We start from the raw sequence: 52,985 nt of genomic DNA, 5'->3' as shown, positions 1-52,985 counted from the left end.
TCGTCCGCGGCGTCGGGCTCCGCCGCGAAATCTGGCCCCGCCGCGGCGTCGGGCCCCACCGTGAAATCTGGCTCCGCCGCGGAATCGGGCTCCGCCGCGGAATCGGGCTCCGCCGCGGAGTTTTCCTCCACATCGGACGAGGAGTCGACGCTTCGGACCGCGCGGGCCGTGCGCGCCCGCCCGAAGGCGGACGCCAGATCCCGCGACACCTGCTCCGGGTCCACGGCGCGCATCACCGCGCCCATCACCGCGATGCCCCGAGCCCCGGCCGCCGCGCACGCTGCCGCTCGTGCGGGCGTGTCGATCCCGCCCAGCGCGAGCCACGGCACGTCGCCCGCAAGCTCGGCCGCCCGCTCCGGAGCCAGCGCCGGCCCGTAGCCCGGCTTCGACAGCGTCGGATAGACCGGCGACAGGGTCACGTAGTCCTCGATGGACAGTCGCGGGGTGTCGTGGCACGAACGGCCGACCAGCGCGACGTCGGCCGCCGGCAGCGGGTCCGCCTCCGCCAGGTGCACGGCGTCCGCGCCCAGCGGGTCGGGCCCCGCGACGATGAGCCGGCCCGGCGGCAGGAGGTCCCGCAGCGAGACCGCGAGCGCCCGCCTGTCGGCGTACGGCAGATCTCTCTCCCGGAGAATGACCCACGCGACGCCGCCGCGGACCGCCCGCGCGACCACCGTCAGAAGCGAGCCGGAGGCGAGCCGCCGATCGGTCAGCAGCACCAGACCGCTCGGCGTCACCATTGCGCCAGACCCTCGTCCGAAGTGGATGCCACCGCGTGGAAGCGCCGGGGAATCCGCCCCGACGTGTAGGCGAGACGCCCCGCGGTCACCGCGTGCCGCATCGCCGCCGCCATTCCCGCCGGATCGTCGGCCCGGGTGATCGCGCTCGCGATGAGGACCGCGTCGCAGCCCAGCTCCATCGCCAGCGCCGCGTCCGACGCCGTGCCGATGCCGGCGTCCAGCACCACCGGGATCTCCACCGACCGGCGGATCAACCGGATGTGATGCGGGTTGGAGATGCCGAGGCCGGAACCGATCGGCGAGCCGGCCGGCATCACCGCGGCGCAGCCCACGTCGGCCAGCCGGCGGGCCAGGATAGGGTCGTCGCTGGTGTACGGCAGCACCGTGAAACCGTCGGTCACCAGTTGCTCGGCCGCCTTCAGCAGCTCCACCCCGTCGGGCAGCAGCGTCCGCTCGTCGCCGATCACCTCGAGCTTGATCAGGTCGGTCTCGAAGGCGTCGCGGGCCAGGTGGGCCGTCTTGATCGCATCGCCGGCCGTGTAGCAGCCGGCCGTGTTCGGCAGCACCCGCACGCCGAGCCGGTCGAGCATCGGCAGCAGGCCCGGACCGGCCGCGTCGACCCGGCGCAGCGCCACGGTGACCAGCTCGGTCTCCGACGCCCGGATCGCCTCCTCGAGGGCTGCGAGGCTGTTCGCGCCGCCGGTGCCGAGGATGAGCCGAGATTCCCCGAACAGCATCGTCACCCCCCCTGCGCCGCGGTGAGCACCTCGACCGCGTCCCCGTCGGCAAGCCGGCTCGTCTCCCACGTCGACCGCGGCACGACGGTCCCGTTGACCGCCACCGCGACGCCCCGGCGCGCCTCGGTGAGCCGCTCGACCAGGGCGGCAACCGACAGGTCGTCCCCGCTGGTCTCGATGAGCTCCCGTCCGTTGACCGTCAACCGCATCAGAACCTCCCCGGCGCGAAGTGATCGAGCAATGGGTCTTCCTCGCCGGCGACCAGCCCGGCGATGAGATCGGCCGTGATCGGGGCCAGCAGTACCCCGTTGCGGTGGTGCCCGGCCGCCACGATGTGGTTTCCCCGCAGACGACCGAGCAGCGGCGCGTTGTCCGGCGTGCCCGGCCGGTGGCCCACGGTCGTCTCCGCCAGCTCCCACTCGGCCAGCCCCGGGACCAGGTCGATCGCGGCGTGCAGCAGGTCGTGCACCCCGCCCGCGGTGATCGCCCGATCGGTCCGTTCCTCCTGGGTGGCGCCGACCACGATCTCGCCGTCGGCCCGCGGCACGAGATAGACGTGCCGGCCGTCGACGGTCGCATCGAGCACGTGCCGCAGCAGCCCCGGCTCGCCGCGCAGCCGCAGCACCTGCCCCTTCACCGGCCGCACCGGCAACCCGGTCAGCGCGGCCGTGCCGCAGCCGGCCGCGACCACCACGGTCTCCGCGTCCACCTCGGACAGATCGCCGACCCGCTTCGCGACGATCCGCCCGCCGAGCCGCTCCCGCAGGGCCGCCACCACCTTGCGCGGATCGACCTGCCGCTCGGCCGGCGCGTAGACCCCGGCCCGCACCCGCGGCGACAATGCCGGCTCGCGTCCGCGCAGTTCCGACGGACGCAGCCGGGGACGCTTCTGCCTGGTCCAGACCCGCGCGGCGTCGGCGAGGTCGTCCGCCGTCATCGCGAGCCCGAGCGTCCCCGCGTCGTCATAGCCCACGTCCACGCCGAGCGCGGCGGCGAAGGCCGGCCACCGCTCGTTGGACTCGTCGAGGAGCCGCGTCAGCGCCGGCTGCTCGAAGGCCGATTCCCCGCCGGGCGCGAGCATCCCGGCCGCGACGTGCCAGGCGCCCGGCTCCCCGCTGTCGAGCACGGTGACGTCGAAGCCGCGCTCCTGAAGCCGCCAGGCAATGGAAAGCCCGATGATCCCGGCCCCGACAACGGCGACTCTCATCGCACGCCACCCGCGACCGCGCCACCCGCACCGCCCGCGCTCGCGACCGCGCCACCTGCACCCGCACCGCCCGCGCTCGCGGCCGCGCCGCCCGCGAGTGTGCCTCCGCGCAATACTTCGAGGTCGCCACGCGGGGCGAGCGCCGTGAGCAGCGCGACCGTTGCCCCCGCCGGATCGCCGGCGATCGCCGAGATCGCCGCCACCCCGTATCCCGGCAGCTCAGCCGCCCGGGAAGCCGTAATGCCGCCGATCGCGATGACCGGCGTGCCCGGCACTGCGTCGACCACCGCCCCGATCCCCGCCGCCCCCAACGGCGCGGGCAGCCCGTCCTTGCTGGACGTGGCAAACGCCGGCCCCACTCCCAGATAGCTGGCCCCGTCGCCGACCGCGGCCCGCCCGGCGTCCGGCGTGCGACAGGTGGCCCCGACAACCGCTCTCGGCCCGAGCACCCGCCGCACCGCGGCCACCGGCAGATCCTCGGCTCCCACGTGCACCCCGTCGGCCCCCGCCGCGAGCGCCACTCCCACCCGGTCATCGACCAGGCAGAGCGCGCCGGCCGCGCGGCAGACCTCGAGAGCCGCGACCGTCAGCTGATGGGCGAGCCGATCCGACGTCTTGACCCTTATCTGAATCGCGACCGGCCCGTGTCCCACGGCCCCGCGCACCACATCGAGCGAGTCGGTGACGATGTGCAAACGAGGAAACAACGAACGCTCCTCCCTGCGCCGGCATGATCCGGATCAGGTTCGACGGTCGGGGGCCGCATCAGCCCCCCTCTCAGCCCGGTGCACCGGACTCCCGTGGGGTTGTCTTCTCCCGGACCATAACCGGCCCGGGAGAAGAAAACTAGCGCACGTCCCAGACCGGCTCCGGGGTCTCGATCACTTCCCCGTCCCCCTGGAACAGCACGAAGCGGTCGAAGGACCGGGTGAACCACCGGTCGTGGGTGACCGCGATCACCGTCCCCTCGAACTGCTTGAGCCCTTCCTCCAGCGCCTCCGCCGAGGCGAGGTCCAAGTTGTCCGTTGGCTCATCCAGCAGCAGAACTGTCGCGCCCGACAGCTCCAGCAGCAGCACCAGGAACCGCGCCTGCTGCCCGCCCGAGAGCGTCCCGAAGAGCTGATCGCCCTGCCCCGCCAGCTCGTACCGGTTGAGCGCCTTCATCGCCCCCGCCCGGTCCATCCCGGAGCGATGATCGTCACCCCGCCAGAGGATCTCGACGAGCGTCCGCTCGAGCAGTTCCGGCCGATCGTGCGTCTGCGAGAAGTGCCCCGGACGCACCCGCGCACCGAGCCGCGCCACCCCCGAGTGCGCCACGTGGGCGAGCGGCGCCCCGTCGACCGGCTTGTTCTCGGCCTCGGGATCGCTGCCGCCGGCCGCCAGCAGCCGCAGGAAGTGCGATTTCCCGGTGCCGTTGGCGCCGAGCACCGCGACCCGGTCGCCGTACCAGATCTCCAGGTCGAACGGGAACGTCAGGTCGTCCATCTCGAGCTGCTCGCAGATCACCGCCCGCTTGCCGGTGCGCCCGCCGCGCAGGTTCATCCGCAGCGACTGCTCCTTGGGCGGCAGTGGCGGCGGGCCCGCCTCCTCGAACCGGCGCAACCGAGTCTGGGCGGACTGATACCGAGAGGCCATATCGGAGTTGTAGGCGGCCTTCTGCTTGTACATCAGCATCAGCTCGCGCAGCTTCTGGTGCTCCTCGTCCCAGCGCCGCCGGTTCTCCTCGAGCTTCTCGTGCCGGTGCACCCGGGCCTCGTGCCATGAGGCGAACCCGCCCGGATGCGTCCAGGCGCTGCCGCCCTCGACCGCCACCACCCGGTCGGCGGTCTGGGCCAGCAGCTCGCGGTCGTGCGAGACGAACAGCACCGACTTCGCCGATTCCTTCAGCCGCTGCTCGAGCCAGCGCTTGCCGGGCACGTCGAGGAAGTTGTCCGGCTCGTCGAGCAGCAGCACCTCGTCGCGCCCGCGCAGCAGCAGGTCGAGCGCGAAGCGTTTCTGCTGGCCACCGGAGAGCGTGCGGACCGGCCGGGGCCGCACCTCGTCCCACGGCTTGCCGAGGATGGCGACGGCCACGGTGTCGAAGAGCACCTCGGCGTCGTATCCGCCCACCTCACCCCAATGGGAGATGGCGTGGGCGTAGGCGATCTGGCTGCGCTCGGTCTCGTCGAGGCTGGCGGCCGCGGCGGCGAGCCGGTCACCGGCGGCGCCCAATGCGGGCTCGACCAGCGACAAAGCAAGATCTTCCAGCGTACGGTCGTCGCCGATCATCCCGATGAACTGGCGCATGACGCCGAGCCCGCCGGAGCGCGCGATGCTCCCGCCCTGGGTCGGCAGGTCGCCGGCGACCATCCGCAGCAGCGTGGTCTTGCCCGCGCCGTTCGGCCCGACCAGGGCGACCTTGGCCCCCTCGCCGACCCGGAACGACACGTCGGCGAAAAGCTCACGGCCATCGGGCAGCACGAAACCCACCCCGGCGACATCCACGTAACCCATGGGCCAGCATTCTCCCGGGCGACGGGCCCCGCGGTCAGCCGGTTTTCCGCGAGACCCGCAGCACCCGGAACCCCTTTTGGCTGGCTACCCGCTCGACCTGCCAACCATGTTCGACGAGCCAGGCATGCAGCGAGTCGCCGCCGAGGTGCCGATTGATCACCAGCCAGGCCACGGCGGACGGGGCGAGCCGCGGCAGCCAGCGCTCCATCAGCGCGTGCAGCTCGGCCTTGCCCACGTGGGTCGGCGGGTTGCTCCAGATCTCGTCGAACACGACGTCGCCGGGCACCTCGTCGGGCGCGGCCACCCGGACGTTCGCCAGCCCGAGCGTCGCCGCGTTCTCCGCGGTGAGCTCGCGGGCACGCGAGTTCACGTCGACCGCCCACACGGTGACCAGCGGCGATTCGCTGGCCAGCACCGCGGCGATCGGGCCGTACCCGCAGCCCAGGTCGAGGAACACCCCGGTGGACGCGGCGGTCGGCAGGCCGCCCTTGCGCAACAGCACGGCGGTGCCGGGGTCGAGCCGCCCGGCCGAGAAGACGCCGGACGCCACGGCCAGCCGGTAGTCACGCCCCGCGACGTTGAACTCGATCTCGCCACGCTGGGCAGGCGTCGTGGGCTCGGCGCTGAAATAATGCTCGGCGGTCACCCCGCAAGTCTGCCGCCGGCCGGGCCCGCCACCTGCGCCGGGGTGCCGCACATGGTGTGCGGCCATCGATCACCGTGCGCTCCTAGCTTGAAATGCATGCTGTACGGCACCCCTCAACGCCGCGAGCATCGCGCGCCCGGTGGCGCACTTGCCCTGTTCGGCAGCGTCATCGCCGCCGCCCGGCCACCGGGACGGCGCGGCAGCAGCGGCGCCGGCCAGCACCGTTCGCGCGCGGCTCGCTCACCCGACCGGCAACGCTCACGCGCGCCCCGCGCACCCGACCGGCCACGTCCGCGGGCCGTCCGCGAGCCGCCGCGGACCGCCCAGTTCCTGGTCCGCGGACTGGCCGCGCTGATCCTGCTCGCCCTGATCTCGCTGACCGCGTTCTTCGTGCTGGCCGGGCGGAACGGCGGTGGGAACGCGGAGGCGGGCGCCGATCCGATCGCGGCCGGCATGCTCGCCTCGCGGACGGTCGACGCGGCCCCGCTGACGGTCGAGGAGATCTTCCCGGACAGCGGCACGGTCCGGCCCGCTGGCACGAACCCGTACCGGATCACGCTGACCCACATCGACGCCGACTGCCGCTCGGCGACCAGCGGCGACCTCGGCGACCTGCTCGTCGAGCACGGGTGCAGCCAGGTGGTGCGGGCCGGCCTGGTGGCGCCGTACGGCGACTACCGGGTCACCGCGGGAATGTTCAACCTGGCCGACGCGGCCGGCGCCGTCGACGTGGACGACGTGCTCCGCCACCTGGTGGAGACCGGCGACGGCGGCCTCGCCACCCTGCCCGCCGGCCGGCACGACCCCGACGCGCTGCCGACGGCGCAGGTCGGCTGGCGCACCCGCGGCCATTACCTGCTCTACTGCGTGATCAATCGGCCCGACGACAGCCTGGTCGCGGCCGACGACCCGTACGCGGCCCGGATCACCGACGACCTCGTCGACAGCTACCTCGGCACCACGGTCCTGGGCCGCCGCGCCGCCGATGCCGGCGCCTAGGCCCGGAGCCTTCGTGTCGCGTCCGCCCGCGTCGCGTACTCGGCCGCCTCCGGATAGCCGACCGCCACCAGCGTGAGCCCGTGCGCCGGCGCCACGGTGACCTCGCTCGACCGTTCCCGCAGCGTCAGCAGCGTCCCCGGCCACGACGGCCCGCGCCGGCCGTCGCCCACGGTCAGCATGGCCCCCACGAGGCTGCGCACCATGGACTGGCAGAACGCGTCGGCCTGCACCGTCGCCACGCACACTCCGTCCGGGTCCCGGCGCCAGTCGAGGCGCGTGATCGCCCGCACGGTGGTGGCGTGCTCCTTCCGCTTGCAGTAGGCCGCGTAGTCGTGTTCCCCCACGAGCCCGGCGGCCGCGGCGTTGAGCCGCGCGAGGTCGAGCGGCCGTACCCATCCCAGCGTGTCGTGGCGGCGCAGCGGCTCCGGCCCCCACGGCGTGTCCGCGACCCGGTACTCGTACCGCCGGAAGGTCGCCGAGAAGCGCGCGTCGAACGACGCCGGCATCGGCGTGATCGCCCTGACTCGGGCGTCCGGCGGCATCAGCGCGGCCAAGCGCCGCAGCAGCGACCCCTCGAGTTCGGCCCAGGACTCGAGCGGCAGGTCGACGTGGCAGACCTGGCCGGTGGCGTGGACTCCCGCGTCGGTCCGCCCGGCCACGGTGAGCCCCAGCGGGGTCTCGGCCCCGACCAGACGTCCCAGCGCCTCGGTGAGCACCCCGGCGACCGTGCGCCGCGCCGGTTGCGCCGCCCACCCGGAGAAGTCGGCGCCGTCGTACGACACGTCCAGCCGTAGGCGAATGGTCTCCATCGATCTCCCCGAGAAAGCGGGCGGACACGAGAAAGGCCCGGCACCCGGGAGGGGTGCCGGGCCTCACCCAGCTGTTGCTGCGGGGATCAGGCCTTGTCTTCCTCGGCCTTGTCCTCGGTCTTGTCGTCGGCGACGGCCTCGACCTTGTCGTCCGCGACGGCGGGCTCGTCGGCAGCGGCCTCGTCGGCAGCTGGCTCGTCGGCCGCGGCGGCGGGCGCCTCGTCCTCGCGGGCCAGCGCCTCGACCTTGTCCTGCTGCGCGGCGGCCTTGCGGGCCGTCTTCTTGGCCGGCGCCGTGGTGGCGGCGACCTGAAGCTCCTCGACCAGCTCGATGACGGCCATCGGAGCGGCGTCGCCCTTGCGCGGGCCGGTCTTGGTGATGCGGGTGTAGCCGCCCGGCCGGTTGCCGTACCGCGGAGCGATCTGCTCGAACAGGGCGTACACGACGTCCTTGTCCTTCACGACGGTCAGCACCCGGCGGCGGGAGTGCAGGTCGCCGCGCTTGGCCTTCGTGATGAGCTGCTCAGCCAGCGGGCGCAGCCGCTTGGCCTTCGTCTCGGTGGTCTTGATCTTCCCGTGCCGGAAGAGCTCCGTGGCCAGGTTGGCCAGGATCAGCTTCTCGTGCGCCGGGCTGCCGCCGAGGCGGGGACCCTTGGTGGGCGTGGGCATTTCGGATGCTCCTTGTTATGGCAAGGTGGCCGAGCTTACAGCTGCTCGGTCTCGCGGTAGTCGTCGGTGTCGTAGTCCACGTCGCCGAACGAATCCACGACGTGCGCCGGGTCGAAGGACGGCGCGCTGTCCTTGAGGCCCAGGCCCATTCCGGCGAGCTTCATCTTGACCTCGTCGATGGACTTCTGACCGAAATTCCTTATATCGAGAAGATCGGCTTCCGTACGCCCTATCAACTCGCCCACGCTGTTGATGCCCTCGCGCTTGAGGCAGTTGTACGACCGGACAGTGAGGTCCAGCTCCTCGATCGGCAGGGCCAGATCGGCGGCGAGCTGCGCATCCTGCGGCGAGGGGCCGATGTCGATGCCCTCGGCGGTCTCGTCCAGCTCGCGGCAGAGACCGAACAGCTCGACGAGGGTCGAGCCGGCCGACGCCAGCGCGGTGCGGGGCGAGATGGACGCCTTCGACTCGACGTCGATGATCAGGCGGTCGAAGTCGGTGCGCTGCTCGACACGGGTCGCCTCGACGCGGTAGGTCACCTTCATGACCGGCGAGTAGATCGAGTCGACCGGGATGCGGCCGATCTCGGCGCCGGTGTTCTTGTTCTGCGCCGCCGTGACGTAGCCACGGCCCCGCTCGACGGTGAGCTCCATGTCGAGCCGGCCCTTGCTGTTCAGGGTGGCCAGCTTGAGGTCGGGGTTGTGCACGGAGACGCCGGCCGGGGGCTGGATGTCACCGGCGGTGACGTCGCCCGGGCCCTGCTTGCGCAGGTACATGCTGACCGGCTCGTCGTGCTCGGAGCTGACGGTGAGCTCCTTGACGTTCATGACCAGCTCGACCACGTCCTCCTTGACACCGGGGATCGTGGTGAACTCGTGCAGGACGCCGTCGATCTTGATGCTGGTCACCGCCGCGCCCGGGATGGACGACAGCAGGGTCCGGCGCAGCGAGTTGCCGAGGGTGTAGCCGAAGCCCGGCTCCAGAGGCTCGATGGTGAACCGGGAGCGGGTCTCCGAGAGCGACTCCTCCGAGAGGGTCGGCCGCTGGCTGATGAGCACGCGTTTCTTCTTTCTGTCAGGCCACCCACTATTTGATGGCCGTCCGTTGATGCACCCGGGGGCGTCGGATGACACCCCCGGGCAGAGCGCTACTTGGAGTAGAGCTCGACGATCAGCTGCTCCTGGACCTGCGTGTCGATGACCGCACGGGACGGGAGCGAGTGCACGAGGATCTTCATCTCGCTGGGGATGGGCTCGAGCCACGCCGGAACCGCACGTGAGCCGGCCTGGGCCTGCGCGACGACGAAGGGGGTCATCTCCTTCGACTTCTCGCGGGTCGTGACGATGTCGTGCTCCTTGACGCGGTACGACGGGATGTCGACCTTCACGCCGTTGACCAGGAAGTGGCCGTGCTTGACCAGCTGCCGGGCCATGTCCCGGGACTGCGCGAGGCCGGCCCGGTAGACGACGTTGTCGAGACGCGACTCGAGGATCTGCAGCAGCACCTCACCGGTCTTGCCGGGCTTGGTGACAGCCTCCTCGTAGTAACCGCGGAACTGCTTCTCGAGCACGCCGTAGACGCGGCGGGCCTTCTGCTTCTCGCGGTGCTGGAGCAGGTACTCGGTCTCCTTCGTGCGGCCGCGGCCGTGCTGGCCGGGCGGGAAGGGACGCGACTCGAACGGGCACTTCGGCCCATCGCACTTGCTGCCCTTGAGGAACAGCTTCATCTTCTCGCGGCGGCAGCGCTTGCAGTCCGCACCTGTGTAACGAGCCATTGTTCCTAGATCTCCCTCAGACCCGACGACGCTTCGGCGGACGGCAACCGTTGTGCGGCTGGGGCGTGACGTCGGCGATCTGGCCGACCTCGAGGCCCGCGGCCTGCAGCGAACGGATCGCGGTCTCCCGGCCGGAGCCGGGGCCCTTGACGAACACGTCGACCTTGCGCATGCCGTGCTCCATCGCCCGGCGAGCGGCGGCCTCGGCGGCCAGCTGCGCGGCGAACGGGGTCGACTTGCGGGAGCCCTTGAAGCCCACCTGGCCGGAAGAGGCCCAGGAAATGACCGCACCGGTCGGGTCGGTGATCGACACGATGGTGTTGTTGAAGGTGCTCTTGATGTGCGCCTGCCCGTGGGCGACGTTCTTGCGTTCCTTGCGCCGGACCTTCTTTACTGCGGCCCCTGCGCGTGCCTTCGGTGGCATAAGTCAGTGCGCTCCTATTACTTCCGACCCGGCTTCTTCTTACCAGCGACAGTGCGCTTCGGACCCTTGCGCGTACGCGCGTTGGTCCTGGTGCGCTGACCCCGCACGGGGAGGCCCCGGCGGTGGCGGATGCCGGCGTAGCAGCCGATTTCGACCTTGCGTCGGATGTCCGCGGCGACCTCGCGGCGAAGGTCACCTTCAACCTTGAAATTGCCCTCGATGTATTCGCGGAGCTGAACCAGCTCCTCGTCCGTGAGGTCTTTGGCGCGCTTGTTCAGGTCAATCGCGGTAGCGGTCAGCGCCTCGACGGAACGAGTGCGACCGATCCCGTAGATGTAGGTGAGCGCGATCTCCATCCGCTTGTCGCGGGGAAGATCGACGCCGACGAGTCGAGCCATAAGTGGGCGTACTCCTCGAAATCGTTCGGAGGTCTGTGCCCTCCCCTCCCGCCTGCCCGGGCGGGCCCCGGCCTCCGAGCCGGGGGTGTCGCCGTTTCGAGAAACGGCTGGGACGAGCTTGTTCGGTGCCGGATCCGGCAGCGAAACCCGGGGACTCAGCCCTGGCGCTGCTTGTGGCGCGCGTCGGTCTTACAGATGACCATGACGCGGCCGTGCCGCCGGATGACCCGGCAGTTGTTGCAGATCCGCTTGACGCTCGGCTTGACCTTCACGGTTTGCCTTAACTCTCATTCGGACGGGACATCCCCCGCCCCTGCTACTTGTAGCGGTAGACGATGCGTCCCCGGGTCAGGTCGTACGGCGACAGCTCGACGACGACTCGGTCCTCGGGAAGGATGCGGATGTAGTGCTGCCGCATCTTGCCTGAGATGTGCGCTAGTACCTTGTGACCATTGGCGAGCTCCACGCGGAACATGGCGTTCGGCAGGGGCTCGATCACTCGGCCCTCGATCTCGATGGCTCCGTCTTTCTTGGGCATGTCCTCCGCTACCTGACACTGGGGTTCGGGGCTAGCATGCAACGTCATACCCAAGCCGTCGGCGACGACTTGGACCAGCCGCGGCACCCGCCGCCCTCGAAGCGCTGAGGACATGCGGGAGTGGACGCTGCGCGCCAGCTAGCCAGTGTACGCGGGCCGGATTCGCACGCCAAACCGAGGTCGCCCTGACCCGAGGTCGGGTGTGTCGCCGGGCCCAGAAATCGGACAAGTCCCGCCTTATCACCCGCCGATGGTCGGCCTTCGCGGTTTCGGCGGCAGTTCGCCCCGCGCCGTCGCCTCTGCGATGAACGCCTTCCGCTGCTCCTTGCTGGGGTTCCTCGGCAGCTCGCCGTTCGCGATCGCCTGCCGGTACAGCATCTTGCGCTCGTGCCGGTGCTCCCGCAGGCGCCGGCGGTGCTCCTCTTCCCGAGCGTGCTTGCCCGGCTCGCCGGAGGCCAGGCCGCCGATCGTGCGCACCACCAGCACCACGCCCCACGGCCCCACGATCCAGACCGGCCAGTAGAAGACCGGCTCGCTCGAGAAGATCCAGCCGAGCGCCCAGATCAGCGTGAAGAACGCGAGCACCTTGACCCAAGGTCCCCAGACGTGCCCCAGCCAGGCGCGGTTGGCGCCTTCTCGCTGTTCGATCGCCGCCGGCGGCGGGGCGGGGACGATGGGAGCGGCGTTCGGCAGGTCGGTCAGCAAGCGGTCGAGATCGCCATAGGTCTTCGCCGCGTACGCGTCACGCAGGCGCTCGTCGAATTCGGCGAGATCGAGCCGGCCCTCCTCGAGCGCCGTGCGCAGCTGGTCGGCGACCTGCTGACGGTCGGCGTCGGCGGCCCGCATCTGCTTCCGGCCGTCGTCAGCCATGGCAACCCGGCCTCAGCGACGACGACGGCGATCTCGGCGGCCGCCGTCGCCGAACCACTGGCCGAAGACGCCGAGGACCAGCGGGATCAGCATCCAGACCGGCCAGAAGTACTGGAGGTGCCCGGAGCTGATGCTGGTGATCAGCCAGATCAGGGTGCAGACCAGGATGACGCCGGCGTACGGACCCACCCACTGAGCCATCTGACGGCCCGGGGAGTGCGGGGGGTTGACCGGTACACCGACGGGCGCCGCTGGGGCCGCAGGCTGGATCTGAGAATGCCGCACGGGCACCGTGCCGGGCAGGTCGTCCAGCAGACCGTCCAGATCGGCGTAGGTCTTCGCCGCGTACGTCCGCTGCAGCCGCTCGTCGTACTCGCTCAGGTCGAGCCGCCCCTCGTCGAGCGCCGACTTGAGCTGTTCCGCCACGGCCTTGCGATCACTGTCGCCGGCCCGCATGTCCTCCCGCCCCATGCGTCCCAGCATGCCCGACGCACACAACGACGGCCAGCGCCGGGTCAGGGTCAGGGTTGGCGGGCCGTCACGAGGTCGCCGAGGCGGGCGCGGCCGCCGTCGACCGCGGTGGTCACCCACACGCCGTCCTCGAGCAGGCACATGGTGTGCTCGACGTGCGCCGCCTTCGACCGGTCCCGGGTGATCACGGTCCAGCCGTCGGAGAGCTCGACCGTCCGCGGCGAGCCCGTGGTGATCATCGGCTCGATCGCAAGGCACAGGCCGGGCACCAGCTTCACGCCCTTGCCCGGCTTGCCGTGGTTGAGCACGTGCGGGTCCTGGTGCATCTCGGTGCCGATCCCGTGCCCGCCGTAACCGTCGACGATGCCGTAGCGCCCGGCCTTGCGGACCGCCTTCTCGACGTTGAACGAGATGTCGGTCAGCCGGCCCCGCCCGTTGGCGGCGCCACGCGCGGCCGCGGCGATGCCGGCCCACATCGCGTCCTCGGCGACCTCGGCCATCTTGATCAGCGCCGGGTCGGTCTCGCCGACGCCCACCGTGATCGCCGAGTCGCCGTGCCAGCCCTCCAGGATGGCGCCGCAGTCCAGCGAGATCAGGTCGCCCTCGGCGAGCACCTGGTCGGGTCGCGGGATGCCGTGCACGACCTGCTCGTTGACCGAGGCGCAGATCGACGCCGGGAAGCCGTGGTAGCCCTTGAACGAGGGGATGGCCCCGGCGTCGCGGATCACCTTCTCGGCGATGGCGTCGAGGTCGGCCGTGGAGACACCGGGCGCGATCGCGTCCCGCATCGCATCCAGCGCGGCGGCTACGACCAGGCCGGCGCCGCGCATCTTCTCGATCTGCTCGGGGGTCTTCAGCTGAATGTCCAGCTGGGGGCGGCGCATGGTCAGCCCCCGTACGACCGCAGGGCGTCGATGGCGCGCACCGTGACGTCCTCGACCGGGCCGGTCGCGTCTATTCCTACCAGCTTGCCCTGCGCGCCGAAGAAGTCGACCAGCGGCGCGGTCTTCTCGGCGTACTCGACCAGCCGGTTGGCGATCGTCTCGGCCTTGTCGTCGTCCCGCTGGAACAGCTCCGACCCGCAGCGGTCGCAGATGTTCTCCTTGCTGGTGGGGTCGAACTCGACGTGCCAGATCTTGCCGCAGCCGCGACAGGTCCGGCGGCCCGAGAGCCGCCGGATGACCTCGTCGTCGTCGACCACGAGTTCCATCACCAGGTCGAGCGCGGTGCCGAGGTCGGCCAGCAGCTTGTCCAGCGCCGACGCCTGCGGCACCGTGCGCGGAAAGCCGTCGAGCAGGAAGCCGTCGCCGGCGTCGGGCTCGGCGAGCCGGTCCCGGACCATGTTGATGGTCACCTCGTCCGGAACCAGCTGGCCGGCGTCCATGTACCGCTTGGCCTCCACGCCCAGCGGCGTGCCCTGCGAGACGTTCGCCCGGAAGATGTCACCGGTCGAGATCTTCGGTACGGCCAGGTGCGCGGCGATGAACTCAGCCTGGGTCCCCTTGCCGGCCCCTGGAGGGCCCACCAGTACCAGCCGCACCTACATCGCCTCGCTTCGGTGAGAACGAGCCACGCATACCGCCGACGCATGAGCCCCCCGGCTCCGCGTCCCCACTACCGGAGGAACCCTTCGTAGTTGCGCTGCATGAGCTGGCTCTCGATCTGCTTCACGGTCTCCAGACCCACGCCCACCATGATCAGCACCGCAGTACCACCGAACGGGAAGTTCTGGTACTGCTGCTGGTTCAGCCAGATGAAGAAGAAGTTCGGCAGAACCGAGATGATGGCCAGGTAGAGCGCCCCCGCCAGGGTGATCCGGCTGAGGATGAAGTCCAGGTAGTCGGCGGTCGGCTTGCCCGGGCGGATGCCCGGCACGAAACCGCCGTACTTCTTCATGTTGTCCGCGACCTCGGTCGGGTTGAACGTGATCGAGACGTAGAAGTACGTGAAGAAGATGATCAGCAGGAAGTAGACGCCGATGTAGAGCGTGCTCGTCGGGTCGGCGAGCCACTTCTGGATCCAGACCTGATAGCCCTTGAGGTTGTTCTGGTCGAAGAACTGCAGGTACAGCTGCGGCAGGTAGAGCAGCGACGATCCGAAGATCACCGGGACGACACCGGCCTGGTTGACCTTGAGGGGGATGTAGGTCGAGGTGCCGCCGTACATCCGGCGGCCGATCATGCGCTTCGCGTACTGCACCGGGATACGCCGCTGGGCCTGCTCGATGAAGACGACCAGGCCGATGATGATCAGGACCAGGCCGATGACGAGCAGGAACTTGCCGACGCCGCTCGACTCCTTGATCGTCCAGCCCTCGCCGGGGAGGCGGGCCGCGATCGAGGTGAAGATCAGGACCGACATGCCGTTGCCGACGCCGCGGTCGGTGATGAGCTCACCGAGCCACATCACCACGCCGGTGCCGGCGGTCATGGTCAGAACCAGGATGCTGAGCGTGAGCCACATCGGCAGCCCGGTGTTCTCCGGGATGATCTGCATCGAGGGGTCGGTCTGATCGCAAGCGTTGCCGAACAGCTGACCGGTGCGCGCGAGCGCGACGAACGCCGAGGACTGAAGAACTGCGAGGCCAAGCGTCAGGTACCGGGTGTACTGGGTGATCTTCGCCTGGCCGGACTGGCCCTCCTTGCGGAGCTGCTCGAGGCGGGGGATCACGACGGTGAGCAGCTGCAGGATGATCGACGCGGTGATGTACGGCATGATGCCGAGCGCGAAGACCGACAGGTGCAGGAGCGCGCCACCTGAGAACAAGTTCAACAGGTTCAGTACACCGCCGCCGGCGTTGGCGTCGTTCACCGCTTTCAGACACGTCTGCACATTGGTGTAGGACACACCAGGGCTGGGCAAGGTGGCTCCCAGCCGGTACAGCGCGATGATCGCAACTGTGAACAGCAGTTTCTTGCGCAGGTCAGGCGTCCGGAACGCACTGGTAAAGGCGGAGAGCAACTTCTTCCTCCTGCGCGAGGTGCCGCCGTGTCCGGCGGGTGGGGGACGGCATCGGTCCGGACGACCGATATCCCTAGCTGGGAACGGACTCTAACAGTCTTGGAGCGGTGCAGTGAGTCACGGTAGGGCTCACTGCGGGTAGGCATCAAGCAGCCGCGAGAAATGGCTGGTCAGACGCCACAAAGGGGATGCTGCCCGGGCGACGCGTTTCTTCGGCGCCCGGGCGAGCACCCCCACAAGCCTCACAGCTCGGTGGTGGAACCACCGGCGGCTGCGATCTTCTCCTTGGCCGACTCGCTGAACGCGTGCGCCGAGATGGTCAGCGACACGCCGCCCAGCTCGCCGGAGCCGAGGACCTTGACCAGCTGGCCCTTGCGGACCGCGCCGGCCTCGACCAGCTCCAGCGGGCCGACCTCGCCGCCGTTGGGGAAAAGCTCGGCGAGGCGGTCCAGGTTGACGACCTGGAAGACGACCTTGTTCTTGTTCTTGAAGCCCTTGAGCTTCGGCAGGCGCATGTGAATGGGCATCTGCCCACCCTCGAACCGGGCCGGAACCTGGTAACGGGCCTTCGTGCCCTTGGTACCGCGACCGGCGGTCTTGCCCTTGGAGCCCTCACCGCGACCCACACGGGTCTTCGCGGTCTTGGCTCCGGGTGCCGGGCGGAGGTGGTGGACCTTGATCGCCATTACTCGACCTCCTCAACAGTCACGAGGTGGCTCACGGCGAAGATCATGCCCCGAATCTCGGGACGGTCCTCCTTGACCACCACATCGTTGATCCGCTTCAGGCCGAGCGAACGCAGCGAGTCGCGCTGGTTCTGTTTGCGACCGATACCGGACCGGGTCTGGGTGACCTTCAAGCGAGCCATCAGCGCACCGCCGCTTCCGCACGCGCCGCCAGCATGGCCGCCGGCGCCACGTCCTCGACCGGCAGGCCACGGCGAGCCGCGACCTGCTCCGGCGACTCGAGGCCCTTCAGCGCGGCCACCGTCGCGTGCACGATGTTGATCGGGTTCGACGAGCCGAGGCTCTTCGAGAGCACGTCGTGGATGCCCGCGCACTCCAGCACGGCACGCACCGGGCCACCGGCGATGACGCCGGTACCGGCGGAGGCCGGCTTGAGCAGCACGACACCCGCGGCCGCCTCACCGGTGATCGGGTGCGGAATGGTCGCACCGATCCGCGGAACCTTGAAGAAGTGCTTCTTGGCCTCCTCGACGCCCTTGGCGATGGCCGCGGGCACCTCCTTGGCCTTTCCGTAGCCGATGCCGACGGTGCCGTCGCCGTCGCCCACGATCACCAGAGCGGTGAAGCTGAAGCGACGACCGCCCTTGACGACCTTGGCGACACGGTTGATCGCGACGACCCGCTCGAGATGCGGGGTCTTCTCGACGGGCGCGTTGCCGCGGCCGCCCTCACGGCGGTTGTCCCGGCGGTTGCCACCCTCGGTGTTACCGCCGGACCCGCCGCCTCGGCGCTGCTGACCAGGCATTGGTCAATTCCTCCTAGAACTCGAGTCCGGCTTCACGGGCGGCGGTCGCCAGCGCGGCGATCCGCCCCGCGTACTTGTTGCCACCGCGGTCGAAGACGACCTTGGAAACGCCCGCGGCCTTGGCCCGCTCGGCGAGGAGCGCGCCGACCTTGCCGGCCAGGACGCTCTTGTCACCCTCCCCGCCCCGCACGGAGGCGTCGAGGGTGGAGGCCGAAACCAGCGTGTGGCCCTTGAGGTCGTCGATGATCTGCGCGGAGATGTGCCGCGTGGACCGGGTGACGACGAGACGGGGACGCTCGGCGGTGCCGCGGACGTTCTTGCGGACCCGGAAGTGCCGGCGCGCCTTCCCCACGGCACGCTTGGCGGCGACACCGCCGCCGTTGCGGCGCTTGAGCAGCGTGGCGGTCACTTCTTACCTGCCTTTCCAGCCTTGCGGCGGATGACCTCGCCCTGGTACTTGACGCCCTTGCCCTTGTACGGCTCCGGCGGGCGGATCTTCCGGATGTTGGCGGCGACCTCGCCGACCAGCTGCTTGTCGATGCCGGCGACCGTGAACTGCGTCGGCCGCTCCACCGAGAAGGTGATGCCGGCCGGCGGGACCACGTTGACCGGGTGCGAGAAGCCCAGGGCGAACTCGAGGTCCTTGCCCTTGGCGGTCACGCGGTAACCGGTGCCGTTGATCTCGAGCGTCTTCTTGTAGCCCTCGGTGACGCCGACAATCATGTTGGCGACCAGGGTACGCGAGAGGCCGTGCAGTTCCTTGGCCTTGCGCTCGTCGTTGGGGCGGTTGACGTGCAGCTCGGCACCCTCGCGCTCGACCGTGATCGGCGCGGCGACGGTGTGCGAGAGCTCGCCCTTGGGGCCCTTGACCTTGACGGTCTGGCCCGAGATGGTGACGTCGACGCCGGCCGGGACCGGGATCGACTTACGTCCGATTCGCGACATGTCTGAGTCTCCAGTTACCAGACGAAGGCGAGGACTTCCCCGCCAACGCTCCGCTTGCGGGCCTGCTTGTCGGTCAGCAGCCCCTGGGACGTCGAAATGATCGCGACGCCCAGGCCGCCGAGCACCCGCGGGAGCTCGTCGGACTTGGCGTAAACCCGAAGACCGGGCTTGGAAACGCGCTTGATGCCGGCGAGGCTACGCTCGCGGTTCTGGCCGTACTTGAGCTCAACGACCAGACGCCTGCCGACGGCGCCTTCCTCGGGCTCCTCGGCCGCCCAGGCGGCGATGTAACCCTCGGCCTTGAGGACCTCGGCGATGTTCGCCTTGATCTTCGAGAAGGGCATGGTCACCTTGTCGTGGTACGCCTGGTTGGCGTTACGCAGACGCGTCAGCATGTCTGCGATCGGGTCCGTCATCGTCATGGGTATTCGTCAACCTTTCTCGCCGGGGTTCCCAGGGGATCCCGGGCCTACGGCGAAGCGGTATCTCAGACCAGCCTTCAGTCCGCTCAAGGGCGGCGGTGGGGCGGTTGGATGGGGTTACCAGGAAGCCTTCGACACGCCCGGGAGCTCACCGCGGTGAGCCATCTCCCGGATGCACACCCGGCAGAGGCCGAACTTGCGGTAGACCGAGTGCGGCCGGCCACAACGCTGGCAACGGGTGTACGCGCGCACAGCGAACTTCGGCTTCGCGGCAGCCTTCAGGATCAGCGCCTTCTTAGCCATGCTCAGTTCTCCTTGAACGGGAAGCCCAGGAGCTTGAGCAGCGCCCGGCCCTCGTCGTCGGTATCGGCCGTGGTGACCACCGTGATGTCCATGCCCCGCGTGCGGTCGATCCGGTCCTGATCGATCTCGTGGAACACCGACTGCTCGGTCAGGCCGAACGTGTAGTTGCCGTGGCCGTCAAGCTTCTTGCCGTCCAGGCCGCGGAAGTCGCGGATACGCGGCAGCGCGATGGACAGCAGCCGGTCCATGAACTCCCACATCCGGTCGTTGCGCAGGGTGACCTTCGCGCCGATCGGCATGCCCTCACGCAGCTTGAACTGCGCGATGGACTTGGTCGCGCGCCGCACCAGCGGCTTCTGACCGGTGATGGTGGTCAGGTCACGCACGGCGCCGTCGATCAGCTTGGCGTCGCGGGCGGCCTCGCCAACACCCATGTTCACGACGACCTTCACCAGGCCGGGAACCTGCATGGGGTTGCCGTACTTGTACTGCTCCTGAAGCGCGGCGATGACCTCGCTGCGGTACTTCTGCTTCAGGCGCGGCAGCGTCTTGGTAGGGGCAGTCATCAGAGTTCCTTACCGGTCGTACGTGCGATGCGGACCTTCTGGCCGTTCTCGTCGATCCGGTAGCCGATCCGGGTCGGCTTGCCCTGGTCATCCAAGATCTGCACGTTGGAGATGTGGATCGGGGCTTCCTGGGTCACGATGCCGCCGGTCTTCGAACCACGCTGCGTCGTACGGATGCGCTCGTGCCTCTTGACGCGGTTGACGCCCTCGACCAGGAGCTTGTCCTGACGCGGGTAGGCCGCAATGACCTTGCCCTTGGCGCCCTTGTCCCTGCCCGCGATGACGACGACCGTGTCGCCTTTTTTGATCTTCATGCCACGGCCTCCGTCATACCGTCGCGCTGACCGGCCCAAGACCGATTGCTGTGCCGAATGGTTCGCTCGCTCCGCTCGTTCACGGTCAGAGCACCTCCGGCGCCAGGCTGATGATCTTCATGAACCGCTTGTCGCGCAGCTCGCGGCCGACCGGGCCGAAGATGCGGGTGCCGCGGGGGTCCCCGCCGTCCTTGATGATGACGGCGGCGTTCTCGTCGAAGCGGATGTACGAGCCGTCCGGGCGCCGCCGCTCCTTGCTGGTGCGGACGATGACCGCCTTGACGACGTCACCCTTCTTCACACCGGCGCCGGGGATGGCGTCCTTGACCGTGGCCACGATGACGTCGCCGATGCTCGCGTAGCGGCGGCCGGAGCCACCGAGCACGCGGATGCACAGAATCTCGCGCGCACCCGTGTTGTCGGCGACACGCAGTCGCGACTCCTGCTGGATCACTGGGGTCTCCTATGTCTGCCAGTTCTTCGCCACGAGTGGGCGAAGCTTGGCGGAACGCTGGTCCGTCGGGCCGGCCGGGGCCGGCCCGACGCATTCACTTGGCCTTTTCGAGGATCTCCACGACCCGCCACCGCTTGGTGGCGGAGAGCGGACGGGTCTCCATCAGGAGGACCCGGTCGCCGATACCGCACGCGTTCTGCTCGTCGTGCACCTTGAGCTTGCGGGTGCGCCGCAGAACCTTGCCGTAAAGCGCGTGCTTGACGCGGTCCTCGACCTCGACGACGACGGTCTTGTCCATCTTGTCGCTGACCACCAGGCCCTCGCGAACCTTGCGGGTCGCGCGAACCGGGGTCGTGCTCTCGTCACTCATGCGGTCACCTCATCCGGCGCAACCGAGAGCCCCAGCTCACGTTCACGCATGATCGTATAGATCTTCGCGATGTCCTTGCGGACGACCTGCAGCCGACGATGATTGTCGAGCTGGCCGGTCGCGCCCTGCACGCGAAGATTGAACAGCTCCGCCTTGGCCTCCCGCAGACGCGAGGTCAACTCCTCTTCGGAGAGCTCGCGCAGCTCGGAAGCCTTAACGCCCGCTGCCATCAGCTTTCACCCACTTCGCGCGTAACGATGCGGCACTTCATCGGGAGCTTGTGGATCGCACGGCGCATCGCCTCGCGCGCGATCGTCTCGTTCGGGAACGACATCTCGAAGAGAATGCGGCCCGGCTTGACGTTCGCCACCCACCACTCGGGAGAGCCCTTGCCGGAACCCATCCGGGTTTCGGCCGGCTTCTTGGTCAGGGCCTGGTCCGGGAAGACCGAGATCCAGACCTTGCCGCCACGCTTGATGTGGCGGGTCATCGCGATACGAGCCGACTCGATCTGCCGGTTGGTCACGTACGCGGGCTCCAGCGCTTGAATACCGAACTCGCCGAAGACGACCCGGTTGCCGCCCTTGGACGCGCCGTGGCGGTCCGGGTGGTGCGGCTTGCGGAAGCCCTTCGGGGGCTTACGCGGCATCAGCATGGGTCAGCCCTCCTGCTGCGTCTCGGCCGCGGCCGGAGCAGCGGCGCTGTCGTTCTGAGGCCCAGCGGTCTGAGGCCCAGCGGTCTGAGGCCCAGCGGTCTGAGGCCCAGCGGTCTGGGGCGCAGCGTTCGCCTCGGCGTTCGCGGCGGCCTGCTGGGCAGCCCGGCCGGCCTCGGTCCCGCCGGCGGTCGTGCCGGACGAGCCGGAACGGCCACGGCGCGGACGCTCGGGACGGTCGGAACGGTCGCGACGGGGACGCGCGGGCGCCTCCTGGACGGCCTCACGACCCGGCACGGCGTCGCCCTTGTAGATCCAGACCTTCACACCGATGCGGCCGAACGTGGTACGGGCCTCGAAGAAGCCGTACTCGATGTTGGCCCGCAGCGTGTGCAGCGGAACGCGACCCTCACGGTAGAACTCCGTGCGGCTCATCTCCGCGCCGCCGAGACGGCCGGAGACCTGCACCCGGATGCCCTTGCAGATCGGGTTCTTCATGGCCGACTGCATGGCCTTGCGCATCGCCCGGCGGAAGCTGACCCGGGAGGACAGCTGCTCGGCGACACCCTGCGCGACCAGCTGAGCGTCCGATTCGGGGCTCTTCACCTCGAGGATGTTCAGCTGGACCTGCTTGCCGGTGAGCTTCTCGAGCTCGCCGCGGATCCGGTCGGCCTCCGCGCCCTTACGGCCGATGACGATGCCCGGCCGGGCGGTGTGAATGTCGACGCGAACCCGGTCACGGGTGCGCTCGATGTCCACCTTGGAGATGCCGGCCCGCTCAAGCCCTTTGGACATCATCCGGCGAATTTTCACATCTTCGCCGATGTAGTCCTTGTAAAGCTTGTCTGCGAACCAACGGGACTTCCAGTCGGTGGAGATGCCGAGCCGGAATCCGGTGGGGTGAACCTTCTGACCCATTACTCGGACTCCTCCGTGGTCTGGGGCTGTGCCTCCGGCGATGAAGCAGCCGCCGGCGCGGCCTTCTTGGCCGGCGTCGCCTTCTTCGCAGCGGCGGCCTTCTTGGCCGGCCGTGCGACCTGGACCGCCTCGACGGCGATCGTGATGTGGCAAGTGCGCTTACGGATCCGGTAGGCCCGGCCCTGCGCCCGCGGACGGAACCGCTTGAGGGTCGGACCCTCGTCGACGAACGCCTCGCTGACGAGGAGCGCGTCGGGGTCCAGCCGCTCGTTGTTCTCCGCGTTCGCGATCGCGCTCGCGAGCACCTTGTAGACCTGCTCGCTCGCCGCCTGCGGCGCGAACTGCAGGACCGTCAGAGCCTCCTTCGCGGGCAGTCCGCGGACGAGGTTGACGACACGGCGTGCCTTGCTCGGCGAGATGCGGACGTGCTTCGCAACCGCACGACTGCCCGGAAGCGCCGGAGCATCGTTCTTTACTGACATCGCTGTGACCCCTTTCTTGTCCGTGGACTGACTAGCGACGACGGCTCTTGCGGTCGTCCTTCTCGTGACCCTTGAACGTGCGGGTCAGAGCGAACTCACCGAGCTTGTGCCCGACCATGGCCTCGGTGATGAACACCGGGACGTGCTTGCGCCCGTCGTGCACGGCGATCGTGTGCCCGAGCATGTCGGGAATGATCGTCGAGCGTCGCGACCAGGTCTTGATGACGTTCTTCGAGTTCTTCTCGTTCTGGACTTCCACCTTCTTGATCAGGTGGTCGTCGACGAACGGGCCCTTCTTCAGGCTGCGAGGCATCTTCTTCTACTCCCGTTACCCGCGCTTGCGGGTGGCGTAGCGGCGGCGAACGATCAGCTTGTCGCTCTCCTGGCCCTTGCGGCGGGTACGGCCCTCGGGCTTACCAGCCGGGTTGACCGGGTGGCGACCACCGGAGGTCTTACCCTCACCACCACCGTGCGGGTGGTCGATCGGGTTCATGGCGACACCGCGGACGGTCGGGCGCTTGCCCTTCCAGCGCATGCGGCCGGCCTTGCCCCAGTTGATGTTCGACTGTTCGGCATTGCCGATCTCGCCGACCGTCGCGCGGCAACGGATGTCGACCCGGCGGATCTCACCGGAAGGCATACGCAGCGTGGCGTACGCGCCTTCACGGCCGAGCAGCTGGATACCGACACCGGCCGAGCGGGCCAGCTTGGCGCCACCGCCGGGACGAAGCTCCACACCGTGGACCGTCGTACCGACCGGGATGTTGCGCAGGGGCAGGTTGTTCCCCGGCTTGATGTCCGCGCCCGGACCCGACTCCACCGCGTCGCCCTGGTTCAGGTCCTTCGGCGCGAGGATGTAGCGCTTCTCACCGTCGGCGTAGTGCAGCAGTGCAATGCGGGAGGTGCGGTTCGGGTCGTACTCGATGTGCGCGACCTTGGCCGGCACGCCGTCCTTGTCGACCCGCTTGAAGTCGATCAGCCGGTACTGCCGCTTGTGGCCACCGCCCTGGTGCCGGGTGGTGATCCGGCCGTGGACGTTGCGGCCGCCCTTCTTGGGCAGCGGAACCAGCAGAGACTTCTCCGGCGTCGACCGGGTGATCTCGGCGAAGTCGGCGACGCTGGAACCGCGACGGCCCGGCGTGGTCGGCTTGTACTTACGGATAGCCATTGATTTACACCCCTTAGCTGACCGGGCCGCCGAAGGCCTCGATACGGTCACCGTCAGCCAGCTTGACCATCGCGCGCTTGGTCGCCTTGCGCTGACCGAAGCCCGTCCGGGTGCGCTTGCGCTTGCCCTGGCGGTTCGCGGTGTTCACCGTCAGCACGCGCACGTTGAAGATCTGCTGGATCGCGATCTTGATCTGGGTCTTGTTCGCGTCCGGGTCGACGAGGAACGTGTACCAGTTCTGGTCGAGAACGCTGTAGCTCTTCTCGGAGACGACGGGCGCGACGATGATGTCGCGCGGGTCGGGGATCGTGGTCACTTGTCGCCCTCCTCGGAGGCCTCGGCCGGCACGCCCAGGAACTCGTCGAGAGCGTCCTTGGTGAAGACCACCTCGTCGGCGACCAGCACGTCGTACGTGTTCAGCTGACCAGCCTCGATCAGGTGCACGGTCGTCTCGTTGCGCAGCGAGAGCCAGTTCAGCTCGTCGGTGCCGCTGAGAACGACCAGGACCTTCTTCGACTCGGTCGCCTTGCGCAGGGTCGCGATCGCGGCCTTGGTCGACGGCGTCTCGCCGGCGACGAACGCCTCGACCACGTGCACCCGGCCGTCGCGGGCCCGGTCGGAGAGGGCGCCACGCAGGGCGGCGGCCTTCATCTTCTTGGGGGTCCGCTGGCTGTAGTCGCGCGGCACGGGACCGTGCACGACGCCACCGCCGGTGAACTGCGGCGCGCGGATCGAGCCCTGACGGGCGCGACCGGTGCCCTTCTGCTTGTAGGGCTTCTTGCCGCCACCGGCGACCTCGCCCCGCGTCTTGGCCTTGGCCGTGCCCTGACGCGCGGCCGCGAGCTGGGCCACGACGACCTGGTGCATCAGCGGGATGTTGGCCTGCACGTCGAAGATGTCGCCAGGCAGCTCGACCGAGCCCGCCTTGGCGCCCTCGGCGTTGATCACGTCAACCGAAGTCACTTGGCACCGCCCTTCTTCGCGGCGGTGCGGACCAGGATCAGCGCGCCCTTGGGACCGGGCACCGCGCCCCTGACCAGGATCAGGTTGTTCTCGGTGTCCACCGCCTGCACGGTCAGGTTCTGCACGGTGAAGCGGCGGCCGCCCATCCGGCCGGCCATCCGGACGCCCTTGAAGACGCGACCCGGGGTCGCGCAGGCGCCGATGGAGCCGGGCGAGCGGTGCTTGCGCTCGACACCGTGGCTCGACTTGAGGCCATGGAAGCCGTGCCGCTTCATAACGCCGGCGAAGCCCTTGCCCTTGGTCTTACCGGTGACGTCGATCGGCGAGCCGACCTCGAACGCCTCGACGGTGACCTCCTGGCCGAGCTCGTACTCCCCGGCGTCGGTGGTGCGCAGCTCCACGAGGTGGCGCCGCGGCGACACACCGGCCTTGGCGTAGTGACCGCTCTCCGGCTTGTTGACCTTGCGCGGGTCGATCTTGCCGTACGCCAGCTGGACGGCGCTGTAGCCGTCCTTGTCATCGGTACGGACCTGGGTCACGACACAAGGGCCGGCCTGCACCACGGTCACCGGGACGACCCTGTTGTTGTCCCAGACCTGGGTCATGCCGAGCTTGGCGCCCAGGATCCCCTTTACTTGCCTGTCCATTAGTCCGGATCCCTACAGCTTGATCTCGATGTCGACGCCAGCCGGCAGGTCGAGGCGCATGAGCGAGTCGACCGTCTTCGGAGTCGGGTCGATGATGTCGATCAGCCGCTTGTGCGTGCGCATCTCGAAGTGCTCGCGCGAGTCCTTGTACTTGTGCGGCGAACGGATCACGCAGAAACGGTTGATCTCTGTGGGCAGCGGCACCGGGCCAGCAACCTGCGCCCCGGTACGCGTCACCGTCTCCACGATCTTCCGCGCCGAGGAGTCGACGACCTCGTGGTCATAGGCCTTGAGCCGGATGCGGATCTTCTGTCCCGCCATGGTGGCTTCTGTTTCCTTCTCTCGATGCCGCTACGTGCGAGAGCGGGTGACTCTCGCATGCCCGCAGGACCGTCGATCCTGCGTTGTCCGACCCCCGCGGTCGGGCGTGTCGCGCCTGCTGTCGCTATGCAGCCTTTATCAAGCAACTCGATCACGGGGATCTGGAGTGCCGGGCGGGCATAAAAGACACACCCGGACACCCGGCGAGGGTGGTTGGCGCCAGATCTTCAAAGAAAATCGGACGGCAGCCAACCACCCCGCGCGGACGCAACCTGACTAGTATGCCGGATTGTCTCCGACAACGCTAATCGGGGTATGCCTGCTCAGACGTTGATCTTCGTGACCGTGCCGGCGCCGACGGTGCGGCCACCCTCGCGGATCGCGAACTTCAGGCCCTGCTCCATGGCGATCGGCTGGATCAGCTTGACCGACATGCTGGTGGAGTCGCCCGGCATGACCATCTCGGTGCCCTCGGGCAGCGTGACGACGCCGGTGACGTCCGTGGTGCGGAAGTAGAACTGAGGACGGTAGTTCTGGAAGAACGGGGTGTGCCGGCCGCCCTCCTCCTTGGAGAGGATGTAGACCTGGCCCTCGAACTCCGTGTGCGGGGTGCTCGTGCCGGGCTTGACCACGACCATGCCGCGCTCGACGTCCTCGCGCTTGATGCCGCGGAGCAGCAGACCGACGTTCTCACCCGCGCGGGCCTCGTCGAGCAGCTTGCGGAACATCTCGATGCCGGTGCAAACGGTCTTGGTCGACTTCTCGCGGATGCCCACGATCTCGACCTCCTCGTTCGGCTTGAGGATGCCACGCTCGGCGCGGCCCGTGACCACGGTGCCACGACCGGTGATCGTGAAGACGTCCTCGATGGGCATGAGGAACGGCTTCTCGGTGTCACGCTCGGGCTGCGGGATCGCGGTGTCGACCGCGTTCATGAGCTCCATGAGCCGCTCGGTCCACTCAGCGTCGCCCTCGAGCGCCTTCAGCGCCGAGACGCGCACGACCGGCAGGTCGTCGCCCGGGAACTCGTAGGTGCTGAGCAGCTCGCGAACCTCGAGCTCGACGAGCTCGAGGAGCTCCTCGTCGTCGACCATGTCCGACTTGTTCAGAGCCACGACGATGTACGGAACGCCGACCTGGCGGGCCAGGAGCACGTGCTCCTTGGTCTGCGGCATCGGGCCGTCGGTCGCGGCGACCACCAGGATCGCGCCGTCCATCTGCGCGGCACCGGTGATCATGTTCTTGATGTAGTCGGCGTGGCCGGGGCAGTCCACGTGCGCGTAGTGACGCGTCGCGGTCTGGTACTCGACGTGCGCGATCGAGATCGTGATGCCGCGGGCCTTCTCCTCCGGCGCCTTGTCGATCTCGTCGAACGGGGTGTACGGGTTCAGGTCCGGGTACTGGTCGTGCAGGACCTTGGTGATGGCCGCAGTCAGCGTCGTCTTACCGTGGTCGATGTGACCAATGGTGCCGATGTTGACGTGCGGCTTAGTCCGCTCGAACTTCGCCTTCGCCACTGGTGTCCTCCTGTGGACTGATCATTTCTTTGCCCGGCACGCCCGATAAGGCGACTGGGACTCTGTCGACTGCTCGCGCGCGTGCGGGCCTCGACGACCCACACGCGCCATCAACGCTTCGGAACGGAGCGCTTACGCGCCCGTGGCCTTCGCGATGATCTCCTTCGCGACGTTCTGCGGAACCTCGGCGTAGGAGTCGAACTGCATGCTGTAGCTGGCACGGCCCTGGGTCTTCGACCGAAGGTCGCCCACGTAGCCGAACATCTCGGAGAGCGGCACCAGCGACTTGATGACCCGGGCGCCGGAGCGCTCCTCCATCGACTGGATGATGCCACGGCGAGAGTTGAGGTCGCCGATGACGTCGCCCATGTTGTCTTCGGGCGTAGTCACCTCGACGGCCATCATCGGCTCGAGCAACGCGGGATTGGCCTTGCGGGCCGCTTCCTTCATCACCATCGAGCCGGCGATCTTGAAGGCCATCTCGGACGAGTCGACCTCGTGGTACTGACCGTCGAGCAGCGTCAGCCGGACGCCGACCAGCGGGTAGCCGGCGAGAACGCCGTACTGCATGGCGTCCTGCGCGCCCGCGTCCACCGAGGGGATGAACTCCTTGGGGATACGGCCACCGGACACGGCATTGACGAACTCGTAGGTGGGGCCGTCCGCCGCGAGCGGCAGCGGCTCCAGCTTGACGATGACCTTGGCGTACTGGCCCGAGCCACCGGTCTGCTTCTTGTGGACGTAGTCGAGCTTCTCCACGGTGCCGCGGATCGTCTCGCGGTACGCCACCTGCGGCTTACCGATGTTCGCCTCGACGTTGAACTCGCGACGCATGCGGTCGACAAGGATGTCGAGGTGAAGCTCGCCCATGCCGGCGATGACCGTCTGCCCGGTCTCCTCGTCGTTCCAGACGCGGAAGGTCGGGTCCTCCTCGGCCAGGCGCTGGATCGCGGTGCCCAGCTTCTCCTGGTCCGACTTGGTCTTCGGCTCGATCGCGACCTGGATGACCGGCTCCGGGAACGTCATCGACTCCAGGATGACCGGGTTCTGCGGGTCGCTCAGCGTGTCGCCGGTGGTGGTCTGCTTGAGACCCTGCACGGCGATGATGTCCCCGGCGTGCGCGGCGGGGCGCTCCTCACGCTTGTTCGCGTGCATCTGGTAGATCTTGCCGATCCGCTCCTTGCGGTCCTTGGTGGAGTTGACCACCTGGGAACCGGACTCGAGCGTGCCGGAGTAGACCCGCACGTACGTGAGCTTGCCGAGGTGCTTGTCGGTCTGGATCTTGAAGGCCAGCGCCGAGAACGGCTCGCTGTTGGAGGGCTGGCGCTGGAGCGGCGTCTCGCCGTCCGCCGCGGTGCCCTCGATGGCCGGGATGTCCAGCGGCGACGGCAGGTAGTCGATCACGGCGTCGAGCATGGGCTGAACGCCCTTGTTCTTGAACGCCGAGCCGCACAGCACCGGGTTGGCCTTGCTGGCGATCGTGGCGCGCCGGATGGCGGCCTTGATCTCGTCCACCGAGAGCTCCTCGCCCTCGAGGTACTTGACCATGACGTCGTCGTCGACGTCGGCGAGCGTCTCGATGAGCTTCTCGCGCCACTCGTTCGCGGAGTCGACCAGATCGGCCGGGACCTCCTCGATCGCGTAGTCGTCGCCCTTCTGGGTCTCGCCACGCCAGGTGAGCGCGCGCATGTTGATCAGGTCGACGACGCCGATGTGGTCGCCCTCGAGCCCGATCGGGATCTGAAGGACGAGCGGCGTGGCGTTCAGCCGGTCGATCATCATCTGCACGCAGCGGAAGAAGTCGGCGCCGGTCCGGTCGAGCTTGTTGACGAAGCACATCCGGGGAACGTGGTACTTGTCCGCCTGCCGCCAGACGTTCTCGGTCTGCGGCTCCACGCCGGCCACGCCGTCGTAGACCGCCACCGCACCGTCCAGCACACGCAACGACCGCTCGACCTCGACCGTGAAGTCGACGTGGCCGGGCGTGTCGATGATCTGGATCGTGTGGCCCTTCCACTCGCACTTGGTGGCGGCGGAAGTGATCGTGATACCGCGCTCCTGCTCCTGCTCCATCCAGTCCATGACGGCAGCGCCCTCGTGGACCTCACCGATCTTGTACGTGATGCCGGTGTAGAACAGGATTCGCTCGGTGGTCGTGGTCTTACCAGCATCGATGTGCGCCATGATGCCGATGTTGCGTACGTTGGCAAGCGCGTCTGCGGCGGCCACTTCAATCCCTACTTTTCTTCGTCGTCGTCTCGTGAACCGGTACGACTTGCCGTGTGGCCCGGCGATCGCCGGGCCGGCGGCGGGGTCTTACCAGCGGTAGTGCGCGAAGGCCTTGTTGGACTCCGCCATCTTGTGGGTGTCCTCACGCCGCTTGACGGCGGCGCCGAGGCCGTTGCTGGCGTCGAGCAGCTCGTTCTGGAGACGCTCGATCATGGTCTTCTCGCGGCGGGCCTTGGAGTACTGGACCAGCCAGCGCAGACCGAGGGTGGTCTGCCGCGGCGTGCGGACCTCGACCGGCACCTGGTAGGTCGCGCCACCGACGCGGCGGCTGCGGACCTCGAGGGTCGGCTTGACGTTGTCCATCGCGCGCTTGAGCGTCACGACGGGGTCGGTGCCGCTCTTCTCCCGGGCACCCTCGAGCGCGCCGTACACGATGCGCTCGGCGAGCTGACGCTTGCCGCCGATCAGGATCTTGTTGATCAGCTGGGTGACCAGCGGCGAGTTGTAAACCGGGTCCGCGACCACTGGGTGGCGCGGAGCGGGGCCCTTACGAGGCATGTCAGCTCTTCTCCTTCTTCGCGCCGTAACGGCTGCGGGCCTGCTTGCGGTTGCGGACACCCTGGGTGTCCAGCGAACCGCGGACGATCTTGTAGCGGACGCCGGGAAGGTCCTTCACACGGCCGCCGCGCACGAGCACGATCGAGTGCTCCTGCAGGTTGTGGCCGACACCCGGGATGTACGCCGTGACCTCGATCTGGCTGCTGAGCTTCACACGAGCGACCTTGCGCAGCGCAGAGTTCGGCTTCTTGGGGGTGGTGGTGTACACGCGCGTGCACACGCCGCGCCGCTGAGGGCTACCTTTCAGCGCCGGCGTCTTGGTCTTGCTCGTTTTCGCCTGACGGCCCTTTCGGACCAGCTGCTGGATCGTGGGCACCGGGTTTCTCCGCTCCCTTCGGCCGCGTCCTACTGCGGCCGCACCGTCTAGTTATGCCTCTGTGTGCCGGATGCTCCGGCACCCGCGGTCGGGCGTGTCGTCCGGCTCACGGTCCCGCCACGCGTGGTTACGCGCACCGGGTCTTGTCTGTGTCGTCGCCCCGTCAATTCGGAACGTCGAGCCTCGGCGTGCTTATTACCCCGTCCTTGTTGTCGACTCGGGCGCACGCACGAGTTGCCCGGGCAAGCCCGGGCACGGAGGGAAAGAGTACCCACCACAAGCAGCCAGGTCAAAATCGACAGGACCAGGCCCTATCGATGCTGCAGGCTCCTCACGACGGACATCTCCGATACAAGTGTACCGGGTGTCCCGAGACGGCACTGCCGCGGTGTCGGGATACCGGATCGGTGGCCGCGGCCGCGTCGTCGAGACGAGCTCTCACGTCGCGGCGGAGAACTGCAACACCAATGACAACGCGAGACCCGCCAGGGCGATTCCCGCCCCCGCGGATCCGCACGAGATTCCCGCCGTGGCGATGCCGCGGCCGGTGAACCGCACCTGGCCTGTACGCCCGGAGCTGCGGATCTGCCGGCGAGCGACCAGCCCCACGATGATGGCGCCGGCGCCCGCGATCACGCTGAGAAGGGTGAAGGCGCCGGCGACCAGCGCGCCCCAGCCGTCGTCGGCGCCGGCCAGGCCGAAGCAGAAGACGATCAGCGACACCAGGATGGCCCCGATGCCCGCGACCAGGGAGCCGATGGCCAGGCCCGAGGTGATCGGCTCGACCCGCAACTGGACCAGCCCGAACTCGGTGCCCGGCACGACGTCGACCCGCTCGGGCTGCCAGCGGCCGCTGGGCGGGGGCGGCGGCACGGGCGCCATCGGATACGGCTGCTGGCTCATGAGACGAGGATGTCACCCGTAGGTGGCATGGCGCAGCCCGGGGACGCTCAGTCGGTGCCGGGCGCGAAGTCGGGCCCGGACGGTGACGAGGCGAGGTGCAGCAGGCCGGCGATCGTGGCCACCACCAGCGTCGCCAGGGCCAGCACGATGCCGGCCCAGGCCAGCCTGCGCCCGCGGCGGATCCATGCCGACCCGGTGAGGTACCCCTTGGCCGCGTACGCGTCCCGGGCCGCCTGACGCGCCAGCAGCAGGGCCACCGTGGCCGGAACCACCCCGCCCACGAACGCGCCCGTCAGGAAGCCCACCACGCCCAGCGCGAAGACCGCCCGGGCCTTTGTCGAGGGCGCTGGATCGGGATCGAGGGGGTGGCGCGTGGGCACCTCGGTGGGGACAGTCACCACCCCATCTTAGAAAGGCCGATGGGCGGCCGCGCAGCGCGCGACCGCCCATCGTGATACAGCAGTCTTCAGTCGGGTTAAGGGTGGTGGTGGGGCGGTCGGATGGGCGTCAGCGGTAGGACCCGAAGTCGAAGTCGTCCAGCGGCACAGCCTGCCCGCTGGCCGGCCCGAAGCCGTAGTCCGTCTCCGGGTACCCGGTCATCGAGTACACCTTGGCCTTGGCCTCCTCGGTCGGCTCGACCCGGATGTTGCGGTACTTGCTGATGCCCGTACCGGCCGGGATGAGCTTGCCGATGATGACGTTCTCCTTGAGGCCGACGAGCGAGTCGCTGCGCGAGTTGATCGCCGCGTCGGTCAGCACCCGGGTGGTCTCCTGGAAGGAGGCCGCCGAGAGCCAGGAGTCGGTGGCCAGCGAGGCCTTGGTGATACCCATCAGCACGGGACGACCGGCGGCGGGCTCGCCGCCCTCGCTCACGAGCCGGCGGTTCTCCGACTCGAAGAGCGCCCGGTCGACCAGCACGCCCGGCAGGAACTCCGCCGCGCCCGAGTCGATGACCGTCACCCGCTTCAGCATCTGGCGAATGATGATCTCGATGTGCTTGTCGTGGATGAGCACGCCCTGCGAGCGGTAGACCTCCTGGACCTCCTGGGTCAGGTGGACCTGGACCGCCCGCGGACCCATGATCCGCAGAAGCTCGTGCGGGTCGATGGTGCCCTCGGTCAGCTTCTCGCCGACGCCGACGTGGTCGCCGTCGTGGGCGCGGAGCTTGACGCGCTTGGAGATCTTGTCGTACACGATCTCCTCGCTGCCGTCGTCCGGCACCACGATGATCTTCCGCGAGCGCTCGCCGTCCTCGATGCGGATGCGTCCCGGGGTGTCGGCGATGGGCGCCTTGCCCTTGGGCACGCGGGCCTCGAAGATCTCCTGCACACGCGGCAGACCCTGGGTGATGTCCTCACCCGCGACACCACCGGTGTGGAAGGTACGCATCGTCAGCTGAGTACCGGGCTCACCGATGGACTGGGCGGCGATGATGCCGACCGCCTCACCGATGTCGACACCCTTGCCGGTCGGCAGCGAACGGCCGTAGCAGGCCGCGCACACGCCGAGCTTCGACTCGCAGGTCAGCACGCTGCGCACCCGGACGTTCTCGACACCGGCGCTGACCAGCTGGTCGACCAGGATCGAGTTGAGGTCCGAGCCACGGGCAACCACCAGGTTGCCGTTGGCGTCCTTGATGTCGTCGGCCAGCGTACGGGCGTGCACGCCGGTCTCGGCGTGCGTGTGCACGACCAGCGTGCCGTCCGCCTCACGGTCCGCCACCTGCATCGGGATCGCGCGGTCGGTGCCGCAGTCCTCCTCGCGGATGATGACGTCCTGCGAGACGTCCACCAGACGACGGGTCAGGTAACCCGAGTCGGCGGTACGCAGCGCGGTGTCGGCCAGACCCTTCCGGGCGCCGTGCGTGGAGATGAAGTACTCCAGCACGGTGAGACCCTCGCGGTACGACGACGTGATCGGCCGCGGGATGATCTCGCCCTTGGGGTTGGCCACCAGGCCACGGATCGCGGCGATCTGCCGGAGCTGCAGCAGGTTGCCACGGGCGCCCGAGTTGATCATCACCCAGAGCGGGTTCTCCTGCGGCAGCGCCGTTTCCATCTCCTTGGAGATTTCGTTGGTCGCCTTGGTCCAGATCTCGATGAGCTCGCCGCGACGCTCCTCGGCGGTCATCAGACCACGCTGGTACTGCTTGTCGATGCGGTCGGCCTCGACCTGATAGCGAGCCAGGATCTCCGGCTTGCGCGGAGGGCCGATGACGTCGCCCATGCCGATCGTCACGCCGGACCAGGTGGCCCAGTGGAAGCCGGCCTCCTTGAGCGCGTCCAGGGTCGCCGCCAGGGCGACCTTGGGGAAGCGCTCGGCGAGGTCGTTGACGATCGCCGACAGCTGACCCTTGCGGATCTCGTAGTTGACGAAGCGGTACCCCGGCGGGAGCGTCTCGTTGAAGATGACGCGGCCCAGGGTGGTCTCGACCAGAAGGTTCTCGCCCTCGGTCCAGTCCTCCGGAGCCTCCCACTTCGCGCCCTTGGCGCCGTTGTCGACCCCGACGACCTCGCGAAGACGGATCTTCACGGGCGCCTGCAGGTGCAGCTCGCCGTTGTCGAAGGCCATCCGCGCCTCGGCGTCCGACGAGAACACCCGGCCCTCACCCTTGGCGCCAGAGGTCTGGTGCGTCAGGTAGTAGAGCCCGATGACCATGTCCTGGGTGGGCATGGTGACCGGCTTGCCGTCGGCCGGCTTGAGGATGTTGTTGGACGAGAGCATCAGGATCCGGGCCTCGGCCTGCGCCTCGGCGGACAGCGGCACGTGCACCGCCATCTGGTCGCCGTCGAAGTCGGCGTTGAACGCCGTGCAGACCAGCGGGTGGATCTGGATGGCCTTGCCCTCGACCAGCTGCGGCTCGAAGGCCTGGATGCCCAGGCGGTGCAGCGTCGGCGCGCGGTTCAGCAGCACGGGGTGCTCGCTGATGACCTCCTCCAGGACGTCCCACACGACCGGCCGCTGACGCTCGACCATCCGCTTGGCCGACTTGATGTTCTGCGCGTGGTTCAGGTCGACCAGGCGCTTCATCACGAACGGCTTGAACAGCTCCAGCGCCATCTGCTTGGGCAGGCCGCACTGGTGCAGCTTGAGCCGCGGGCCGACGACGATGACCGAACGGCCGGAGTAGTCGACGCGCTTGCCCAGCAGGTTCTGACGGAACCGGCCCTGCTTGCCCTTGAGCATGTCGGACAGCGACTTGAGCGGGCGGTTACCCGGGCCGGTGACCGGCCGGCCGCGGCGGCCGTTGTCGAACAGCGCGTCGACGGCCTCCTGCAGCATCCGCTTCTCGTTGTTGACGATGATCTCGGGCGCACCCAGGTCGATCAGGCGCTTGAGGCGGTTGTTCCGGTTGATGACCCGGCGGTACAGGTCGTTCAGGTCGCTGGTCGCGAAGCGGCCACCGTCGAGCTGCACCATCGGGCGCAGGTCCGGCGGGATGACCGGGACGCAGTCCAGAACCATGCCGAGCGGCGAGTTCCGGGTGTTCAGGAACGCGGCGACGACCTTGAGCCGCTTGAGCGCACGGATCTTCCGCTGGCCCTTTCCGCTGCGGATGATCTCCCGCAGGTTCTCGGCCTCAGCGTCCAGGTCCATGTTCTGCAGCAGCGCCTTGATCGCCTCGGCGCCCATGCCGCCGGTGAAGTACTCACCGAAGCGGTCGCGCAGCTCGCGGTAGAGCAGCTCGTCGGTGACCAGCTGCTTGGAGTCGAGCTTGCGGAAGGTGTCGAGCACCTCGTCGAGGCGGTCGATCTCGCGCTGCGCCTTGTCGCGGATCTGGCGCATCTCGCGCTCGCCGGCCTCCTTGACCTTGCGGCGCACGTCCGCCTTGGCCCCCTCGGCCTCGAGCTCCGCGAGGTCCTGCTCCAGCTTCGCGGCCCGCTTCTCGATCTCCGAGTCGCGGCCGTTCTCGGACTGGCGCTTCTCGGCGAAGATCTCGTTCTCGATCGTGCTCATGTCGCGGTGACGCGACTCGGCGTCAACGCTCGTGATCACGTACGAGGCGAAGTAAATGATCTTCTCGAGGTCCTTCGGAGCCAGGTCGAGCAGGTAGCCCAGCCGGCTGGGCACACCCTTGAAGTACCAGATGTGCGTGACCGACGCGGCCAGCTCGATGTGGCCCATGCGCTCACGGCGGACCTTGGACCGGGTCACCTCGACGCCGCAGCGCTCACAGATGATGCCCTTGAACCGGACCCGCTTGTACTTGCCGCAGTAGCACTCCCAGTCCCGCTGCGGACCGAAGATCTTCTCGCAGAAGAGTCCGTCCTTCTCGGGCTTGAGGGTGCGGTAGTTGATCGTCTCGGGCTTCTTGACCTCGCCATGCGACCACTGCCGGATGTCGTCGGCGGTCGCCAGGCCGATACGCAACTCGTCGAAGAAGTTGACGTCGAGCACTTGGACTATCCCTCGTGTTTCGTTGCTCGGGTGAATTCAAGGCCGGCGGGGGTGGCCCCGATCTTCGAGAAAACCAGGGCCACCATCCGTCAGATCTCTTCGACGCTGCTGACGCCCTCGTTCGGGCGACGGGACAGGTCGATACCGAGTTCCTCCGCGGCCCGGAAGACCTCGTCGTCCGTCTCGCGCATCTCGAGGGCCACGCCGTCGCTGGAGAGCACCTCAACGTTGAGGCACAGCGACTGCAGCTCCTTGAGCAGCACCTTGAAGGACTCCGGGATGCCCGGCTCCGGGATGTTCTCGCCCTTGACGATGGCCTCGTAGACCTTCACGCGGCCGAGTACGTCGTCGGACTTGATGGTGAGCAGCTCCTGCAGCGCGTAGGCCGCGCCGTAGGCCTGCATGGCCCAGCACTCCATCTCGCCGAACCGCTGGCCACCGAACTGCGCCTTACCACCCAGCGGCTGCTGCGTGATCATCGAGTACGGGCCGGTCGAACGCGCGTGGATCTTGTCGTCGACCAGGTGGTTCAGCTTCAGGATGTAGACGTAGCCGACCGAGATCGGGTCCGGCAGCGGCTCACCGGAGCGGCCGTCGAACAGCTGCGCCTTGCCGTCGCCGTTGACCAGCCGATTCCCGTCACGGTTGACCAGCGTCGACTCGAGGAGGCCCTTGATCTCCTCCTCCTGCGCGCCGTCGAAGACCGGGGTCGCGACGTTCGAGTCCTTGGGGGACTCGTGCGCCTCGATGGCCTTCAGCTGACGCTTCCAGTCGGCGTCTTCGCCCTCCACCGACCAGCCGGTCTTGGCGATCCACCCGAGGTGGGTCTCCAGCACCTGGCCGATGTTCATACGCGAGGGCACACCGAGCGGGTTGAGCACGATGTCGACCGGGGTGCCGTCCTCGAGGAACGGCATGTCCTCGACCGGAAGGATCTTGGAGATGACGCCCTTGTTGCCGTGCCGGCCGGCGAGCTTGTCGCCGTCCTGGATCTTCCGCTTCTGCGCGACGTAGACGCGGACCAGCTCGTTCACGCCCGGGGGCAGCTCGTCGCCGTCCTCGCGCGAGAAGGTGCGGACGCCGATGACCGTGCCGGTCTCGCCGTGCGGCACCTTCAGCGAGGTGTCGCGGACCTCGCGCGCCTTCTCACCGAAGATCGCGCGGAGCAGCCGCTCCTCGGGGGTGAGCTCGGTCTCGCCCTTGGGCGTGACCTTGCCGACCAGGATGTCGCCGGGGACGACCTCGGCGCCGATCCGGATGATGCCCCGCTCGTCCAGGTCCGCCAGCATCTCCTCGGAGACGTTGGGGATGTCGCGGGTGATCTCCTCCGGGCCGAGCTTGGTGTCCCGGGCGTCGACCTCGTGCTCCTCGATGTGGATCGAGGTGAGCACGTCCTGCTGCACGAGGCGCTGCGACAGGATGATCGCGTCCTCGTAGTTGTGGCCCTCCCAGCACATGAACGCGACGAGGAGGTTGCGGCCCAGGGCCATCTCACCCTCGTCGGTGCACGGGCCGTCGGCGATGACCTGGCCGGCCTCGATTCGGTCACCCTCGAACACGACCGGCTTCTGGTTGACGCAGGAGCCCGCGTTCGAGCGGCGGAACTTGTGCAGCAGGTAGGTACGGCGGTGACCGTCGTCCTGGTGAACCGTCACGTAGTCGGCGCAGAGGTCTTCGACCACACCGCCGACCTCGGCCACGACCACGTCGCCGGCGTCGACCGCGGCACGGTATTCCATGCCGGTGCCGACCAGCGGCGCCTCGGCCTTGACCAGCGGAACGGCCTGACGCTGCATGTTCGCGCCCATGAGCGCGCGGTTGGCGTCGTCGTGCTCGAGGAACGGGATCATCGCGGTGGCGACCGAGGTCATCTGCCGCGGCGACACGTCCATGTAGTCGACCTGCGCGCCGGGCACGTAGTCGACCTCACCGCCCTTACGGCGGACCAGGACGCGATCCTCGGCGAACGTGCCGTCACTGCTCAGCACGGCGTTCGCCTGCGCCTTGATGTACCTGTCCTCCTCGTCGGCGGTCAGGTAGTGGACCTCGTCGGTGACGGTGCCGTCCTCGACCTTCCGGTACGGCGTCTCGATGAAGCCGAACGGATTGACCCGCGCGAACGTCGAGAGCGCGCCGATCAGGCCGATGTTCGGGCCTTCGGGCGTCTCGATCGGGCACATCCGGCCGTAGTGGGACGGGTGCACGTCGCGAACCTCGAAGCCGGCCCGCTCTCGCGACAGACCACCCGGACCGAGCGCGCTCAGCCGGCGCCGGTGGGTCAGGCCCGCCAGCGGGTTGGTCTGGTCCATGAACTGGGACAGCTGGGAGGTGCCGAAGAACTCCTTGATCGCCGCCACCACGGGACGGATGTTGATCAGGGTCTGCGGCGTGATCGCCTCGACGTCCTGAGTCGTCATGCGCTCACGAACGACGCGCTCCATCCGGGACAGGCCGACACGGACCTGGTTCTGGATGAGCTCGCCGACGGTGCGCAGGCGACGGTTGCCGAAGTGGTCGATGTCGTCGGCCTCGTAGCCCTCCTCACCGGCGTGCAGCCGGCAGAGGTACTCGACGGTCTTGACGATGTCTTCCTCGGTGAGAACGCCACGGTCGATCGGGACGTCGATCTCGAGCTTCTTGTTGAACTTGTAGCGGCCGACCTTGGCGACGTCGTACCTCTTCGGGTTGAAGAAGAGGTTGTCGAGCAGGGTCTGCGCGTTCTCCCGGGTCGGGGGCTCACCCGGGCGGAGCTTGCGGTAGATGTCGAGCAGGGCCTCGTCCTGCCCGGCGATGTGGTCCTTCTCGAGGGTGGTCATGAGCAGCTCGGACCAGCCGAACCGCTCACGGATCTGGTCGGCCGACCAGCCGATCGCCTTGAGCAGGACGGTGACGGCCTGCCGGCGCTTGCGGTCGATCCGGACACCCACGGTGTCGCGCTTGTCGATGTCGAACTCCAGCCAGGCACCCCGGCTGGGGATGACCTTGACGCTGGAGAGGTCGCGGTCGGAGGTCTTGTCCGGCTCCTTCGTGAAGTACACGCCCGGCGAGCGGACGAGCTGGCTCACGACGACCCGCTCGGTGCCGTTGATGACGAACGTCCCCTTGGGGGTCATCATCGGGAAGTCGCCCATGAACACGGTCTGGCTCTTGATCTCGCCAGTCGTGTTGTTGGTGAACTCCGCGGTCACGAACAGCGGCGCGCAGTAAGTCAGATCCTTCTCCTTGCACTCCTCGATCGAGGCCTTGACCTCGTCGAATCGGGGAGACGAGAAGGACAGCGACATAGTGCCGGAGAAGTCCTCAATGGGACTGATCTCTTCGAGGATCTCTGCGAGGCCCGACTGGGCATGCGGGTCGTCCGTCGACCGGGCCTGCCAAGCCTCGTTGCCTACCAGCCAGTCGAAGGACTCGGTCTGGAGTGCAAGGAGGTTGGGGACCTCAAGTTGCTCGGTGATCCTGCCGAAAGAGACACGGCGGGGTGCGTAAGCGCTCGACGTACGGCTGGTCTTCGCAGGGCGGGAAGCTGCCAAGATGCGTCCTTCCGAGGACCGGTGCTGCTGATGCGGCTGCAGCTGCGGTATGCAACTGTTTGCGTTGCCCTCGTTTATAGGCACTGTAACGAGCCCCCAAGAAGTCATCCGGATGGATGTCCTGGCAGGGCTCAAGGCAGAAGGCAGCGCAAACTAGCAGTGTAGCCGCTCGGCTAACCGCTGTCCAGCCCACACCAGAGGGGGCCTGCGGAACGTATCCCCACAGCCTCTCTGACCTGCGCCTCCGTGGTCAGGGCCGAACGTGGGGCCGCTCGGAACGCGGCATATCTCCCTCGGGTGCCGTCTGCGAAGGGCCCATTTGAAGTCGGGCCACCCGCAGGGCGGCTGTCGCAAGCGCGGAGAACTTGCTGATGTCAGCGTGCCTGTCAGCGGACACTCAGTCAAGGGCTGCGCCGCGGGTCGGACACGTGCCGCCTCCCGGCGGGCGCGTCCTAGCGACCATAGCCCATGTATTGCCCGATTAAACCGACTTTGCCGGTCGGGTGGCCGACAGCCACGCGCAACGTCGCTAGCTGGGACAATGCGCCAGAAAACGGGATGGCGAAGACCCGGGCACGGGTCTCCGCCATCCGCAAGAGAAAGCTGTGGAGCGTTAGATCACTTGAGGGTGACCTTGGCGCCTTCGCCCTCGAGCTTGGCCTTGGCGGCCTCGGCCTTCTCCTTGTTGACACCCTCGAGGATCGCCTTGGGGGCGCTCTCGACGGCGTCCTTGGCCTCCTTGAGGCCCAGGCCGGTCAGCTCACGCACGACCTTGATGACCTGGATCTTCTTGCCACCATCGCCCTCGAGGACGACATCGAACGAGTCCTGCTCGGCCTCGGCCTCGGCCGGGGCGGCAGCGGCCGCGGGGCCGGCGACGGCGACCGGCGCGGCCGCGGTGACCTCGAAGGTCTCCTCGAACTGCTTCACGAACTCGGAGAGCTCGATCAGCGTCATCTCCTTGAACGCGTCGAGCAGCTCGTCGGTGCTGAGCTTCGCCATGTCTGGCAACCTTTCCTAGCTTCTTAAATGAAAGTCGTACTGGTTCGCGGTGGCTCAGGCCGCCGCGGAACCGTCCTGCTCGCGCTTCTCCTGCAGGGCGGCCGCAAGGCGCGCCACCTGCGACAGCGGGGCCTGGAAAAGGCCGGCCGCCTTGGTCAGGTTGCCCTTCATGGCGCCGGCCAGCTTGGCCAGCAGTACCTCACGGGACTCGAGGTCAGCGATCTTGTTGACCTCGTCGGCCGTGATCGCCCGGCCCTCGAAGACACCGCCCTTGATGATCAGGACGGGATTGGCCTTGGCGAAGGCCCGAAGACCCTTGGCCGCCTCGACCGGGTCGCCGGTGATGAAGGCGAGCGCTGTAGGACCGGTGAACAATGCGTCAAGGCCCTCGATGCCCGCGTCGCTGGCCGCCCGCTTCGCGAGCGTGTTCTTCGACACGGAGTACTTGGTCTCCTCGCCGAGCGAACGCCGCAGCTCGGTGAGCTGCTTGACCGTGAGGCCGCGGTACTCGGTCAACACGGTGGCCGCCGAGTCACGGAAGTTCTCCGTCAGCTCAACGACGGCACTGGCCTTGTCGGCCCGGACCGGCTTGTCCGCCATGTCCCTCCTCTCTCAGTGCTCAAAGCCACTGGTCAGGGAGAAGGAACCGCGAGAATGAAAAACGCCCCGGCACAGGGCACGGGGCGACAGGCTTTCGATCAGCCGGATGCTAGCCGTTCTCCCTGCGCGAGCCGCCCGCATTCTGCGGGACCTTCGGCCGCGGCCTCCGTCGTGGTGACGGCTGCTGCGACGACCAGCGGTCTATGGGTGGAACTCCGACATGGAATGGTACGCGGCCGGCCCGCCCTCACCAAATCGTCCCCGCCCGCCACGCGCGTGATCACCAGCAGCGGCGCCCGGTGATCCAAAATCTTGCGGTGATCAGTGGCTGGGCGGGGCGCGCCATGGCCTGGGGCCGTGGGTGGATGCGGTGGGTGCGGCCCGTCGCGCTGAGCCCTCGGGGATCCCGCGATGTGGCGGTCCCGGTCGGTCTGTGGGACGCGCTCCCACAGGCCGGCCGGGTGTCCCGGTCAGTGGGCGGATGGCCCACGCTGCGGAAAGACCCTGTGGGAGCGACGGAAATATCCCCTTATATCGACCGCCTGTTGATCGAGCACGGCTAGCGCTGATGGGTTCCGGTTCGCGGCGAACCGCCACTTATCAAGATCTCTGCGCCGTGCGCGGCAGCCAGGGCGAGCCGAGCTCGAAACCGGCGTCGAAGGCGGCAACCACCGGTGACCGTGACGGGCGGCACTCACAGTGACCACGCACGACCCCGGCCATGGCGCGCCCCAGCCCAGCCACCACCCCACCGCAACGGGCGGCACTCACAGTGACCACGCACGACCCCGGGCCATGGCAAGCCCGGCCCAGCCACTGACCCACCGCGAGCAACTTTTGATCACGCGGCGGCCCACGGACCTCCCCCGCCCCGGCACCTGGGTGGGGCCGAGCAGAGCAGGTGGGTATGACAATTTTGCGCTGTCGTCCACAGGCGGCGGCTGTCAGGAGCGGGCTCGGCGCAGCCAGCCGTAGCCGGTGAAGGCCACGGCGCACCAGGCGGCCGCCCAGGCGACCAGCAGCGCGAGCGTGCCCGTCGGCGGCGCTGCGGCGTCGTTGAGGGCTCGGGCCGTGGCCATCACCGGCGGGACGAGCCAGGGGGCGAACGAGCCGCTCAGGCCCAGCACCACCACCAGCACCGCCGACACCACCAGCACCATCACACCCAGGCGCACGCTGCCGGTGACGGCGCGGCTGGAGAGGGCGCCGACCGCGACGGCCGATGGCACGGCCAGCAGGTGGGCGAGGATGCCGAGCGCGATGCCGCTGCCCAGCGACTTGCTCGTGTCGATGCCGTTGAACAGCCACGGGGCGGCCATCGCGGCCGCGCAGACCACGAAGGAGAGGGCGACGGCGGCCAGGATGCCGGCGGTCGCCTCCCGGGCCGGGCCGGCCGACAGGCGGGCCAGGCGGCGCTGCACGTCGGGCTCGGTGTCGAGGAGCAGCTTGGTCAGCCAGGCCAGCACCGGGAACAGGGCGGCGGCCGAGTAGCCGTAGGCGACCGCGGCGGGAGACGCTCCTCCCCCATAGATGATCCCGAGCTCGACCAGCACCGCGATCAGTGGTGGGAGGGCCCGGCCGCCCCGCACGAAGCCGGCGATCCGCATCCGGACGAGGGCGCTCATTCCCGTACGCCCGAACTGCGCACTTTGACAACGCGGTGACCGGCGGCACGCAGCGCGACCATCGCCTGGTCGGCCTCGGAACGACGGACCGCCACCTCCACGATCACCTCGTCCTCCTCGTCGCGGGCGATCGGCGGCGGAGCCGGCGCCGCGGTGTCCACGATTCCCTCGGCGATCGTCCAGTGGATCGCGCCCGGTAGCGCGGTGATCTCGCCGCGATGGTCGCTGACCAGCACGGAACCGCCCGCCGCGGTCACCTCGGCGACGATCGCGGGGATCAGCGTGCGGGCGACCGAGTCGAGGCCCTCCCAGGGCTCGTCGAGCACGAGCAGGCTGGGTGGGACGAGCATGGCCTGGGCCAGGCCGACCTTTTGCGCCGTGCCCTTGGAGAGGTCGGCGAGGCGGGTGCCGCCGTGCTCGGTGAACAGCAGGCGCTCGATCCAGTGGTCGACGGCCGACGGCTCGGCCCCGCGGACCTCGGCCATGCGGCGCAGATAATCGCCGGCCGTGAACGGCTGGTCGGCGGGGAAGCGCTCGGGGACCCAGCCGACCACCGCGGGGCGGTCGCTGATCGTTCCCCGGCCCGGCCGCAGCACCCCGGCGGCCAGTTGGAGCAACGTGGATTTGCCGGCGCCGTTGCGGCCCAGGACGACGACCGTGGCGCCGGGCTCGACGGTGGCGTTCAGCTGGCGCAGGGTCCAGCCGGCCCGACGGGCGTACCGGAACCACACCTGCTCGAAACGCACGGCCGCAAGCCTGCCACAAAGAAAGCCCCCGGGGTGTCCCCGGGGGCTTCCGTGAAGCGAAGATCAGGCCTCGGGCCTGAAGCCCTTGATCACGTTCGGGTCGATCGGCACGCCGGGACCCATGGTGGTGGTGACGGTGACCTTCCTGAGGTACTTGCCCTTGGCCGCGGACGGCTTGACGCGGAGAACCTCGTCGAGCACCGCGGCGTAGTTGTCGACCAGCTGGTCCTCGGTGAACGAGGCCTTGCCGATGATCAGGTGCAGGTTCGAGTGCTTGTCCACCCGGAAGGTGATCTTGCCGCCCATGATCTCGTTGACCGCCTTCGTCACGTCCATGGTGACGGTGCCGGTCTTCGGGTTCGGCATGAGGCCACGCGGGCCGAGGATGCGGGCGATCCGGCCGATCTTGGCCATCTGGTCCGGCGTCGCGATCGCGGCGTCGAAGTCCAGCCAGCCACCCTGGATGCGGGCGACGAGCTCATCGGTGCCGACCTCGTCGGCGCCGGCCGCCACGGCCTCCTCGGCCTTGGCGCCCTGGGCGAAGACGATCACGCGGGCCGTCTTGCCGGTGCCGTGCGGCAGGTTGACCGTGCCGCGGACCATCTGGTCGGCCTTACGGGGGTCGATGCCGAGGCGCATCGCGACCTCGACAGTGGCGTCGAACTTGGCCGGGCTCGACTCCTTGGCCAGCTTGATCGCGTCGGTGGGCTCGTAGAGCTTGTTGGCGTCGATCGACTCGGCCGCCTTGCGGTAGCCCTTGCTGCGCTGCATGTTCTCTTACTCCTGTGGTAGATGGCGGGGCGCCGCGAAGGACACCCCTCCCACTGACTAACTGTCAGATCTTGGTGACCTGGTTGAAGTTCAGCTCCACCGGCGTCTCGCGGCCGAAGATGGAGACCAGAACCTTCAACTTCTGCTGGTCCGCATTAATTTCGCTGATCGAGGCCGGCAGCGAGGCGAACGCGCCGTCGGTGACCGTGACCGAGTCGCCGACCTCGAAGTCGAGGACCTTGATCTCGGGCTTGGCCTTCTTCTCCTCCTGCTCGACGGCCGGGGCGAGCCACTTGAGCACCTCGTCCAGCGAGAGGGGGGCCGGCCGGTCGACCCGGTCGGTGGCGCCCACGAAGCCGGTCACGCCGGGCGTGTTGCGCACGCAGGAGTACGACTCGGGGGTCAGATCCATCCGGACCAGGATGTAGCCCGGGAAGACCTTGTTGTTGACCTGCTGGCGCTTGCCGTTCTTGACCTCGACCTCTTCGCGGGTCGGCACCTCGACCTGGAAGATGAAGTCCTCCATGTCGAGGCTCGTGATCCGGGTCTCGAGGTTGGTCTTGACCTTGTTCTCGTAACCGGCGTAGGAGTGCACGACGTACCACTCCCCGGGCGCGTAGCGCAGCTTCTGCCGCAGCTCCTGCACCGGGTCGAAGTCTTCGTCGTCCTCCGGCTCCGGCTGCGCCTCGGCCTCGGCCTCGTCGGTGGCGGGGGCGGCCTCGACCGACTCGTCGGTGTCCGCCGTGGCCACCGACGAGAGCTCGTCGGCGGACTGCGCGGTCTCGTCGTCGTACTCAGGCACGCTCGCTCACTTCCAGATATGTCTTCGAAGAACTTCTGGGCCGGCGGATCAGCCGCCGAACGCCCAGAGGACGGCCTTGCCGAACCCGTAGTCCAGGACGGCCACGATGGCGGTCATGATCGTCACGAAGAAGATCACGATCGTCGTGTAGGTCAGCAGTTCCTTGCGGGTCGGCCAGATGACCTTACGCAGCTCGCTGACGACCTCACGGAAGAAACCACCGATGCGCCCGAAGAAGCCGGTACGACGGGCTTCCTTCTTCTTCTTCGGCGCGTCGTCCTTGGTCCGCTCCGCGACGGCGGTGCCACCACGACCTACCGGCTCGGCCTCGAGGTCGTCATCGGACTCCGAGTCATCGGCGACGGCGTCGTCAAACACCTCGTCGTCGGCCGGGTCGCCGGCGTCACCGGGTCGATTCCTCTCGGCCATGGCGCCCTACTTCCGTCATCGGTGATGGTGGACCCCATCGGCGCCCGTTCCGGGGCCGGGGTCGTGGACCGCTGTCCCGGGCGGGCACGTCTGGGAGAGTTGCGCAGGGGTGACAGGACTTGAACCTGCAGCCTGCGGTTTTGGAGACCGCTGCTCTGCCAATTGAGCTACACCCCTGTGCGGGGCCGATCACCCCGTTCCTCGCGCAGGCGAGTTCAGGGGGTCACTTGCCCCACGGCGGACCAGTGTACGGGTAGACCCCGGGTTCGCCCAACCCGCCCTACCGTTTGCGCACAACCGCTTGTGCCATGGACAGAACTTTCTCGCCCTGGCAGGTCGCGGTCAGTGTCAGTCTGGTGTGGCCGTCCTCGGTCTCGCCCTTCACGACGGCGGAGACCACGACCTCGGTCCCCTCGTCGGTGTCGGGCACCGGTACCGGCCGGGAGAAGCGCACGCTGAACTCGACGACCGCGTCGGGCGCGCCGGCCCAGGCGGTCACGGCCCGGCCCACGAGGGCCATGGTGAACATGCCATGGGCGATCACGCCGGGCAGGCCCACCGAGGTCGCGAAACGCTCGCTCCAGTGGATCGGGTTGAAGTCGCCGGAGGCGCCGGCGTAACGGACCAGGTCGGCCCGGGTGACCCGGAACGTCTGAGATTCGAAGGTCATGGTCACTCCGCCCCGCGCTGCACGAGCTTGGCCCAGACGGTGACGACTCGCTCGCCGGCCTCGGTGGTGACGTCGCTGCGGGTGGTCATGAAGTCGTGGCCGCCACGGGAGGTGATCTCCTCGACCGTGTTCACGCAGACCAGGGCGTCGCCGGCGACGATCGGCCGGGCGTACGCGAACCTCTGGTCGCCGTGCACCACGCGGCTGTAGTCGACGCCCAACTCGGGGTCTTCGACGATCTGCGCGTGGCTGGACGCCATCGTGAAGATGATCGGGAACGTGGGAGGGGCCACGACGTCGGTGTAACCGATCGCGCGGGCCGCCTCGGGGTCGTGGTATTCCCGCTCGGTGGCGCCGATCGCCCGGGCGAACTCACGGATCTTCTCGCGGCCGACGAGGTAGGGCTCGGTGGGCGGGTAGCTTCGTCCCACGTAGGACTGGTCCAGGGGCATGCCCCACAAACTACTCTGCGCCGCCCTTTCGGACGGCGCAGCAGGTGTTGCTCTGGTGAAGATCAGCGGGTCTCGCGGTGCAGGGTGTGCCGGCCGTCCCGGGGGCAGAACTTCTTCAGCTCGATGCGGTCGGGGTCGTTACGCCGGTTCTTCCGGGTGATGTAGTTCCGCTCCTTGCACTCCGTACACGCCAGGGTGATCTTCGGACGGACGTCGGTCGCCTTGGCCACGGCAAGGTGCCTTCCTACTAACGGGGTTACTTAACGACCTACCAGCGTAGATGACTAGTACGCCGATCTGCAAAGGTGCTAGCTGCACATCGTGCTTGTAGCGGTGGCCGGACTTGAACCGGCGACACAGCGATTATGAGCCGCTTGCTCTGCCAACTGAGCTACACCGCCGAGCCAGGCCCGGCGCTTACCGGCAATGAGCCTGCGCCGGCGGCGGGAGACGAACCCGGGTAGAGCCCCCTTACGGAATCGAACCGTAGACCTTCTCCTTACCATGGAGACGCTCTGCCGACTGAGCTAAGGGGGCTTGCGCGCGAACTCTCGCTTGCTGCGCAGGAAAGACAATACACGGCCCCGAGCCGGGGGTGAAATCGGGGTCAGATCACCGCGCGAAGCCTGCGGACCTCGCCCGCAGGGGTCGATTCCGGCTCGGTCTGGGCATTGAACCAGGCCTCCAGCCGCTCGTACGGCAGGGGCCGGGAGAACAGGTAGCCCTGGCCGATCTCGCAGCCCATCTCTTCCAACAGGTCGAGGGTGAGCTCGCTCTCGACCCCCTCGGCCACGACCGTGAGACCGAACTCACGGGACAGGCTGATCACCGCCCGCACGATCGCCAGGTCGCCCGAGTCGGTCGCCATCCCCTGCACGAAACTGTCGTCGATCTTGACCTCGTGCACCGGCCACTGGCGAAGGTACGACAGCGAGGAGGCGCCCGTGCCGAAGTCGTCGACGCTGAGCCGTACGCCCAGGTCGCGCAGGCGGTAGAGAGTGGGCAGCACCCGCTCGATGTCGCCGAGCATGCCTGGCTCGGAGATCTCGAAGGTCACCTGGGCCGGGGACACCGCGTAATGCTCGAGCATCTCCTCGACGTGGTCGGGGAAGCGGGAGTCGAGCAGCGTGCGTACCGACAGGTTCACCGCGATGGAGAGCGGGCGGTCGGCCTCGGCCCACTCGCGGCAGCGGCGCAGGCCCTCGCTCAGCACCCGCTCGGTGAGCCGGGAGAGCTGACCGGTGTGCTCGGCGACCGCCACGAAGTCTTCCGGGGCGACCTCGCCGTGCGCCGCGTGCGTCCAGCGGGCCAGGCACTCGACACCGACCAGGTGGCGGTCGGCGAGGGTCACCTTGGGCTGGAAGTAGACGTCGAGCTCGTCGTTGTCGAGGGCCTTGCGCAGGTCGGCCGCGATACCCAGGCGGCGCACCGCGCGGGACTCGAGGGCGGGGTGGAACAGCTGCACGCCGTACGGAAGGACCTTGGCCGCGTTGGCGGCCAGCTCGGCCCGCTGGATCAGCGTCTCGGGGTCGCCGCCGTGATCGGGGTAGACGGCCACGCCGACCGCGGTGTCGACGTCGAGGGTGAGCGTGCCGACCGTCATCGGGCCGCGCAGCTGCTCGCGCATCTCGGTCGCCAGCCGGACCGTGACGTCGGTGCTCTCGGCGCGCAGGGTCACCACGAACTCGTCGCCGCCGATGCGCCCGACCAGGGCGCCCGGGCCGGCGATGCTGCGCAGCCGCTCGGCCACCTCGGCGAGCAGCTTGTCGCCGGCGGCGTGGCCCATCGACTCGTTCACGTCGCGCTGACCGTCGACGTCGAACAGCAGGGTGGCGACGACCTCGGTCTCGGCGCGCACCTTGACCGCCTCGGCGAGCGCGTCGGTGATCCGCCGCCGGTTGGGCAGTCCGGTGAGCCGGTCGTGGTACGCGTCGTGGCGCAGCCGCTCGACCAGCCGGGAGTTCTCCACGGCCGCCGCCGCGTGCGCCGCGATCGTCTCGAGCACCTGCACGTCGGCGGCCCGGAACACGCGGGTGTCGCCCATCCGGTTGATCGCCTCGAGACTGCCGATCGTGGTCTGACCCGAGAGCAACGGCACGATGACCGCGTCTTTGATCTTGTACTGCCGCAGATCTTTCCGGAGGTCGTGGGTGTCCTTGAAGCTCGGGCCGACGGCGACGGTCTGGCCGTCGGCGATCGCCTTGGCGCGGACCGCGGGCGGGGCCGGCGACAGGTCGAGCAGGCCCTTGTTCTCCACCCGGGCGGTGAGCAGCACCTCGGGATGGCGGCCCTGCGGCGCCAGCCAGAGCGTCGCGTACTCGGCGCGCATCAGCGCGCGAACCCGGCCGAGCAGCACGTCGGGCAGGGAGGCGTCGCTGCCGTCCTCGCGGACGGCCTTGGTCAGCTCGTAGACGTCGGTCAGCGTGCGGTGTTGCCGGAAGAACTCGGCGAACGAGCGGAGCATGAGGACGAGCGCGGTCACCAGCACGGCCAGCAGCAGCGCCGACCATTGGGTGGCGACCAGGGCGACCAGGAACACCAGGCCGATCACGATGTTGACGCCGGTGATGGCCAGCGTCGGCGGCAGGCCACGCAGCGCGTCCTGACCGACTCGGAGGCCCTGGATGGCGCTCATCACCCCGGCCAGGCAGAACGCGTCGAGCACCGTATTGATCATCAGGGCCGTGGCGAGGACGGCCCACGTCGCGGGCCCGGCGCCCTCGGTCTTGGGGAGCGCGGCGATCACGAGCAGGGCGGCCGAGATCGTGGCCGCGCACTTGGCGACGTTGAACCACATCTTGACCGGCGCGATGACGGCCGAGCGCAGCAACTGCGCGACGATCGAGGCGCCGGCGACGACGAGGATCACCATCGCGGGCGGCACGAAATACAGCACCAGAACGAGCGGAACCTCGGTGAGGATGACGCTGTAGGTGCTGCGGCGGATGACGACGTTGAAGACCCCGGCATAGGCGAGACAAATGCCCGCGAATGCGATGAGACCGACGGGCCAGGACTGATACCAGGTCGGGCGGTCAGCCCAGAACGAGGCGAAGCAGATCGCGGCGAACAGCGCGAGCGGGCCGGTGATCAGCCATGCGTACTGCGCGGAGTGCTGGCGTGCCCGCGGACGCCTGGCCATAACGCGCTCCCTATTAGTCGAGGCCGCCGACGAGAAACCGGGTCGCTCAGACCTGTGGGAGCCTCATTCCCAATCCCAGATCAGGGTGCTGTATTGGACGGCGCTGGTGCTCTGGGCCGCCTGGGTGCTCTGGGCGCCGTCGCTCTTGACCGCATCGTTGCCCCGGTCGGCAACCCCGGCGGCTAGACCAACGCCGCCGAAGACGACAGCCAGCACGAGAACCAGGCGCGCCGTGCGGCCCAGCTTCCTTGCGAACATGCCTGACTCCTGTGACGTCGAACGCGAACGTGTTGTTACGCAACCTGTTGGGGGGTCACATGATGGTGCCACACCAGTTGTGCGACGGGGAGTGTCCGACGGCGGGTCGAAGCCGCACATGCCGAAATCCTGACCGAACGGCTGAGGTGTTCACGAGAAGTGCGCGCGAAAAATTGATGCCTTTACGCCCGATTTAATTGCAGAAATGAGCCCAATTCGCATGTTGGCCGTCAAGATCACTTGACGTCAGGTTGGCCTGACGGGCACGCTTTCCGGATGACTGCCTCACCGGACGAACTGGAGCGAGAGCACACCCTCTCCACCGCTACAACGCGGTACGACGAGCTTCGGATGCGGGAGGCGCTCGCGTCGATGGCCGGTCAGGCGCCCGGTGCGAGCGGCACGCCGCTGAGCCGCGACGAGGCTCTGGAGATGCTGGCGCTCAGCGAGGTGGTGATCCGCAAGGCCGGGTACGGCCGGCAGGCGATGGTGCGGGCGGCCTGCGGCGCCGGAGCATCGTGGACCCAGATCGGGTCGGCGCTGGGCAGCAGCAAGCAGGCGGCCTGGGAGGCGCACACCCGCTGGATCGAGGAGCAGGGCCGCCAGCACGAGCGCACCGGCTACGAAGGACTCGGGCCCGACGACGTCGCCTCGGCGCGCGATCTGGCCGGCGAGCCCGACTCGTAGACCCGCACTTACTTTCCGGTGGCCGCCGGGCGGTCGGTGGCGCTGTACTGCGACCACGAACCCGGGTACAGGCGGCCCGGCGCGAACCCGGCCCGCTCGAGGGCCAGCAGGTTGTGGCAGGCGGTCACGCCCGACCCGCAGTACGAGACGACCGTCGCGTCGTCGGTGACGCCCACCGCGACGAACCGCTCCCGCAGCTGCGCCGGCGTCAGGAAGAGCCCGGCACCGTCCACGTTCTCGCGGCAGGGCAGGCTGTGGGCGCCCGGGATGTGCCCCGCCCGCGGGTCGATCGTCTCGTTCTCGCCCCGGAACCGCTCCGCCTGGCGAGCGTCGATCACCACGTTCTCCGCGCTCGTGGCGTCGTCGATGCCGGCGAGCCTCTCGCTCGGCCAGGGCCTCGCCTCGAAGCTTCCCCGGGGACGCCGCGGCGTTTCGGTCACCAGCTTTTCCGCGTACGCCGTGAGCCCGCCGTCGAGGAGGGCGGCGTCCCGGCCCGTGGCCCGCAGCATCCAGACGAGCCGGGCGGCCATCACCCCGCCGGCGTCGTCGTACCCGATCACGATGTCGTCGTCGCTCACGCCCAGCGCCGCCATATGCTCGGCAAACGCCTCGGGGGTCGGCAGCGGGTGCCGCCCGTCGGCCGGCCCCGCGTGCGCCGCGAGAACGATGTCCATGTCCACGAAGATCGCGCCGGGCAGGTGGCCGCCCTCGTAGGCCGCCCGGCCCGACCGCCCGTCGAGGTAGTAGCGGACGTCGGCGAACACCACCCGCGGATGCGCCTCGATGTCGTCGAGGCGGACGACCGGATCGATCATGGCCATTGCACCCTTCTCTCTACCTGCTGCTGAGCCCCAGCTTGAGCCCGAACCCGAGGAGGACCGCGCCGGTGCCGCCGTCGACCGCGCGCCGCACCGACCGCCGGGCCAGCTGCCGGTGTAGCGCGCCGGCCCCGACAATGATCGCGCTGAACCAGAGGATCCCCTCGAGGTCGTGGACGAGCGCGAGCAGCACCCCCACGACCAGCGGCGACGACCCGTCCGGGATGAACTGCGGCAGCACCGCGACGTAGAAGGCGCCGACCTTGGGATTGAGCAGGTTGGTGAACAGGCCCCGGCCGAACGTGTTCCACACCGTCGGCGTGGCCCGCTCGGCGGTGGTCTCGTCGGCCCCGGCGCCCTTCCGCAGCGCGGCCCGCACCATCCGGACGCCCAGATAGATCATGTACGACGCGCCGGCGACCCGGAGGATCGTGTAGGCCACCTCGGAGGCGGTGAGCAGCGCCGACACGCCCACGGCCGCGGCCGCGCCCCAGGTGAGAGCGCCCGCGCCGACGCCCAGCGCGGTCGCGAAGGCCGGCCCGCGGCCCATGCTGACCGCCGCCCGCAGCACCAGCGCCGTGTCGAGCCCCGGGGTGACGGTCAGCAGGGCGCCCAGCACGGCGAACGACAGAACGGCATGCGTCAGGTCCACACGCCGTTCCTACCCGTTACCGCCGCGCCCGCGCCCCGCTTTTCCCATCCGGTGGTCAGTGGCGCACGCGTCGGGTGGTCAGTGGTGCACGCGCCGGTGCCCACGGGGACGGAACCGGACCACCGCCACCGCGACCATGACGATCGCCGCGATGGTGGTCACCAGCGTCACGATGCCCCCGCGAAGCGCCGTGCCCAGCACGACCAACGCCAGCCCCAGCCCGAACAGCAGGTGGTAGCAGCCGGCGTCGCGCACACTGCGGAACGCCCGGGCGGTCGCGTCCGGCGCTCGGCCGGTGACCAGCATGCCCGCCCCGAACACCGCCAGGGCGAGCCCGGCCACCCCGCCGACCACCATGGTCCACGTACCGGTGCTCATGCCCCTAGTCTGCCGCCGGGCGGCCCCGCGTCAGCGGTAATTGGTGAACTGGAGGGCGATACCGAAGTCCTCGGCCTTGAGCAGGGCGATCACGGCCTGCAGGTCGTCCCGCTTCTTGCCGGTGACCCGCAGCTGGTCGCCCTGGATCTGCGCCTGCACGCCCTTCGGGCCCTCGTCGCGGATCTTCTTGCTGATCGCCTTGGCCTTGTCGGACTCGATGCCCTCGACGACCTTGCAGTCGATCTTGTAGGTCTTGCCCGACTGCCGCGGCTCGCCCGCGTCCAGCGACTTGAGCGAGATGTTCCGCTTGATCAGCTTCTCCTTGAACACGTCGAGCGCGGCGGCGGCCCGCTCCTCGGTCTCGGAGGTGATGGTCAGGCCGTTCTCCCCCGACTTGGCGATGCTGGTCCCGGTTCCCCGGAAATCGAACCGGGTGCCGAGCTCTTTCTCCGCCTGATGGAACGCGTTGTCGACCTCCTGGCTGTCGACCTTGCTCACGATGTCGAAGGACGGGCTGGCTGGCATGATCAGACTCCTGCGGGCTGGCGTACGTCGATGTAAGCGAGGGACCGGCGCCCGGCCCCGCCATGCCGACCGTACCCGGTTGCTATCCATGCCCTTGGTACGGCTATCCTGTTGTCCGCTGCTGCGGGAGACCGCAGGAGTGTGCCCAGGCGGGTTGCCCGAGCGG

General features: G+C 68.6%; 66 protein-coding genes, 4 tRNA genes, 1 pseudogene and 1 riboswitch (2 of these 72 only partly in view). Of the genes and pseudogenes, 3 read left to right on the top strand and 68 right to left on the bottom strand.

The genetic code is table 11. The features are described from left to right. From ACIA5D_RS10800 to ACIA5D_RS10770, 7 genes and pseudogenes are all read right to left on the bottom strand, one after another. Window positions 1-740 carry the 5' portion of a thiamine phosphate synthase gene (locus ACIA5D_RS10800; RefSeq protein ID WP_396029654.1) on the bottom strand. 22 nt of this gene lie to the left of the window's left edge, so only the first 740 of its 762 coding nucleotides appear in the window; the start codon lies at window positions 738-740; the stop codon falls past the left edge of the window. Then, window positions 734-1,477, bottom strand: coding sequence for a thiazole synthase (locus tag ACIA5D_RS10795; RefSeq protein ID WP_396030340.1), 744 nt, complete (start codon window positions 1,475-1,477; stop codon window positions 734-736). The genes ACIA5D_RS10800 and ACIA5D_RS10795 overlap by 7 nt, the downstream gene beginning before the upstream one ends. A 2-nt stretch (window positions 1,478-1,479) precedes the next feature. Next, on the bottom strand, window positions 1,480-1,686 hold the full coding sequence (thiS, locus tag ACIA5D_RS10790) for a sulfur carrier protein ThiS (protein ID WP_396029653.1): 207 nt from the start codon (window positions 1,684-1,686) through the stop codon (window positions 1,480-1,482). Beyond that, window positions 1,686-2,684: a glycine oxidase ThiO gene (gene thiO / locus ACIA5D_RS10785; protein ID WP_396029652.1), complete on the bottom strand. Its 999-nt coding sequence runs from the start codon at window positions 2,682-2,684 to the stop codon at window positions 1,686-1,688. Before thiO ends, thiS begins: the two co-directional genes overlap by 1 nt. 137 nt (window positions 2,685-2,821) lie before the next feature. Then, window positions 2,822-3,391: pseudogene (locus ACIA5D_RS10780) on the bottom strand (thiamine phosphate synthase); the annotation flags it as partial. After that, window positions 3,385-3,496, bottom strand: a riboswitch (TPP riboswitch). Its footprint overlaps the pseudogene before it by 7 nt. A gap of 34 nt (window positions 3,497-3,530) precedes the next feature. After that, on the bottom strand, window positions 3,531-5,177 hold the full coding sequence (locus ACIA5D_RS10775) for an ABC-F family ATP-binding cassette domain-containing protein (protein WP_396029651.1): 1,647 nt from the start codon (window positions 5,175-5,177) through the stop codon (window positions 3,531-3,533). Between the two features lie 34 nt (window positions 5,178-5,211). Then, a complete protein-coding gene (locus ACIA5D_RS10770) occupies window positions 5,212-5,823 on the bottom strand; it encodes a class I SAM-dependent methyltransferase (protein WP_396029650.1) in 612 nt (203 codons plus the stop codon). Between the two features lie 96 nt (window positions 5,824-5,919). Between ACIA5D_RS10770 and ACIA5D_RS10765 the strand changes: the two genes are divergently transcribed. Further along, on the top strand, window positions 5,920-6,822 hold the full coding sequence (locus ACIA5D_RS10765; RefSeq protein WP_396029649.1) for a hypothetical protein: 903 nt from the start codon (window positions 5,920-5,922) through the stop codon (window positions 6,820-6,822). Here ACIA5D_RS10765 and truA read toward each other — a convergent pair. The 57 genes from truA to ACIA5D_RS10480 all read right to left on the bottom strand — a co-directional run bounded on the left by truA (window position 6,819) and on the right by ACIA5D_RS10480 (window position 49,759). Further along, a complete protein-coding gene (truA, locus tag ACIA5D_RS10760) occupies window positions 6,819-7,631 on the bottom strand; it encodes a tRNA pseudouridine(38-40) synthase TruA (RefSeq protein ID WP_396029648.1) in 813 nt (270 codons plus the stop codon). The genes ACIA5D_RS10765 and truA overlap by 4 nt on opposite strands. 86 nt (window positions 7,632-7,717) lie before the next feature. Continuing rightward, window positions 7,718-8,299 carry a 50S ribosomal protein L17 gene (gene rplQ, locus ACIA5D_RS10755; RefSeq protein WP_396029647.1) on the bottom strand — a complete coding sequence of 194 codons (582 nt, stop codon included), beginning with the start codon at window positions 8,297-8,299 and terminating at the stop codon, window positions 7,718-7,720. A 35-nt stretch (window positions 8,300-8,334) separates the two neighbouring features. Continuing rightward, window positions 8,335-9,357 carry a DNA-directed RNA polymerase subunit alpha gene (locus ACIA5D_RS10750; protein ID WP_020513615.1) on the bottom strand — a complete coding sequence of 341 codons (1,023 nt, stop codon included), beginning with the start codon at window positions 9,355-9,357 and terminating at the stop codon, window positions 8,335-8,337. An 89-nt stretch (window positions 9,358-9,446) separates the two neighbouring features. Further along, entirely contained in the window at window positions 9,447-10,073 is a 627-nt protein-coding gene (rpsD, locus tag ACIA5D_RS10745) for a 30S ribosomal protein S4 (RefSeq protein WP_396029646.1), read from the bottom strand. Window positions 10,074-10,089: 16 nt separating this feature from the next. Further along, a complete protein-coding gene (rpsK, locus tag ACIA5D_RS10740; RefSeq protein ID WP_020513613.1) occupies window positions 10,090-10,497 on the bottom strand; it encodes a 30S ribosomal protein S11 in 408 nt (135 codons plus the stop codon). 17 nt (window positions 10,498-10,514) lie between these two features. After that, window positions 10,515-10,895 (bottom strand): 30S ribosomal protein S13, encoded by a 381-nt coding sequence (gene rpsM / locus ACIA5D_RS10735; protein WP_203730196.1) that lies wholly within the window; start codon window positions 10,893-10,895, stop codon window positions 10,515-10,517. Window positions 10,896-11,050: 155 nt separating this feature from the next. Further along, window positions 11,051-11,167, bottom strand: a complete 117-nt coding sequence (gene rpmJ / locus ACIA5D_RS10730) for a 50S ribosomal protein L36 (protein ID WP_015619018.1) — start codon at window positions 11,165-11,167, stop codon at window positions 11,051-11,053. A gap of 44 nt (window positions 11,168-11,211) precedes the next feature. Further along, window positions 11,212-11,433 carry a translation initiation factor IF-1 gene (infA, locus tag ACIA5D_RS10725; protein WP_007073013.1) on the bottom strand — a complete coding sequence of 74 codons (222 nt, stop codon included), beginning with the start codon at window positions 11,431-11,433 and terminating at the stop codon, window positions 11,212-11,214. A gap of 240 nt (window positions 11,434-11,673) precedes the next feature. Further along, complete coding sequence (locus tag ACIA5D_RS10720; RefSeq protein ID WP_396029645.1) at window positions 11,674-12,303, bottom strand: DUF1707 domain-containing protein; 630 nt, start codon at window positions 12,301-12,303, stop codon at window positions 11,674-11,676. 12 nt (window positions 12,304-12,315) lie between these two features. Continuing rightward, entirely contained in the window at window positions 12,316-12,774 is a 459-nt protein-coding gene (locus ACIA5D_RS10715) for a DUF1707 domain-containing protein (RefSeq protein ID WP_396029644.1), read from the bottom strand. Window positions 12,775-12,824: 50 nt separating this feature from the next. After that, complete coding sequence (gene map, locus ACIA5D_RS10710; RefSeq protein ID WP_396029643.1) at window positions 12,825-13,658, bottom strand: type I methionyl aminopeptidase; 834 nt, start codon at window positions 13,656-13,658, stop codon at window positions 12,825-12,827. Window positions 13,659-13,660: 2 nt separating this feature from the next. Further along, window positions 13,661-14,314, bottom strand: a complete 654-nt coding sequence (locus ACIA5D_RS10705; protein ID WP_020513606.1) for an adenylate kinase — start codon at window positions 14,312-14,314, stop codon at window positions 13,661-13,663. Between the two features lie 74 nt (window positions 14,315-14,388). Continuing rightward, window positions 14,389-15,735: a preprotein translocase subunit SecY gene (gene secY, locus ACIA5D_RS10700; protein WP_396029642.1), complete on the bottom strand. Its 1,347-nt coding sequence runs from the start codon at window positions 15,733-15,735 to the stop codon at window positions 14,389-14,391. Window positions 15,736-15,977: 242 nt separating this feature from the next. After that, complete coding sequence (gene rplO / locus ACIA5D_RS10695) at window positions 15,978-16,421, bottom strand: 50S ribosomal protein L15 (RefSeq protein WP_396029641.1); 444 nt, start codon at window positions 16,419-16,421, stop codon at window positions 15,978-15,980. Continuing rightward, window positions 16,421-16,603 carry a 50S ribosomal protein L30 gene (gene rpmD / locus ACIA5D_RS10690; RefSeq protein WP_366153722.1) on the bottom strand — a complete coding sequence of 61 codons (183 nt, stop codon included), beginning with the start codon at window positions 16,601-16,603 and terminating at the stop codon, window positions 16,421-16,423. Before rpmD ends, rplO begins: the two co-directional genes overlap by 1 nt. Further along, window positions 16,603-17,226: a 30S ribosomal protein S5 gene (rpsE, locus tag ACIA5D_RS10685; RefSeq protein WP_396029640.1), complete on the bottom strand. Its 624-nt coding sequence runs from the start codon at window positions 17,224-17,226 to the stop codon at window positions 16,603-16,605. The genes rpmD and rpsE overlap by 1 nt, the downstream gene beginning before the upstream one ends. A 13-nt stretch (window positions 17,227-17,239) precedes the next feature. Further along, window positions 17,240-17,623, bottom strand: a complete 384-nt coding sequence (gene rplR, locus ACIA5D_RS10680) for a 50S ribosomal protein L18 (protein WP_396030339.1) — start codon at window positions 17,621-17,623, stop codon at window positions 17,240-17,242. A gap of 8 nt (window positions 17,624-17,631) precedes the next feature. Beyond that, complete coding sequence (gene rplF / locus ACIA5D_RS10675; RefSeq protein ID WP_396029639.1) at window positions 17,632-18,171, bottom strand: 50S ribosomal protein L6; 540 nt, start codon at window positions 18,169-18,171, stop codon at window positions 17,632-17,634. Window positions 18,172-18,185: 14 nt separating this feature from the next. After that, complete coding sequence (gene rpsH, locus ACIA5D_RS10670; protein ID WP_396029638.1) at window positions 18,186-18,593, bottom strand: 30S ribosomal protein S8; 408 nt, start codon at window positions 18,591-18,593, stop codon at window positions 18,186-18,188. Between the two features lie 117 nt (window positions 18,594-18,710). Further along, window positions 18,711-18,896, bottom strand: coding sequence for a type Z 30S ribosomal protein S14 (locus tag ACIA5D_RS10665; protein ID WP_106130632.1), 186 nt, complete (start codon window positions 18,894-18,896; stop codon window positions 18,711-18,713). A gap of 2 nt (window positions 18,897-18,898) precedes the next feature. Next, window positions 18,899-19,462, bottom strand: coding sequence for a 50S ribosomal protein L5 (gene rplE / locus ACIA5D_RS10660; protein WP_396029637.1), 564 nt, complete (start codon window positions 19,460-19,462; stop codon window positions 18,899-18,901). Beyond that, complete coding sequence (gene rplX / locus ACIA5D_RS10655) at window positions 19,462-19,776, bottom strand: 50S ribosomal protein L24 (RefSeq protein ID WP_396029636.1); 315 nt, start codon at window positions 19,774-19,776, stop codon at window positions 19,462-19,464. The genes rplE and rplX overlap by 1 nt, the downstream gene beginning before the upstream one ends. An 85-nt stretch (window positions 19,777-19,861) precedes the next feature. Beyond that, the gene (rplN, locus tag ACIA5D_RS10650; protein WP_014687766.1) at window positions 19,862-20,230 is read right to left on the bottom strand and encodes a 50S ribosomal protein L14; all 369 of its coding nucleotides are present in this window, start codon (window positions 20,228-20,230) and stop codon (window positions 19,862-19,864) included. Window positions 20,231-20,324: 94 nt separating this feature from the next. Continuing rightward, window positions 20,325-20,600 (bottom strand): 30S ribosomal protein S17, encoded by a 276-nt coding sequence (gene rpsQ / locus ACIA5D_RS10645; protein ID WP_030436513.1) that lies wholly within the window; start codon window positions 20,598-20,600, stop codon window positions 20,325-20,327. Beyond that, complete coding sequence (rpmC, locus tag ACIA5D_RS10640; RefSeq protein WP_396029635.1) at window positions 20,597-20,830, bottom strand: 50S ribosomal protein L29; 234 nt, start codon at window positions 20,828-20,830, stop codon at window positions 20,597-20,599. The genes rpsQ and rpmC overlap by 4 nt, the downstream gene beginning before the upstream one ends. After that, window positions 20,830-21,255, bottom strand: a complete 426-nt coding sequence (rplP, locus tag ACIA5D_RS10635; RefSeq protein ID WP_020513593.1) for a 50S ribosomal protein L16 — start codon at window positions 21,253-21,255, stop codon at window positions 20,830-20,832. Before rplP ends, rpmC begins: the two co-directional genes overlap by 1 nt. A gap of 3 nt (window positions 21,256-21,258) precedes the next feature. Then, entirely contained in the window at window positions 21,259-22,170 is a 912-nt protein-coding gene (rpsC, locus tag ACIA5D_RS10630; protein ID WP_396029634.1) for a 30S ribosomal protein S3, read from the bottom strand. Next, complete coding sequence (gene rplV / locus ACIA5D_RS10625; protein ID WP_396029633.1) at window positions 22,170-22,652, bottom strand: 50S ribosomal protein L22; 483 nt, start codon at window positions 22,650-22,652, stop codon at window positions 22,170-22,172. The genes rpsC and rplV overlap by 1 nt, the downstream gene beginning before the upstream one ends. Before the next feature lie 31 nt (window positions 22,653-22,683). Next, entirely contained in the window at window positions 22,684-22,965 is a 282-nt protein-coding gene (rpsS, locus tag ACIA5D_RS10620) for a 30S ribosomal protein S19 (protein ID WP_014440726.1), read from the bottom strand. A 15-nt stretch (window positions 22,966-22,980) separates the two neighbouring features. After that, a complete protein-coding gene (rplB, locus tag ACIA5D_RS10615; protein WP_020513589.1) occupies window positions 22,981-23,820 on the bottom strand; it encodes a 50S ribosomal protein L2 in 840 nt (279 codons plus the stop codon). 13 nt (window positions 23,821-23,833) lie between these two features. Then, window positions 23,834-24,136, bottom strand: coding sequence for a 50S ribosomal protein L23 (gene rplW / locus ACIA5D_RS10610; protein ID WP_396029632.1), 303 nt, complete (start codon window positions 24,134-24,136; stop codon window positions 23,834-23,836). Further along, window positions 24,133-24,783, bottom strand: coding sequence for a 50S ribosomal protein L4 (gene rplD / locus ACIA5D_RS10605; protein WP_396029631.1), 651 nt, complete (start codon window positions 24,781-24,783; stop codon window positions 24,133-24,135). The genes rplW and rplD overlap by 4 nt, the downstream gene beginning before the upstream one ends. Continuing rightward, window positions 24,780-25,430 carry a 50S ribosomal protein L3 gene (gene rplC, locus ACIA5D_RS10600; protein WP_396029630.1) on the bottom strand — a complete coding sequence of 217 codons (651 nt, stop codon included), beginning with the start codon at window positions 25,428-25,430 and terminating at the stop codon, window positions 24,780-24,782. The genes rplD and rplC overlap by 4 nt, the downstream gene beginning before the upstream one ends. Window positions 25,431-25,442: 12 nt before the next feature. Further along, window positions 25,443-25,751 (bottom strand): 30S ribosomal protein S10, encoded by a 309-nt coding sequence (gene rpsJ, locus ACIA5D_RS10595; protein ID WP_007073037.1) that lies wholly within the window; start codon window positions 25,749-25,751, stop codon window positions 25,443-25,445. A gap of 323 nt (window positions 25,752-26,074) precedes the next feature. After that, on the bottom strand, window positions 26,075-27,268 hold the full coding sequence (gene tuf / locus ACIA5D_RS10590) for an elongation factor Tu (RefSeq protein ID WP_396029629.1): 1,194 nt from the start codon (window positions 27,266-27,268) through the stop codon (window positions 26,075-26,077). Window positions 27,269-27,400: 132 nt separating this feature from the next. Then, on the bottom strand, window positions 27,401-29,497 hold the full coding sequence (gene fusA / locus ACIA5D_RS10585; protein ID WP_396029628.1) for an elongation factor G: 2,097 nt from the start codon (window positions 29,495-29,497) through the stop codon (window positions 27,401-27,403). A gap of 87 nt (window positions 29,498-29,584) precedes the next feature. Further along, the gene (rpsG, locus tag ACIA5D_RS10580; RefSeq protein WP_127499794.1) at window positions 29,585-30,055 is read right to left on the bottom strand and encodes a 30S ribosomal protein S7; all 471 of its coding nucleotides are present in this window, start codon (window positions 30,053-30,055) and stop codon (window positions 29,585-29,587) included. 1 nt (window position 30,056) lies between these two features. Further along, the gene (gene rpsL, locus ACIA5D_RS10575; RefSeq protein WP_014440718.1) at window positions 30,057-30,431 is read right to left on the bottom strand and encodes a 30S ribosomal protein S12; all 375 of its coding nucleotides are present in this window, start codon (window positions 30,429-30,431) and stop codon (window positions 30,057-30,059) included. Between the two features lie 438 nt (window positions 30,432-30,869). Then, window positions 30,870-31,334 (bottom strand): hypothetical protein, encoded by a 465-nt coding sequence (locus tag ACIA5D_RS10570; RefSeq protein ID WP_396029627.1) that lies wholly within the window; start codon window positions 31,332-31,334, stop codon window positions 30,870-30,872. A 47-nt stretch (window positions 31,335-31,381) separates the two neighbouring features. After that, window positions 31,382-31,735: a hypothetical protein gene (locus tag ACIA5D_RS10565; RefSeq protein ID WP_396029626.1), complete on the bottom strand. Its 354-nt coding sequence runs from the start codon at window positions 31,733-31,735 to the stop codon at window positions 31,382-31,384. Window positions 31,736-31,841: 106 nt separating this feature from the next. Further along, a complete protein-coding gene (locus ACIA5D_RS10560; protein WP_396029625.1) occupies window positions 31,842-35,732 on the bottom strand; it encodes a DNA-directed RNA polymerase subunit beta' in 3,891 nt (1,296 codons plus the stop codon). Window positions 35,733-35,821: 89 nt separating this feature from the next. Further along, window positions 35,822-39,262 carry a DNA-directed RNA polymerase subunit beta gene (locus ACIA5D_RS10555; RefSeq protein WP_396029624.1) on the bottom strand — a complete coding sequence of 1,147 codons (3,441 nt, stop codon included), beginning with the start codon at window positions 39,260-39,262 and terminating at the stop codon, window positions 35,822-35,824. Window positions 39,263-39,880: 618 nt separating this feature from the next. Further along, window positions 39,881-40,264 (bottom strand): 50S ribosomal protein L7/L12, encoded by a 384-nt coding sequence (gene rplL, locus ACIA5D_RS10550; RefSeq protein ID WP_396029623.1) that lies wholly within the window; start codon window positions 40,262-40,264, stop codon window positions 39,881-39,883. Between the two features lie 54 nt (window positions 40,265-40,318). Next, a complete protein-coding gene (gene rplJ, locus ACIA5D_RS10545) occupies window positions 40,319-40,864 on the bottom strand; it encodes a 50S ribosomal protein L10 (RefSeq protein WP_396029622.1) in 546 nt (181 codons plus the stop codon). Between the two features lie 944 nt (window positions 40,865-41,808). After that, window positions 41,809-42,489: a hypothetical protein gene (locus ACIA5D_RS10540; RefSeq protein ID WP_396029621.1), complete on the bottom strand. Its 681-nt coding sequence runs from the start codon at window positions 42,487-42,489 to the stop codon at window positions 41,809-41,811. Next, a complete protein-coding gene (locus ACIA5D_RS10535; RefSeq protein WP_396029620.1) occupies window positions 42,486-43,235 on the bottom strand; it encodes an ATP-binding cassette domain-containing protein in 750 nt (249 codons plus the stop codon). The genes ACIA5D_RS10540 and ACIA5D_RS10535 overlap by 4 nt, the downstream gene beginning before the upstream one ends. A 63-nt stretch (window positions 43,236-43,298) precedes the next feature. After that, window positions 43,299-44,006, bottom strand: coding sequence for a 50S ribosomal protein L1 (gene rplA, locus ACIA5D_RS10530; protein ID WP_396029619.1), 708 nt, complete (start codon window positions 44,004-44,006; stop codon window positions 43,299-43,301). Between the two features lie 64 nt (window positions 44,007-44,070). Next, on the bottom strand, window positions 44,071-44,808 hold the full coding sequence (gene nusG, locus ACIA5D_RS10525; protein ID WP_396029618.1) for a transcription termination/antitermination protein NusG: 738 nt from the start codon (window positions 44,806-44,808) through the stop codon (window positions 44,071-44,073). Window positions 44,809-44,856: 48 nt separating this feature from the next. Continuing rightward, window positions 44,857-45,237, bottom strand: coding sequence for a preprotein translocase subunit SecE (gene secE, locus ACIA5D_RS10520; protein WP_396029617.1), 381 nt, complete (start codon window positions 45,235-45,237; stop codon window positions 44,857-44,859). 104 nt (window positions 45,238-45,341) lie between these two features. Further along, a tRNA-Trp gene (locus ACIA5D_RS10515) sits at window positions 45,342-45,414 on the bottom strand. Between the two features lie 103 nt (window positions 45,415-45,517). After that, the gene (locus ACIA5D_RS10510) at window positions 45,518-45,907 is read right to left on the bottom strand and encodes a MaoC family dehydratase (RefSeq protein ID WP_396029616.1); all 390 of its coding nucleotides are present in this window, start codon (window positions 45,905-45,907) and stop codon (window positions 45,518-45,520) included. A 2-nt stretch (window positions 45,908-45,909) separates the two neighbouring features. Continuing rightward, the gene (locus tag ACIA5D_RS10505; RefSeq protein ID WP_396029615.1) at window positions 45,910-46,359 is read right to left on the bottom strand and encodes a MaoC family dehydratase N-terminal domain-containing protein; all 450 of its coding nucleotides are present in this window, start codon (window positions 46,357-46,359) and stop codon (window positions 45,910-45,912) included. Between the two features lie 62 nt (window positions 46,360-46,421). Next, window positions 46,422-46,589 carry a 50S ribosomal protein L33 gene (gene rpmG, locus ACIA5D_RS10500; protein WP_015618978.1) on the bottom strand — a complete coding sequence of 56 codons (168 nt, stop codon included), beginning with the start codon at window positions 46,587-46,589 and terminating at the stop codon, window positions 46,422-46,424. Window positions 46,590-46,687: 98 nt separating this feature from the next. Continuing rightward, window positions 46,688-46,760, bottom strand: a tRNA-Met gene (locus tag ACIA5D_RS10495). 63 nt (window positions 46,761-46,823) lie between these two features. Beyond that, window positions 46,824-46,896 (bottom strand) — tRNA-Thr (locus ACIA5D_RS10490). 70 nt (window positions 46,897-46,966) lie between these two features. After that, a complete protein-coding gene (locus ACIA5D_RS10485; RefSeq protein ID WP_396029614.1) occupies window positions 46,967-49,501 on the bottom strand; it encodes a putative bifunctional diguanylate cyclase/phosphodiesterase in 2,535 nt (844 codons plus the stop codon). A gap of 63 nt (window positions 49,502-49,564) precedes the next feature. Then, window positions 49,565-49,759, bottom strand: coding sequence for a hypothetical protein (locus ACIA5D_RS10480; protein WP_396029613.1), 195 nt, complete (start codon window positions 49,757-49,759; stop codon window positions 49,565-49,567). Window positions 49,760-50,035: 276 nt separating this feature from the next. Here ACIA5D_RS10480 and ACIA5D_RS10475 point away from each other — a divergent pair, with 276 nt between their 5' ends. Continuing rightward, entirely contained in the window at window positions 50,036-50,446 is a 411-nt protein-coding gene (locus ACIA5D_RS10475) for a hypothetical protein (protein WP_396029612.1), read from the top strand. A gap of 8 nt (window positions 50,447-50,454) precedes the next feature. Here the strand turns inward: ACIA5D_RS10475 and ACIA5D_RS10470 are convergent, their stop codons facing one another. The 4 genes from ACIA5D_RS10470 to ACIA5D_RS10455 all read right to left on the bottom strand — a co-directional run bounded on the left by ACIA5D_RS10470 (window position 50,455) and on the right by ACIA5D_RS10455 (window position 52,819). Then, window positions 50,455-51,261, bottom strand: a complete 807-nt coding sequence (locus ACIA5D_RS10470; protein ID WP_396029611.1) for a sulfurtransferase — start codon at window positions 51,259-51,261, stop codon at window positions 50,455-50,457. A 19-nt stretch (window positions 51,262-51,280) separates the two neighbouring features. After that, window positions 51,281-51,916 carry a LysE family translocator gene (locus ACIA5D_RS10465; protein ID WP_396029610.1) on the bottom strand — a complete coding sequence of 212 codons (636 nt, stop codon included), beginning with the start codon at window positions 51,914-51,916 and terminating at the stop codon, window positions 51,281-51,283. Between the two features lie 78 nt (window positions 51,917-51,994). Beyond that, window positions 51,995-52,294: a hypothetical protein gene (locus ACIA5D_RS10460; protein ID WP_396029609.1), complete on the bottom strand. Its 300-nt coding sequence runs from the start codon at window positions 52,292-52,294 to the stop codon at window positions 51,995-51,997. A 30-nt stretch (window positions 52,295-52,324) separates the two neighbouring features. Continuing rightward, entirely contained in the window at window positions 52,325-52,819 is a 495-nt protein-coding gene (locus tag ACIA5D_RS10455; protein ID WP_396029608.1) for a YajQ family cyclic di-GMP-binding protein, read from the bottom strand. Between the two features lie 148 nt (window positions 52,820-52,967). On the opposite strand from ACIA5D_RS10455, the gene ACIA5D_RS10450 reads away from it, so the two are divergent. After that, window positions 52,968-52,985, top strand: a tRNA-Tyr gene (locus ACIA5D_RS10450); it runs 66 nt beyond the window's last position.

The organism is Actinoplanes sp. NPDC051513 (assembly GCF_044454685.1).
Lineage (GTDB): Bacteria > Actinomycetota > Actinomycetes > Mycobacteriales > Micromonosporaceae > Actinoplanes.
Note: the sequence above shows the minus strand (reverse complement) of the source record. Positions and strands in the feature narration are given on the sequence as shown.

What these genes read in the sequence shown, in the direction of transcription:
- ACIA5D_RS10795 (WP_396030340.1), bottom strand. Translation starts at nt 1,477, where the DNA reads ATGCTGTTCGGGGAATCTCGGCTCATCCTCGGCACCGGCGGCGCGAAC.
- thiS (WP_396029653.1), bottom strand. Translation starts at nt 1,686, where the DNA reads ATGCGGTTGACGGTCAACGGACGGGAGCTCATCGAGACCAGCGGGGAC.
- thiO (WP_396029652.1), bottom strand. Translation starts at nt 2,684, where the DNA reads ATGAGAGTCGCCGTTGTCGGGGCCGGGATCATCGGGCTTTCCATTGCC.
- ACIA5D_RS10775 (WP_396029651.1), bottom strand. Translation starts at nt 5,177, where the DNA reads ATGGGTTACGTGGATGTCGCCGGGGTGGGTTTCGTGCTGCCCGATGGC.
- ACIA5D_RS10765 (WP_396029649.1), top strand. Translation starts at nt 5,920, where the DNA reads ATGCTGTACGGCACCCCTCAACGCCGCGAGCATCGCGCGCCCGGTGGC.
- truA (WP_396029648.1), bottom strand. Translation starts at nt 7,631, where the DNA reads ATGGAGACCATTCGCCTACGGCTGGACGTGTCGTACGACGGCGCCGAC.
- rplQ (WP_396029647.1), bottom strand. Translation starts at nt 8,299, where the DNA reads ATGCCCACGCCCACCAAGGGTCCCCGCCTCGGCGGCAGCCCGGCGCAC.
- rpsD (WP_396029646.1), bottom strand. Translation starts at nt 10,073, where the DNA reads ATGGCTCGTTACACAGGTGCGGACTGCAAGCGCTGCCGCCGCGAGAAG.
- rpsK (WP_020513613.1), bottom strand. Translation starts at nt 10,497, where the DNA reads ATGCCACCGAAGGCACGCGCAGGGGCCGCAGTAAAGAAGGTCCGGCGC.
- rpsM (WP_203730196.1), bottom strand. Translation starts at nt 10,895, where the DNA reads ATGGCTCGACTCGTCGGCGTCGATCTTCCCCGCGACAAGCGGATGGAG.
- infA (WP_007073013.1), bottom strand. Translation starts at nt 11,433, where the DNA reads ATGCCCAAGAAAGACGGAGCCATCGAGATCGAGGGCCGAGTGATCGAG.
- ACIA5D_RS10720 (WP_396029645.1), bottom strand. Translation starts at nt 12,303, where the DNA reads ATGGCTGACGACGGCCGGAAGCAGATGCGGGCCGCCGACGCCGACCGT.
- ACIA5D_RS10715 (WP_396029644.1), bottom strand. Translation starts at nt 12,774, where the DNA reads ATGGGGCGGGAGGACATGCGGGCCGGCGACAGTGATCGCAAGGCCGTG.
- map (WP_396029643.1), bottom strand. Translation starts at nt 13,658, where the DNA reads ATGCGCCGCCCCCAGCTGGACATTCAGCTGAAGACCCCCGAGCAGATC.
- rplO (WP_396029641.1), bottom strand. Translation starts at nt 16,421, where the DNA reads ATGGCGATCAAGGTCCACCACCTCCGCCCGGCACCCGGAGCCAAGACC.
- rpmD (WP_366153722.1), bottom strand. Translation starts at nt 16,603, where the DNA reads ATGGCTCGCTTGAAGGTCACCCAGACCCGGTCCGGTATCGGTCGCAAA.
- rpsE (WP_396029640.1), bottom strand. Translation starts at nt 17,226, where the DNA reads ATGCCTGGTCAGCAGCGCCGAGGCGGCGGGTCCGGCGGTAACACCGAG.
- rplF (WP_396029639.1), bottom strand. Translation starts at nt 18,171, where the DNA reads ATGTCGCGAATCGGACGTAAGTCGATCCCGGTCCCGGCCGGCGTCGAC.
- rpsH (WP_396029638.1), bottom strand. Translation starts at nt 18,593, where the DNA reads ATGACGATGACGGACCCGATCGCAGACATGCTGACGCGTCTGCGTAAC.
- ACIA5D_RS10665 (WP_106130632.1), bottom strand. Translation starts at nt 18,896, where the DNA reads ATGGCTAAGAAGGCGCTGATCCTGAAGGCTGCCGCGAAGCCGAAGTTC.
- rplE (WP_396029637.1), bottom strand. Translation starts at nt 19,462, where the DNA reads ATGACTGCCCCTACCAAGACGCTGCCGCGCCTGAAGCAGAAGTACCGC.
- rplX (WP_396029636.1), bottom strand. Translation starts at nt 19,776, where the DNA reads ATGAAGATCAAAAAAGGCGACACGGTCGTCGTCATCGCGGGCAGGGAC.
- rpsQ (WP_030436513.1), bottom strand. Translation starts at nt 20,600, where the DNA reads ATGAGTGACGAGAGCACGACCCCGGTTCGCGCGACCCGCAAGGTTCGC.
- rpmC (WP_396029635.1), bottom strand. Translation starts at nt 20,830, where the DNA reads ATGGCAGCGGGCGTTAAGGCTTCCGAGCTGCGCGAGCTCTCCGAAGAG.
- rplP (WP_020513593.1), bottom strand. Translation starts at nt 21,255, where the DNA reads ATGCTGATGCCGCGTAAGCCCCCGAAGGGCTTCCGCAAGCCGCACCAC.
- rpsC (WP_396029634.1), bottom strand. Translation starts at nt 22,170, where the DNA reads ATGGGTCAGAAGGTTCACCCCACCGGATTCCGGCTCGGCATCTCCACC.
- rplV (WP_396029633.1), bottom strand. Translation starts at nt 22,652, where the DNA reads ATGTCAGTAAAGAACGATGCTCCGGCGCTTCCGGGCAGTCGTGCGGTT.
- rpsS (WP_014440726.1), bottom strand. Translation starts at nt 22,965, where the DNA reads ATGCCTCGCAGCCTGAAGAAGGGCCCGTTCGTCGACGACCACCTGATC.
- rplB (WP_020513589.1), bottom strand. Translation starts at nt 23,820, where the DNA reads ATGGCTATCCGTAAGTACAAGCCGACCACGCCGGGCCGTCGCGGTTCC.
- rplC (WP_396029630.1), bottom strand. Translation starts at nt 25,430, where the DNA reads ATGGACAGGCAAGTAAAGGGGATCCTGGGCGCCAAGCTCGGCATGACC.
- rpsJ (WP_007073037.1), bottom strand. Translation starts at nt 25,751, where the DNA reads ATGGCGGGACAGAAGATCCGCATCCGGCTCAAGGCCTATGACCACGAG.
- rpsG (WP_127499794.1), bottom strand. Translation starts at nt 30,055, where the DNA reads ATGCCTCGTAAGGGCCCCGCTCCGCGCCACCCAGTGGTCGCGGACCCG.
- ACIA5D_RS10570 (WP_396029627.1), bottom strand. Translation starts at nt 31,334, where the DNA reads ATGAGCCAGCAGCCGTATCCGATGGCGCCCGTGCCGCCGCCCCCGCCC.
- rplL (WP_396029623.1), bottom strand. Translation starts at nt 40,264, where the DNA reads ATGGCGAAGCTCAGCACCGACGAGCTGCTCGACGCGTTCAAGGAGATG.
- rplJ (WP_396029622.1), bottom strand. Translation starts at nt 40,864, where the DNA reads ATGGCGGACAAGCCGGTCCGGGCCGACAAGGCCAGTGCCGTCGTTGAG.
- ACIA5D_RS10540 (WP_396029621.1), bottom strand. Translation starts at nt 42,489, where the DNA reads ATGAGCGCCCTCGTCCGGATGCGGATCGCCGGCTTCGTGCGGGGCGGC.
- rplA (WP_396029619.1), bottom strand. Translation starts at nt 44,006, where the DNA reads ATGCAGCGCAGCAAGGGCTACCGCAAGGCGGCCGAGTCGATCGACGCC.
- secE (WP_396029617.1), bottom strand. Translation starts at nt 45,237, where the DNA reads ATGGCCGAGAGGAATCGACCCGGTGACGCCGGCGACCCGGCCGACGAC.
- ACIA5D_RS10510 (WP_396029616.1), bottom strand. Translation starts at nt 45,907, where the DNA reads ATGACCTTCGAATCTCAGACGTTCCGGGTCACCCGGGCCGACCTGGTC.
- ACIA5D_RS10505 (WP_396029615.1), bottom strand. Translation starts at nt 46,359, where the DNA reads ATGCCCCTGGACCAGTCCTACGTGGGACGAAGCTACCCGCCCACCGAG.
- ACIA5D_RS10485 (WP_396029614.1), bottom strand. Translation starts at nt 49,501, where the DNA reads ATGGCCAGGCGTCCGCGGGCACGCCAGCACTCCGCGCAGTACGCATGG.
- ACIA5D_RS10480 (WP_396029613.1), bottom strand. Translation starts at nt 49,759, where the DNA reads ATGTTCGCAAGGAAGCTGGGCCGCACGGCGCGCCTGGTTCTCGTGCTG.
- ACIA5D_RS10475 (WP_396029612.1), top strand. Translation starts at nt 50,036, where the DNA reads ATGACTGCCTCACCGGACGAACTGGAGCGAGAGCACACCCTCTCCACC.
- ACIA5D_RS10470 (WP_396029611.1), bottom strand. Translation starts at nt 51,261, where the DNA reads ATGATCGATCCGGTCGTCCGCCTCGACGACATCGAGGCGCATCCGCGG.
- ACIA5D_RS10460 (WP_396029609.1), bottom strand. Translation starts at nt 52,294, where the DNA reads ATGAGCACCGGTACGTGGACCATGGTGGTCGGCGGGGTGGCCGGGCTC.
- ACIA5D_RS10455 (WP_396029608.1), bottom strand. Translation starts at nt 52,819, where the DNA reads ATGCCAGCCAGCCCGTCCTTCGACATCGTGAGCAAGGTCGACAGCCAG.